Source organism: Bradyrhizobium sp. LA2.1 (assembly GCF_040547725.1).
Taxonomy (GTDB): Bacteria; Pseudomonadota; Alphaproteobacteria; order Rhizobiales; family Xanthobacteraceae; genus Bradyrhizobium; species Bradyrhizobium barranii.
In genome coordinates this window covers 519,045-576,715 of record NZ_JBEPQI010000001.1, presented here as the reverse complement: position 1 = coordinate 576,715, position 57,671 = coordinate 519,045, and the positions used below count along the sequence as shown (strand labels likewise).

General features: G+C 64.7%; 39 protein-coding genes and 1 riboswitch (2 of these 40 cut by a window edge). Of the genes, 25 read left to right on the top strand and 14 right to left on the bottom strand.

The features are described 5' to 3' along the window. The 6 genes in view from ABIB95_RS02405 to ABIB95_RS02380 are tightly spaced (at most 50 nt apart) and all read left to right on the top strand, a layout consistent with a single transcriptional unit that may run on beyond the window. Positions 1-46, top strand: partial view of a carbohydrate ABC transporter permease gene (locus tag ABIB95_RS02405; protein WP_354237785.1) — the 3' end only. 827 nt of this gene lie to the left of the window's left edge; the window shows 46 of its 873 coding nt (coding positions 828-873); the start codon falls outside the window, past its left edge; its stop codon occupies positions 44-46. Positions 47-49: 3 nt separating this feature from the next. Further along, on the top strand, positions 50-880 hold the full coding sequence (locus ABIB95_RS02400) for a carbohydrate ABC transporter permease (protein WP_354237784.1): 831 nt from the start codon (positions 50-52) through the stop codon (positions 878-880). 16 nt (positions 881-896) lie between these two features. Continuing rightward, positions 897-1,904 carry an ABC transporter ATP-binding protein gene (locus ABIB95_RS02395; protein WP_354237783.1) on the top strand — a complete coding sequence of 336 codons (1,008 nt, stop codon included), beginning with the start codon at positions 897-899 and terminating at the stop codon, positions 1,902-1,904. Between the two features lie 50 nt (positions 1,905-1,954). Beyond that, positions 1,955-2,728: an SDR family NAD(P)-dependent oxidoreductase gene (locus ABIB95_RS02390; RefSeq protein ID WP_354237782.1), complete on the top strand. Its 774-nt coding sequence runs from the start codon at positions 1,955-1,957 to the stop codon at positions 2,726-2,728. Positions 2,729-2,766: 38 nt separating this feature from the next. Continuing rightward, positions 2,767-4,413 (top strand): FGGY-family carbohydrate kinase, encoded by a 1,647-nt coding sequence (locus ABIB95_RS02385; RefSeq protein WP_354237781.1) that lies wholly within the window; start codon positions 2,767-2,769, stop codon positions 4,411-4,413. A gap of 5 nt (positions 4,414-4,418) precedes the next feature. Beyond that, positions 4,419-5,354, top strand: a complete 936-nt coding sequence (locus tag ABIB95_RS02380; RefSeq protein ID WP_354237780.1) for a carbohydrate kinase family protein — start codon at positions 4,419-4,421, stop codon at positions 5,352-5,354. 12 nt (positions 5,355-5,366) lie between these two features. On the opposite strand, the gene ABIB95_RS02375 is transcribed toward ABIB95_RS02380, so the two are convergent. Further along, positions 5,367-6,254 carry a LysR family transcriptional regulator gene (locus ABIB95_RS02375; RefSeq protein ID WP_354237779.1) on the bottom strand — a complete coding sequence of 296 codons (888 nt, stop codon included), beginning with the start codon at positions 6,252-6,254 and terminating at the stop codon, positions 5,367-5,369. 124 nt (positions 6,255-6,378) lie between these two features. On the opposite strand from ABIB95_RS02375, the gene ABIB95_RS02370 reads away from it, so the two are divergent. From ABIB95_RS02370 to ABIB95_RS02340, 7 genes are all read left to right on the top strand, one after another. Next, complete coding sequence (locus ABIB95_RS02370; protein WP_354237778.1) at positions 6,379-7,800, top strand: amidase; 1,422 nt, start codon at positions 6,379-6,381, stop codon at positions 7,798-7,800. An 84-nt stretch (positions 7,801-7,884) separates the two neighbouring features. Further along, positions 7,885-8,835 carry an ABC transporter permease gene (locus ABIB95_RS02365; RefSeq protein WP_354237777.1) on the top strand — a complete coding sequence of 317 codons (951 nt, stop codon included), beginning with the start codon at positions 7,885-7,887 and terminating at the stop codon, positions 8,833-8,835. Then, complete coding sequence (locus ABIB95_RS02360; RefSeq protein WP_354237776.1) at positions 8,832-9,725, top strand: ABC transporter permease; 894 nt, start codon at positions 8,832-8,834, stop codon at positions 9,723-9,725. The genes ABIB95_RS02365 and ABIB95_RS02360 overlap by 4 nt, the downstream gene beginning before the upstream one ends. Positions 9,726-9,727: 2 nt before the next feature. Then, a complete protein-coding gene (locus tag ABIB95_RS02355; protein ID WP_354237775.1) occupies positions 9,728-10,741 on the top strand; it encodes an ABC transporter ATP-binding protein in 1,014 nt (337 codons plus the stop codon). Further along, positions 10,738-11,742, top strand: a complete 1,005-nt coding sequence (locus ABIB95_RS02350) for an ABC transporter ATP-binding protein (protein WP_354237774.1) — start codon at positions 10,738-10,740, stop codon at positions 11,740-11,742. The genes ABIB95_RS02355 and ABIB95_RS02350 overlap by 4 nt, the downstream gene beginning before the upstream one ends. 54 nt (positions 11,743-11,796) lie before the next feature. Continuing rightward, the gene (locus tag ABIB95_RS02345; protein WP_354237773.1) at positions 11,797-13,293 is read left to right on the top strand and encodes an ABC transporter substrate-binding protein; all 1,497 of its coding nucleotides are present in this window, start codon (positions 11,797-11,799) and stop codon (positions 13,291-13,293) included. A 264-nt stretch (positions 13,294-13,557) separates the two neighbouring features. Further along, entirely contained in the window at positions 13,558-15,198 is a 1,641-nt protein-coding gene (locus ABIB95_RS02340; RefSeq protein ID WP_354237772.1) for an amidase family protein, read from the top strand. A gap of 75 nt (positions 15,199-15,273) precedes the next feature. On the opposite strand, the gene ABIB95_RS02335 is transcribed toward ABIB95_RS02340, so the two are convergent. Together ABIB95_RS02335 and ABIB95_RS02330 are read right to left on the bottom strand one after the other, a co-directional pair. Continuing rightward, complete coding sequence (locus tag ABIB95_RS02335) at positions 15,274-15,726, bottom strand: substrate binding domain-containing protein (protein ID WP_354237850.1); 453 nt, start codon at positions 15,724-15,726, stop codon at positions 15,274-15,276. A 66-nt stretch (positions 15,727-15,792) separates the two neighbouring features. Next, complete coding sequence (locus tag ABIB95_RS02330) at positions 15,793-16,173, bottom strand: LysR family transcriptional regulator (protein ID WP_354237771.1); 381 nt, start codon at positions 16,171-16,173, stop codon at positions 15,793-15,795. Positions 16,174-16,326: 153 nt separating this feature from the next. On the opposite strand from ABIB95_RS02330, the gene ABIB95_RS02325 reads away from it, so the two are divergent. Then, positions 16,327-17,028 carry an alpha/beta hydrolase gene (locus tag ABIB95_RS02325; protein WP_354237849.1) on the top strand — a complete coding sequence of 234 codons (702 nt, stop codon included), beginning with the start codon at positions 16,327-16,329 and terminating at the stop codon, positions 17,026-17,028. Positions 17,029-17,416: 388 nt separating this feature from the next. Further along, the gene (locus ABIB95_RS02320) at positions 17,417-18,844 is read left to right on the top strand and encodes a DUF1254 domain-containing protein (RefSeq protein WP_247308704.1); all 1,428 of its coding nucleotides are present in this window, start codon (positions 17,417-17,419) and stop codon (positions 18,842-18,844) included. A gap of 222 nt (positions 18,845-19,066) precedes the next feature. On the opposite strand, the gene ABIB95_RS02315 is transcribed toward ABIB95_RS02320, so the two are convergent. Then, entirely contained in the window at positions 19,067-19,303 is a 237-nt protein-coding gene (locus ABIB95_RS02315) for a DUF1127 domain-containing protein (protein ID WP_224581022.1), read from the bottom strand. A 165-nt stretch (positions 19,304-19,468) separates the two neighbouring features. On the opposite strand from ABIB95_RS02315, the gene ABIB95_RS02310 reads away from it, so the two are divergent. After that, positions 19,469-21,043, top strand: a complete 1,575-nt coding sequence (locus ABIB95_RS02310; protein ID WP_354237770.1) for a winged helix-turn-helix domain-containing tetratricopeptide repeat protein — start codon at positions 19,469-19,471, stop codon at positions 21,041-21,043. A gap of 246 nt (positions 21,044-21,289) precedes the next feature. Here ABIB95_RS02310 and ABIB95_RS02305 read toward each other — a convergent pair whose 3' ends face one another. Then, positions 21,290-22,261, bottom strand: coding sequence for a glycosyltransferase family 2 protein (locus ABIB95_RS02305; RefSeq protein WP_354237769.1), 972 nt, complete (start codon positions 22,259-22,261; stop codon positions 21,290-21,292). Positions 22,262-22,661: 400 nt separating this feature from the next. On the opposite strand from ABIB95_RS02305, the gene ABIB95_RS02300 reads away from it, so the two are divergent. Continuing rightward, positions 22,662-23,915, top strand: a complete 1,254-nt coding sequence (locus ABIB95_RS02300) for a glycosyltransferase (protein ID WP_354237768.1) — start codon at positions 22,662-22,664, stop codon at positions 23,913-23,915. Positions 23,916-23,972: 57 nt separating this feature from the next. Here the strand turns inward: ABIB95_RS02300 and ABIB95_RS02295 are convergent, their stop codons facing one another. Both ABIB95_RS02295 and ABIB95_RS02290 read right to left on the bottom strand, forming a co-directional pair. Next, positions 23,973-24,599 (bottom strand): alpha/beta hydrolase, encoded by a 627-nt coding sequence (locus ABIB95_RS02295; RefSeq protein ID WP_354237767.1) that lies wholly within the window; start codon positions 24,597-24,599, stop codon positions 23,973-23,975. After that, a complete protein-coding gene (locus ABIB95_RS02290; RefSeq protein WP_354237766.1) occupies positions 24,596-25,534 on the bottom strand; it encodes a ring-cleaving dioxygenase in 939 nt (312 codons plus the stop codon). The genes ABIB95_RS02295 and ABIB95_RS02290 overlap by 4 nt, the downstream gene beginning before the upstream one ends. A 129-nt stretch (positions 25,535-25,663) precedes the next feature. Here ABIB95_RS02290 and ABIB95_RS02285 point away from each other — a divergent pair, with 129 nt between their 5' ends. Further along, positions 25,664-26,560 carry a LysR family transcriptional regulator gene (locus tag ABIB95_RS02285; RefSeq protein ID WP_354237765.1) on the top strand — a complete coding sequence of 299 codons (897 nt, stop codon included), beginning with the start codon at positions 25,664-25,666 and terminating at the stop codon, positions 26,558-26,560. 426 nt (positions 26,561-26,986) lie between these two features. Here the strand turns inward: ABIB95_RS02285 and ABIB95_RS02280 are convergent, their stop codons facing one another. Continuing rightward, entirely contained in the window at positions 26,987-29,698 is a 2,712-nt protein-coding gene (locus ABIB95_RS02280; RefSeq protein ID WP_354237764.1) for a hybrid sensor histidine kinase/response regulator, read from the bottom strand. Next, positions 29,695-30,726 (bottom strand): ABC transporter substrate-binding protein, encoded by a 1,032-nt coding sequence (locus ABIB95_RS02275; protein ID WP_247308722.1) that lies wholly within the window; start codon positions 30,724-30,726, stop codon positions 29,695-29,697. Before ABIB95_RS02275 ends, ABIB95_RS02280 begins: the two co-directional genes overlap by 4 nt. A gap of 295 nt (positions 30,727-31,021) precedes the next feature. Between ABIB95_RS02275 and ABIB95_RS02270 the strand changes: the two genes are divergently transcribed. The 3 genes from ABIB95_RS02270 to ABIB95_RS02260 all read left to right on the top strand — a co-directional run bounded on the left by ABIB95_RS02270 (position 31,022) and on the right by ABIB95_RS02260 (position 50,573). Then, positions 31,022-31,771, top strand: coding sequence for a hypothetical protein (locus tag ABIB95_RS02270; protein WP_354237763.1), 750 nt, complete (start codon positions 31,022-31,024; stop codon positions 31,769-31,771). A gap of 71 nt (positions 31,772-31,842) precedes the next feature. Next, positions 31,843-48,867 (top strand): leukotoxin LktA family filamentous adhesin, encoded by a 17,025-nt coding sequence (locus tag ABIB95_RS02265; RefSeq protein WP_354237762.1) that lies wholly within the window; start codon positions 31,843-31,845, stop codon positions 48,865-48,867. Positions 48,868-48,878: 11 nt separating this feature from the next. Continuing rightward, the gene (locus ABIB95_RS02260) at positions 48,879-50,573 is read left to right on the top strand and encodes a ShlB/FhaC/HecB family hemolysin secretion/activation protein (protein ID WP_354237761.1); all 1,695 of its coding nucleotides are present in this window, start codon (positions 48,879-48,881) and stop codon (positions 50,571-50,573) included. 160 nt (positions 50,574-50,733) lie between these two features. Here ABIB95_RS02260 and bluB read toward each other — a convergent pair whose 3' ends face one another. The 3 genes from bluB to cobU are packed head-to-tail and all read right to left on the bottom strand — an operon-like array spanning position 50,734 to position 52,656. Continuing rightward, a complete protein-coding gene (gene bluB, locus ABIB95_RS02255) occupies positions 50,734-51,366 on the bottom strand; it encodes a 5,6-dimethylbenzimidazole synthase (RefSeq protein ID WP_354237760.1) in 633 nt (210 codons plus the stop codon). Between the two features lie 4 nt (positions 51,367-51,370). Next, positions 51,371-52,153: an adenosylcobinamide-GDP ribazoletransferase gene (gene cobS, locus ABIB95_RS02250; protein WP_354237759.1), complete on the bottom strand. Its 783-nt coding sequence runs from the start codon at positions 52,151-52,153 to the stop codon at positions 51,371-51,373. Then, a complete protein-coding gene (gene cobU / locus ABIB95_RS02245) occupies positions 52,150-52,656 on the bottom strand; it encodes a bifunctional adenosylcobinamide kinase/adenosylcobinamide-phosphate guanylyltransferase (protein ID WP_354237758.1) in 507 nt (168 codons plus the stop codon). Before cobU ends, cobS begins: the two co-directional genes overlap by 4 nt. A gap of 121 nt (positions 52,657-52,777) precedes the next feature. Between cobU and cbiB the strand changes: the two genes are divergently transcribed. Next, positions 52,778-53,719, top strand: a complete 942-nt coding sequence (gene cbiB / locus ABIB95_RS02240; RefSeq protein WP_354237757.1) for an adenosylcobinamide-phosphate synthase CbiB — start codon at positions 52,778-52,780, stop codon at positions 53,717-53,719. An 11-nt stretch (positions 53,720-53,730) separates the two neighbouring features. Then, positions 53,731-54,696, top strand: a complete 966-nt coding sequence (gene cobD, locus ABIB95_RS02235; protein ID WP_354237756.1) for a threonine-phosphate decarboxylase CobD — start codon at positions 53,731-53,733, stop codon at positions 54,694-54,696. Here cobD and ABIB95_RS02230 read toward each other — a convergent pair. Next, entirely contained in the window at positions 54,685-56,133 is a 1,449-nt protein-coding gene (locus tag ABIB95_RS02230) for a cobyric acid synthase (RefSeq protein WP_354237755.1), read from the bottom strand. The two genes, cobD and ABIB95_RS02230, sit on opposite strands and share 12 nt — an antisense overlap. A 26-nt stretch (positions 56,134-56,159) precedes the next feature. After that, a complete protein-coding gene (gene cobO, locus ABIB95_RS02225; protein ID WP_028148472.1) occupies positions 56,160-56,795 on the bottom strand; it encodes a cob(I)yrinic acid a,c-diamide adenosyltransferase in 636 nt (211 codons plus the stop codon). Between the two features lie 40 nt (positions 56,796-56,835). Then, positions 56,836-57,057: riboswitch (cobalamin riboswitch) on the top strand. Between the two features lie 96 nt (positions 57,058-57,153). Between cobO and ABIB95_RS02220 the strand changes: the two genes are divergently transcribed. Then, positions 57,154-57,528 (top strand): DUF1636 family protein, encoded by a 375-nt coding sequence (locus ABIB95_RS02220; RefSeq protein WP_028148471.1) that lies wholly within the window; start codon positions 57,154-57,156, stop codon positions 57,526-57,528. After that, positions 57,525-57,671, top strand: partial view of a cobalamin biosynthesis protein CobW gene (gene cobW, locus ABIB95_RS02215; protein WP_085403126.1) — the 5' end (the start) only. 903 nt of this gene lie beyond the right edge of the window; 147 of the gene's 1,050 nt are visible here — the first part of the coding sequence; the start codon lies at positions 57,525-57,527; its stop codon lies beyond the right edge, outside the window. The genes ABIB95_RS02220 and cobW overlap by 4 nt, the downstream gene beginning before the upstream one ends.

Below are 57,671 nucleotides of genomic sequence, written 5' to 3'. Positions count from 1 at the left end.
CGCTTTCTTCCTCGTCCGCATCGTCGGCCGCAATCTGGAGGCTTGAAACATGGCGCGGATGGCGACGACGCAGCGGGTGGTGGTCTCGACGATCGGAGCGTGGTTCTTCGGCTTCCTGATCTTCTTCCCGATCCTGTGGATGGTGCTGGCGAGCTTCAAGACCGAGTTAGAGGCCTTCGCCATTCCACCGTCCTTCCTGTTCTTCCACTGGACCACGGAAAACTACGCGACCGTGCAGGAGCGGAGCGATTATTTCCACCACGCGATGAACTCGATCATCATCGCCGGCGGCTCGACGCTCATTGCACTGTTGATTGCGATCCCTGCGGCCTGGTCGATGGCATTCTCGCCGACCAAGCGCACCAAGGACATCCTGCTCTGGATGCTCTCGACCAAGATGATGCCGCCGGTCGGCGTGCTGGTGCCGATCTACCTCATCTTCAAGACCTTCGGTCTGCTCGATTCCCGCATCGGCCTCGTCTTCATCCTGTGTCTCGGCAATCTGCCGATCGTGATCTGGATGCTGTTCACCTATTTCAAGGAGATCCCGCGCGACATCCTCGAAGCCGCGCGCATGGACGGCGCCACCATCGGCCGCGAGCTCGTCTATGTGCTGACGCCAATGGCGATCCCGGGCCTCGCCTCGACCATGCTGCTCAATCTGATCCTCGCCTGGAACGAGGCGTTCTGGACGCTCAACCTGACGACCTCGAACGCCGCGCCGCTAACCACGTTCATCGCCTCCTATTCGAGCCCGGAAGGGCTGTTCTGGGCAAAACTGTCGGCGGCCTCGACGTTGGCGATCGCGCCCATTCTCGTCCTCGGTTGGTTCAGCCAGAAGCAGCTCGTGCGCGGGCTCACCTTCGGCGCGGTAAAGTAAGAAGGGCTGCCGGATCATGGGTCAGATCACACTTCAGGACGTACAGAAATCGTTCGGTCCCGTGCACATCATCAAGGGCGCGGATCTCGAGATCGCGGACGGCTCCTTCGTGGTGTTCGTAGGTCCCTCAGGCTGCGGCAAGACCACGCTGCTGCGGCTGATCGCCGGGCTCGAAGACGTCTCAGGCGGCAAGATCCTGATCGACGGCAAGAACGTGGTCGACACGCCGCCCGCCAAGCGCGGGCTGTCGATGGTGTTCCAGTCCTACGCGCTCTATCCGCATATGAGCGTGCGCGGCAATATCGGCTTCGGTCTGAAGATGGCTGGCCTGTCCAAGGACGAGATCAACCGCAAGGTCGAGGCCGCCGCAGCGACATTGAATCTCTCGCCTTATCTCGACCGCAAGCCGCGCGAGCTCTCGGGCGGCCAGCGCCAGCGGGTCGCGATCGGCCGCGCCATCGTCCGCGAGCCGAAGGCGTTCCTGTTCGACGAGCCGCTGTCCAACCTGGATGCGGCCTTGCGCGTGCAGATGCGGATAGAAGTCACGCGGCTCCAGAAGCAGCTCGGCACCACCGCGATCTATGTCACCCACGATCAGGTCGAAGCCATGACCATGGCCGACAAGATCGTCGTGCTCAACGGCGGCAAGATCGAGCAATACGGCTCGCCGCTGGAGCTCTATGAGCGGCCCGCCAATCTCTTCGTCGCCGGCTTCATCGGCTCGCCGAAGATGAACTTCGTCACTGGCGAGCACGCCTTGCAGAAGGGCGCGGCGACGATCGGCGTGCGGCCGGAGCATCTCAAGATCGAGCGCGACGGCGCCGGCGGCTGGCAGGGAACGATCGCGGTCGCCGAGCATCTGGGCAGCGACACCTTCCTTTATGTCGATGCCGGACCGCTCGGCATGCTGACGGCGCGTTACATCGGCGAATTGAGCCTGCATGCCGGCGACCGCGTGTCGCTGGTGCCGGATCCCGCGCGCATCCATCGCTTCGACGAGAGCGGCAACGCGCTTCGGGGCTGACAAGAAACGGCAAGAGACGGCAAGAGACGGCAAGAAACGGAAAAACCACCATGTACCTCGAAAAATTCAAGCTGAACGGCAAGACCGCGTTCATCACCGGCGGCGGGCAAGGCATTGGCCTCGCCTGTGCGGAAGCGCTGGCCGAAGCCGGCGCGAAGGTCATCATCGGCGACCGCGACAGCAAGGTTGCCGACAGCGCGAAGGCCAGCCTGAAGGCGAAGGGTTTTGACATCGAGACGGCGATCATGGATGTCACCGACACCAGGCGCGTGGCAGAGGTCGCGGCCGACCTCGTCGCCCGCCACGGCAAGGTCGACATCCTCGTCAACAATGCCGGCATCGCCCGCAGCGAGACGCCGGCCGAGACCGTCACCGACGAGCACTGGCTCAACGTCATCGACGTCAATCTCAACGGCACCTTCTGGTGCTGCCGCGAATTCGGCAAGCACATGCTGAAGGCCAAGAGCGGCGCCATCGTCAATGTCGGCTCGATGTCGGGCTTCATCGTCAACAAGCCGCAGGAGCAGTGCTTCTACAACGCCTCCAAGGCCGGCGTGCACCATTTGACCAAGTCGCTGGCCGCCGAATGGGGCGCGCGCGGCGTCCGCGTCAACGCGGTGGCGCCGACCTATATCGACACGCCGCTCAATGCTTTCGTGAAAAGCACCCCGAAAATGTATGACGCCTGGATCGGCGGAACCCCGATGGCGCGGATGGGGCAGGTCGAGGAGATCGCCTCCGTCGTGCTGTTCCTGGCCTCGGAGGCCGCGAGCCTGATGACCGGCAGCATCGTGCTGGTGGATGGCGGCTACACTTGCTGGTAGGCTTGCGTCAAAACTGACGAGAGCGACCGGGAGCGACAATGCCGCGAGCGTATATCGGCGTCGACGTGGGGACCACGAGCACGCGGGCAGGGGTGTTTGACGAGGCGGGCACCCTCCTTGCCACCGCCAAGCATCCGATCCGGATCTGGCACGAGGCCGGCGACATCGTCGAGCAATCGTCGTCCGACATCTGGGAGGCCTGCGCCAAGTCGGTGCGTGCGGCGATGGCGGAAGCTGCCATCGCGCCCGACAGCGTCGGCGGCATCGGTTTCGACGCCACCTGTTCGCTGGTCGTCCTCGATCGGCAAGGCGAGCCGGTCACCGTCAGTGCCTCCGGCGACCGCCAGCGCAATGTCATCGTCTGGATGGACCATCGCGCTACGGCCGAGGCACGGCTGATCAACGAGACCGGGGACGCGGTGCTGCGCTATGTCGGCGGTTCGATCTCGCCCGAGATGGAGATGCCGAAGTTGCTGTGGCTGAAGCGGCACATGCGCGCGAGCTTCGATGCCGCCGGTCATTTCTTCGATCTGGCAGATTATCTGACCTGGCGCGCGACCGGCTCGCTGCAGCGCTCGACCTGCACGGTCACCTGCAAGTGGAACTACCTCGCACACGACGGCGGCGGCTGGAGCGCGCCGTTCTTCAAGCGCATCGGCCTCTCCGATTTCGTCAGCGAGAAATACGCCCGCATCGGCACCGAGATCGTCGCGCCCGGCACGCGGCTCGGCGAAGGCCTCACCCGAGCTGCGGCTGCGGAGCTCGGCCTGTCGCCGGGCACGCCGGTCGGCGCCTCGCTGATCGATGCCCATGCCGGCGGCATCGGCGCGATCGGCGGACGCGACGGATCGGGCGGAACGAGCGATGTCAGCGACCGTCTCGCCTACATCATGGGGACGTCGGCCTGCATCATGGCGACGACGAAGGAGCCGTGCTTCGTGCCCGGCGTATGGGGCCCTTATTATTCCGGCATGGTGCCGGACTTCTGGCTCAACGAGGGCGGCCAGTCGGCTGCGGGTGCGGCGATCGACCATCTCCTCAAGTCGCATCCCGGCCATGCGGAGGCGGGCGCGGCGGCGCGCAACGAGGGTATCGACCTCATCGACTACCTCGAGCGGCGCATCATCGCGCGCGCCGGTGACGCCAGCCGCGCCGCGCTGCTCGCCCGCGACGTCCATGTGCTTCCCGAATTCATCGGCAACCGCTCGCCCTACGCCGACCCCGACACCCGAGCGGTGATCGCGGGCCTCGATCTCGACAGCGACGTCGGCGCGATGGAGCGGCTGTTCGTCGCCGGCCTCTGCGGTCTGGCTTATGGCCTCGCCGAGGTGATCGAGGCTTTTGCCGCGCATGGCGTCCATTCCAGCATCATGATCATGGGCGGCGGCGCGAGCCGCAGCCCGCTGGTGCGGCAGATCATGGCGGATACCACCGGTCTCACCGTCGCGCTGCCGCAAACGAAAGAACCCGTTCTGCTGGGCGCCGCGATGCTCGGCGCGGTGGCCGGTGGCGCCTATGCCTCGATCGGCGAGACCATGGCGAAGATGTCGGCGCTGGGACGGAAGAGCGCGCCGACCGCGCCCGGCATGGCCGCGTTTCATGCTCGCAAGCGCGAGGTCTACAAGCTGCTGCGCGAGGTCGATCGCGGCAGCCGTGCCGCAATGCGCGACATCGCCAGAGGTTGAAACGGATGCTGATTTCCTGCGGCGATGCGCTGATCGATTTCGTCCCGACGCGAAACACCGAGGGACGCGAGGCGGTGATGCCTGCGGTCGGCGGGTCCTGCCTCAACGTTGCGATCGGCATGGCGCGGCTGGGCGCGCCGACAGGATTTGTCGGCGGCGTCTCGACCGACATGTTCGGACACATGATCGCAGATCATGCGACGGCGTCGAACGTCGAATTGGGGCTAGCCACCCGCAGCGATCACCAGACCACGCTCGCCTTCGTGCGCATCGTCGCGGGCGAGTCGCATTATGCGTTCTATGACGCGGAGACTGCGACACGAAACTGGACCTACGGGCGCGGCACAATTCCGTTCGCGACGGTCGAGGCCATCCATGTCGGATCGACCACGCTGGTGAACGACCAGGGCGCGGCCGAGACGAAAGCCCTGATCGCGGACGCGCGCGCGTCGTCGACGATCTCCTTCGATCCGAACTGCAGGCCCAATCTGGTCAAGAACAAGCCGGCCTATCTCGCGCGCATGGCCGAGTTCGCAGGCCAAGCCGATCTCATCAAGATGTCGGATGTCGATTTCGCGTATCTCTTCGGCGAGGAGCCCCACGAGCAGCGCGCGAAGGTGCTGTTGGGGCAGGGCACGAGCCTCGTCGTCATCACCCGCGGCAACAACGGGGCCATTGCCTGGCACGCGAGCGCAGGGCAGGTCGAAGTTCAGGCGCCGAAGGTCGAGATCGCCGACACCATCGGCGCCGGCGACAGTTTTCAGGCTGCGCTCCTGTTCGCCCTGCACAAGCAGGGCCGCATCAGCCGGCAGCAGCTGAAAGACATCGGCGCGGACGAGCTTCGCCGCGCGCTGTCCTTTGCCGCCAATTGCGCCGGCCTGACCTGTACCCGCCCGGGCGCCGATCCGCCGTGGAGCCATGAAGTCACCTGGAGCGTCTAGCCCGGGTCCGCATCACAGCCGTGCCACGACCTTCTCGGCGCATTTGAGGAAGGTGCGGATCAGCGGGCTCTGCGAATCCCGCCGCCAGCACACGGCGATATCGATGGAGTCGGCGGCATCCCGCAGCGGCCTGAACACGATGCCCTGCGGCGCGCCGAGCTTCGCGCAGGCCGGCAGGATCGCAAGCCCTTCGCCGGCGAGAACGAGGCTCATCGCCGAATGCACCGTCTCCACCCGGCTCGCGATCGGCATCACGATCTGATGCCGCCGCAGCAAGGCTGCGACCGCGGAGGAGGCGGGGTCTTGCTCCGGCGGCGGCAGCGCGATCAGCGGGCGGCCCTGGAGTCGCGCCATCGGCACTGCGCTCAAGCGCGCAAGCGGCGAGCGCTTCGGCATCGCCAGCATGAACGGCTGCGCGCCGATCCGCGCCACCTGGATCTCGGGATGGTGGATCGCCGGCATGCACAGCGCGACGGTGACGCTGCGGTCGAGCAGCCGCGCCTCGCGCGTCGAGGCGCTGAGCTCGGCGAAGTCGAGATCGACGCCGGGAATGGATCGCCGCAGCTCGGGGATCAGGCGCGGCAGCATCGCGTTCGCCAGCACAAACATGTATCCGACGGAAATCCGCCCGCGGCTCCCGGCCGCGACCGCCCGCGCGGCTTCGACCCCGTCGGCCGCAAGCGCCAGCGCCTCGCCGGCGCGCACCAGCAGGGCCTGGCCCGCTTCCGTCAGATCCATGCCGCGCGTGCCGCGGCGGAACAGCGGCGCGCCAACCTCGGCCTCTAACTTGCGGATCTGGACCGACAGCGGCGGCTGCGCCATCCCCAGCCGTTCGGCGGCCTTGCCGACGCTGCGCGCCTCGGCCACGGCGACGAAATAGCGAAGCCGGTGAAGATCCATTGGCATACCGAAAACGTATGGGTTGACCATCAAAATGGTATTGGACGTTGAGTTAACAGAAGTGTCATTCTCGCTGTCAATGCCATCGGCCAACGAGGGCCGGCTTCGGAGCGATGATTTGACGATGAACGGCGATCCCTGCCTGCTGTCCGCAACCGAGCTGCGCGGCCTCGTTGCCACGAAGAAGATTTCGCCTGTCGAAGTCACCCGCGCCGTGCTCGCGCGCGCCGAGGCGCTTCAGCCCGAGCTGAACTGTTTCATTACGCTCTGCGGCGACGAGGCAATGGCGGCGGCACGCGCGGCCGAGAGCAAGGTGATGGCCGGCGAGCCGCTTGGCCTGCTGCATGGCCTTCCCGTCACCGTCAAGGACATCGTCAACACTGGCGGCGTGAAGACCACTTTCGGCGCCGTTCCCTACAAGGACAATGTGCCGGCCGAGGATGCCGTTGCGGTCGCAAAGCTCCGCGCGGAAGGTGCGATCCTGATCGGCAAGACCACGACGCCCGAGTTCGGCAGCAAATGCCTGACCGACTCGCCCTTGTTCGGTCGCACCCGCAACGCCTGGAGTGCAGAGCGGTCCTCCGGCGGCTCCAGCGGCGGCGCGGCCGTGGCGGTGGCGAGCGGCATCGCGCCCCTTGCGATTGCGACCGATGGCGGCGGATCGACGCGAATTCCCGCCGCTTGCAATGGCGTGGTCGGGCTGAAGCAGAGCAACGGCGTGATCGCGCACAGCCAGGCGCTCGACGCCTTCGGCAACCAGACCTATGTCACGCCGACCACGCGCACCGTCGCCGATACCGCGCTGATGATGCAGGCGACGGCGGGTGAGGACTCCTGCGATCCCTGGTCGATCGGCGTGCCCGTGCCCGATTTCATCGGCACCGCCGCGCCGCGCGGCGATCTGCGCGGACAAAGGATCCTGTTCTGTGCGTCGCCGCCCGGCCGCCCGGTGTCGTCAGATGTCGCGGCCAGCTTCAAGGCGAGCCTCGACCGGCTGGCCGGTCTGGGTGCCGAGCTCGAGGAGTTCTCCGGCGAGGGGTTTGACATCGAGCCGATCTGGCGCGCCATCAACCACACCGTCTGGCGCACGCGTTTCGCCAAGCTGGTGGCCGAGCACGGCGATGTCCTCAGCGAGGCCTTCGTCAAGCAGGTCGCGCTCGCGACCAATGTCAGCGGCGTCGCCTATCAGGAGGCGATGTTCGCGCGCACCGCGCTGTTCCGCCGCGTGCAATCCCTGCTTGCGCGCGGGCATCTTTTGGCGATGCCGACCCTTACCCGCACCGCGCTGCCGATCGACCAGGACCTGTTCGGCACCATCGAGATCGACGGCAAGCACTTCGACAGCGTCCGGCCGCACTGGTTCCCCTGGACCATGCCGTTCAACATGACCGGGCACCCCGCGATCAGTCTTCCCTGCGGCTTCGGCCGCGACGGCCTGCCGATCGGGCTTCAGCTCGTCGGGCGCTTTCGTGCCGATGCCGAATTGCTGCGCGTGAGCGCGTTGTTCGAGGCCTCGCACGATCTTCTGTCCCGCCGGCCCGGCTGAGGTGAGGCACATGCCGCAAAGGACTTGCCTCCGGCGCCCGGACATGTTGATCGTGCGGCGGATGAGCCCTGAAGCCGAGCGCGCATGAGCGTATTCTTTCTTCGACGTCTGTTGACCTTGCTGGCGACGCTGGTCGGCGCATCCGTGATCATTTTCCTGGTGCTGGATGCGCTGCCGGGCAACGCGGCACAGATGCTGATGGGCGCCGATGCCTCGGCCGACGCGGTGCGCGCGCTCACCGTCAAGCTTGGGCTCGACCAGCCGCTGGCGGTTCGCTATTTGCAATGGATCAAGGGCCTCCTCGTCGGCGATCTCGGCAACAGCTATGTCTACGGTACGTCGGTCGCCAGCCTGATCGCGGAGCGGCTGGTGCTGACCGTTCCGCTCGCGATCATGTCGATGCTGATCACGGTGACGCTGGCGCTCTCGGCCGGCATCTACACCGCGGCCAACCACAACAAGCTCGGCGACGTCGGCGTGATGTCGTTGACGCAAGTGGGCATCGCGCTGCCGAACTTCTGGTTCGCGATCCTCCTTGTCCTCCTGTTCTCGGTGCGGCTGCAATGGCTCTCGGCGGGCGGCTTTCCCGGCTGGGAGGATGGCATCTGGCTCGGCATCAAGTCGCTGCTGCTGCCGGCGATCTCGCTTGCGGTGGTGCAGGCCGCGATCCTCGCGCGCGTCACGCGCTCGGCCGTTCTCGAAGTGCTGCGAGAAGATTTCGTCCGCACGGCGCGCGCGAAGGGTCTCGGCAAGCGCGAGGTGCTGTGGAGCCACGTGCTGCGCAACGCCATGATCCCCGTGATGACGGTGATGGGGCTGCAATTCGCCAATCTGCTCGCCGGCACCATCGTGATCGAGAACGTGTTCTACCTGCCGGGCCTCGGCCGCCTGATCTTCCAGTCGATCGCCAACCGCGACCTGATCGTGGTGCGTAATTGCGTGATGCTGCTTGCGGCCATGGTCGTCATCGTTAATTTCGTGGTCGATGTGCTCTACGCCTTCATCGATCCCCGCATCAAGGTCCACGATTTGTGAGCGCGCCCCTGGCCACTTCGGTTGACGCCCCGGTCGCAACGCGTCCGCTGCCGGCCCGCACCTTCTGGGCCCGCGCGCTGCGTCACCGCAGCTTCGTGCTGGGCGGAGCGCTGAGCCTGCTGGTACTCGCCTCGGCGCTGTTGTCGCTGGTGTGGACGCCGTGGTCGCCCTACGAGATCGACATCGCCTCGAAGCTCCGGCCGCCGTCGGCTGCGCACTGGCTCGGCACCGATTCCTTCGGCCGCGACATCGTCTCGCTGCTGCTCGCGGGCGCGCGCTCGACCATTCTGGTCGGCATCATCGCCGTGAGCATCGGTCTCACCTTCGGTGTCTGCCTCGGCCTGATCGCGTCGGCCAAGCGCGGCTGGACCGAAGAGATCATCATGCGCTTCTCCGATTTCACCTTCGCCTTTCCGGCGGTGCTCTCCGCGATCATGCTCGCCGCCGTCGTCGGGCCGGGCATGGTGACCTCGATCATCGCGATCGGCATCTTCCAGATCCCGACGTTGACCCGGCTGACGCGCGGGTCGGCCAACGCGGTCTGGGCGCGCGAATTCGTGCTGGCCGCGCGCGCCTCGGGGAAGGGCAAATTCCGCATCACCATCGAGCATGTGCTGCCCAACATCCTGTCGATCCTGATCGTGCAGGTCACCATCCAGTTCGCGCTCGCGATCCTGGCCGAAGCCGCGCTGTCCTATCTCGGCCTCGGCACGCAGCCGCCGCAACCGTCCTGGGGACGGATGCTGAACGACGCACAGACGCTGCTGTTCCAGTCGCCGATGCTCGCGGTCTATCCCGGCGCGGCGATCGCAATCGCGGTGCTCGGCCTCAATCTGCTCGGCGACGGACTGCGCGATCTGCTCGATCCGCGACTGGCGCGGGAGCGATGACGATGGGGGAGCGCTCAACCCTGCCGCTGATCGAGGTCGCCAATCTCGGCGTGCGCCTCAACACCAGCCGCGGACCGGCACAGGCCGTGCGCGGCGTCAGCTTCACCCTCAAGCGCGGCGAGACACTGGGTCTCGTCGGCGAATCCGGCTGCGGCAAGTCGGTGACGGCGCTGTCGCTGATGGGCCTCTTGCCGGACAGTGCTGTCGTCACCGGCAGTATCAAGCTCGATGGCAGCGAGCTCGCCGGTCTGTCGGATGCTGATTATTGCAAGCTGCGCGGCAACCGCATCAGCATGATCTTCCAGGAGCCGATGACCGCGCTCAACCCGATGCACACGATCGGCCATCAGGTTGCCGAGCCGCTGCGGCGTCACAAGAAGTATTCGGCGGCGCAGGCGCGGCGTGAAGCGATCGCCTTGCTCGACCGCGTCGGATTGCCCGATCCCGCAAGGCGGATCGACGCCTATCCGCATCAGTTCTCCGGCGGTCAGCGCCAGCGCGTCACCATCGCCATGGCGCTGGCCTGCGAGCCGGACCTGTTGATCGCGGACGAGCCGACCACCGCGCTCGACGTCACCATCCAGGGCCAGATCCTCGACCTCATCGCCGATCTCGTCGAGGAGCGCGGCATGTCGATGATCCTGATCTCGCACGATCTCGGCGTTATAGCCGAGAACGTGCAACGCATGATGGTGATGTATGGCGGCACGGTCGTCGAGAGCGGGCCGACCGACGAGGTGTTCCGCCGCATGGGCCATCCCTATACGCAAGGGCTGTTCCGCGCCCGGCCGAAGCTCGGCGCGCGCAAGGGGACGCGGTTGACGACGATTTCGGGGACGGTGCCCGAACTTGCGGATTTGCCGGCCGGCTGCACGTTCGGCGACCGCTGTCCGCTGGTCGAGGACAAGTGCCGCGTGGCGCTGCCGCCGATGGTCGAAGTCGGTCCCGGTCACGGCGTGCGCTGTGTGCGCACCGATGTCTCCATGGCCGCGAATGTCGGAGCGCTGCCCGCATGACCGCAGCACCGCTTCTCGACGTCAAAAATCTCGAGCAGCGCTACACGCTGCCGCGCGAAAGTCTGTTCCGCCCGCCGGGCCAGGTGCGCGCGCTTAACGGCGTCAGCGTGCGGGTCGATGCCGGCAAGAGCCTCGGCGTCGTCGGCGAATCCGGTTCGGGCAAGTCGACCTTCGCGCGGGTGGTGATGGCGCTGGAGCGACCGACGTCGGGGCAGGTCGCGCTGCTCGGGCGCGATCTCAACCACATCTCGCCCAATGAGCTGCGCCGCGCGCGCCGCGATTTCCAGATGGTGTTCCAGGATCCTTACGGATCGCTCGATCCGCGCCAGACCATCGCGCGCATCGTCGCCGAGCCGCTCACCGTGCTGGAAGATGCCGACCGCACCACGTTCCGCGCCCGCGTCTCCGCGGTGCTGCGGCAGGTCGGCCTGCGCGATGCCGACATGGACAAATATCCGCACGAATTTTCCGGCGGCCAGCGCCAGCGCATCGCGATCGCGCGCGCGCTGATCACCCAGCCGAAGCTGATCGTCGCCGACGAGCCGGTTTCGGCGCTCGACGTCTCCGTGCAGGCGCAGGTGCTCAATTTGATGCAGGACCTCCAGGAGCAGTTCGGCCTGAGCTACATCCTGATCAGCCACGACCTCGCCGTGGTCGATTATCTCTGCGACGAGGTCGCGGTGATGTATCTCGGCCGGATCGTCGAGCAGGGCAGGCCCGAGGACCTGTTCGAGCGCTGTGCCCATCCCTATACGCGGGCGCTATTGGATGCAGTGCCGCGGGCGCGCGCCGGCGGGGGCCGACGGCGGCGCGGGGCCCAGGCGATCGCCTCGCAATCGGCGGCTGCTGCCGGATGCCCCTATGTCGCGCGCTGTCCGCTGGCCGACCAGCATTGCCGCGAGGTTCCGCCCTTGCTACGCAAGGTCGGCGATGCCCATCTCGCCGCCTGCCACAAGGCGGAGGCGGTGATGGCATTGCCGCACGCGGCCATGGAAGGTTAGTGTCCCCCATGGAATTGGCGTAGGCTGAGACAAGAGAAGGCCGGGGAGTTACGCATGTTCAGGAAATTATCGATCGTCGCATTTGCCGCCGCGCTTGTCGCAGCACCGCTGCCGGTGCTGGCGCAGAGCAAGAAGGACAGCGTCGTGATGGCGATGGCGCTGGAGCCGCCGGGGCTCGATCCCACCATCGCCGCCGCGGCCGCGATCGCCGAAGTCACGCTCTACAACATCTATGAGACGCTGACCAAGATCAACGAGGACGGCTCCGTCTCGCCCTTGCTGGCCGAGAGCTGGACCGCCTCGCCCGACCTGAAGAGCTACACGTTCAAGCTGCGCAAGGGCGTCAAATTCCAGAACGGCGAGGCCTTCGATTCCGCGGCGGTGAAGTTCTCGTTCGAGCGCAACGCGATCACGACCAGCACCAACAAGGACAAGAGCCTGTTCCAGGCTTTCGAGAAGGTCGACGCGCCCGACGCCGACACCGTCGTGATCACGGTGAAGTATTCCGAGCCGAACCTGCCGTTCCTGCTCGGACAGGCGAGCGGTTCGATCGTCGAGCCGAAGAGTGCAGCCACCAACGGCACGCAGCCGGTCGGGACCGGGCCCTATCAGCTCGGGGCCTGGGCCAAGGGCTCCTCGATCACCCTGACCAAATGGGCCGACTATCGCAACGCCGCCGCGATCAAGCTGTCGAAGGTGACGATCCGCTTCATCTCCGATCCGGCGGCGCAGACCGCGGCGCTGCTCTCGGGCGACGTCGATGCGTTCCCGCGCGTTGCGGCTGCGCGCGCCATCGGACAGTTCAAGGCTGATCCGCGCTTCAACGTCATGGTCGGCGGCTCCCGTGCCAAGACCATCGTCGGCATCAACGAGCGCAAGAAGCCGCTCGACGACGTCCGCGTGCGCCGTGCCATCCTCGCCGCGATCGACCGCAAGGCGATGATCGACGGCGCGGCGGATGGTTTCGGCACGCCGATCGGCAGCTTCTACGTGCCCGGCGCGCTCGGCTTCGTCGACACCACCGGCATCAACCCCTACGATCCCGAGAAGGCCAAGAAGCTGCTGGCTGAAGCCGGCGTCACCACGCCGCTCGAACTGTCGCTGAAGCTGCCGCCGCCGTCCTATGCGCGGCAGGGCGGCGAGATCCTGGCGGCGCAGCTCGCCAAGGTCGGCATCATCGCCAAGATCGAGAATGTCGAATGGGCGCAGTGGCTGTCGCAGGTGTTCGCCGGCAACGGCCCGCACAATTTCGACCTCACCATCGTCAGCCATGTCGAGCCGTTCGACCTCGTCAAGATCACCGAGCCGGACTACTATCTCGGCTACAACAACGAGGCCTTCAACGCGCTCTACAAGCAGATCGTGTCGACGCCTGACGAGGCCGGCCGCGCCAAGCTGCTCGGCGATGCCCAGCGCATGCTGGCCACCGACGCGGTCGCAGGCTTCCTGTACCAGCCTCAACTCATCACCATCACCAACAAGAAGCTGAAGGGCGTCTGGAAGGACGTCCCACAATACGAGAACGATTTTTCGACCTGGTCCTGGGAGTAGGGGCCGTTCGATCAAGTCGAACCTGTCGCTTCAACGTTGACCTCTCCCCATCGGGGAGAGGTCAATCTTTTTTGGCGGCTCAAAACAAAAACCTGAAAAACAACCCCATGCACAGTAGCCGGGGTTAGATATTTCAATGGCTTGCACGGTCCGCTCGATGGCTTGCTGAGCCATGCGATGCGGTTGACCCGTCGGGCAAAACACCGGCAATATACGATCATCGCGGCGTCATGGTTCGGGACGCGCCGTCAGGCGAGGCACGCCATGAAGAAGCCATCCCGCCGCGATGCCGGCATCGCCGCGGCTGTCGTCAGCGCTGAAGCACCGATTACCCTGAAGCTCGATAGTGCGTCGATGAGCGATATCGCTCATGCGCTGGCCAGCGGGCAGGTCACTGCCACGGCGCTGACCAAAGCTTACCTCGCGCGCATCGAGGCCCGTGACCGCAATGGGCCCGCGCTCAACTCCGTGCGCGCGCTCAATCCCGACGCGCTTGGGATCGCGGGCAAGCTCGACGACACAAAACCATCGGCCAAGCGGCCGCTGGCGGGCATCCCGATCCTGGTGAAGGACAACATCGCGACCGGCGACAAGCAGCCGACGACGGCGGGCTCGCTGGCGCTGGAGGGCGCGCGCGCCCGGAGAGACGCGACAATCGTCAAGCTGTTGCGAAAGGCCGGCGCGGTGATCCTGGGCAAGGCGAACCTGACCGAGTTCGCCAACATTCTCGCGACCGACATGCCCTCGGGCTATTCGTCGCTCGGCGGCCAGGTGAAGAACCCTTACGCGCCGGCGCTGATGGGCGATCACGTCATTCCGGTCGTGCAGCCGGGCGGATCAAGCGCGGGTTCGGCGGTCGCGGTGGCCGCCGGTCTGTGCGCGGCCTCGATCGGTACCGAGACCTCCGGCTCGCTGCTGTATCCCGCCAGCCAAAACGGCCTCGTCACCGTGAAGCCGACCGTTGGGCTGGTCAGCTGCGCCGGCATCCTGCCGATCTCGCACAGCCAGGACACTGCAGGGCCGATGACGCGCACGGTGCGCGACGCGGCGATGCTGTTGAACGTGCTGGCAGCCGAAGACCCACTCGACCCCGCGACCGAGCGGCAGCGGCGGCCGGTCGACTACACCGCCGACCTCGCGACCGACGCGATGAAGGGCGCGCGCATCGGCGTGCCGAGCGACCCGGCCGACCCGCTGAACGATCGCTACTACGGCAAGTTGCCGCCCAGGTCGGCCAAGGCGATGGCCGACGCGATCAAGGTGCTGGAGGATCTGGGCGCCGTCATCGTGCGTGCCAACATGCCAACATCTGGCTGGATCGGCGGTCCGGGCACGAGCATGAGTGTGCTCAATCGCAATCCCCTGAGTCGCAACAAGGGTAATCTGGCGACGCCGCCGATCGTCTTCCTCTACGAGCTGAAGCGCGACCTCAATCTCTACCTCAGGGATTGGGCGACGAACACAGAGATGAAGACCATGGCCGACATCGTGGCCTTCAACGAGGCGAACGCGGAGACGGCGCTGCGGTTCGGCCAGGACCTGTTCCTCGCCGCCAACATGACCAGAGGCGATCTCAGCGAGCGCGAGTACAAATCGGCGCGGGCCATGGACCTGCTCTCCGCCAAGACGCGCGGCATGGACGCCTACATGAACCAGCACAAGCTCGACGCGGTGCTGTTTCCCGGCGCCGCAGGCTGCGTGATATCAGCGAAGGCGGGCTATCCCAGCGTCATGGTGCCGGGCGGTTTCATTTCGGGAGCAGACGACAAGGACACGCCCGACTATCCGCTCGGCGTTACCTTCGCAGGCCGTGCCTGGAGCGAGTACAAGCTGCTGCGCCTGGCCTACGCCTATGAGCAGGCCACCAACATGCGCAAGCCGCCGCCCGGCTTGCCCGCGCTTTAGATGTCACTGGCCGAGAGGATCAGGCGGAAATCCCTGCTCGCGCGTCGGACCGCGTTTCCAGCCTGCTCCGCAAGTTCAGAGCGACAAATTGCGCGACACGCCCAAGGCGTCGACAAGAAAATCGATGAACAGGCGGGCTCGCAGGGGGAGTTGTCGTCCGAATGCGTGCAGGACGTAGACCGGTGTGGTGAACATCGGTATGCCCGGCAGCACGACATTCAATCGTCCGGCGGCAAGCTCGTCCTCGATTGCGATGCGCATGAACTGCGTGATGCCAACGCCTTTTATGACCGCCTCAATCAACGACTGAGCATCGTCGCTATCGAAGGGGCCATTGGGGATGACCCGTGTGCCGTCCGCAAAAGTAAATGCTTGCGGCCGGCCGCCAAGCAGATGGCGAAGGCAGGCATGCTGCGTGAGATCGTCGATCGACTGCGGGATTCCTCGTCGCTGAAGGTATTCCGGCGATGCGCCCAGAACATATTGCAGGACACCTAACGAGCGACCAATCAGGTTTGTGTCTTCCAGTTCGCCAATTCTGACAGCGAGGTCGAAACCCTCGCGGATGAGATCGACACGGCGGTGACGCTGAGATCAAGCTTGATGTCCGGATAGCGCTCCAGGAACGAGCCCGCCCATGCGGAAATCAACGGGCGTCCCAAACGTACTCGGCACAGTAACCCGAAGCAGGCCACGGACGTTTCCTGGAACCTGCACGATGTCGTCGGCTTCCTCTATCGCGCGTAGATGGGGAGCGACGTGCTCGTAGTAAGCGGCGCCTTCGGACGTTGGGCTGAGTGTGCGCGTTGAGCGCTGCAGCAAGCGCACACCGAGACGTTGTTCGAGGCGCGAAACGCTTTTCGATACCGCCGAGGGGCTGGCGCCGATCGATCTCGCGGCGCCGGCGAAAGAACCCGCGTCAACCGTCCGCACGAAGGCCAGCAGACCGGCCGTTCTTTCTAGAATCGTTGTCATTCAGGACTTTTGATCGCGAAAGAACCGAACGAAAGACGGCTAATCGGCCATTTATGAACGAATAGTCTGACTTTCGCAATGGGGGCCCCGGCAACCGAGTTGGTCTTCCAATGCCTTCCATCGCTGAAGTTCGTGCAAAAAAGGAAAAGCAGTATGTCTGCGCAAACCAAGCCAACGATCGTTTTCTGTCACGGCATTTGGGCCGATGGCTCCTGTTTCAGCAAAGTCATTCCAGCATTGCAGGCCGACGGGTACGAAGTGATCGCCGTTCAATATGGCCTGGACTCCTACGAGGAGGACCTGGCGACGGTGAAGCGCACACTCAATCGTGTTGGCAGCCCGGTCCTTCTCGTCGGCCATTCGTATGGCGGCGCCACCATCACGGGCTCGGGCACCGATGAACGCGTGGTCGGTCTCGTCTACATTGCAGCGGTCGCTCCGGATGCCGGCGAGACCGTACAGGACCAGCTCGACAAGTATCCGTCGGATATCTTCTCACGCGTCGAGGTCGCCGATGGGCGCGCCTGGATGCTTCCGAGCGGCACCGAGTTCTTCGCAGGAGACCTCTCCGCGGAAGACCAGAAGCTGGTTTGGGCCACCCATTATGCGCCCGTCTACAATCTGTTCCAGCAACAGAAGCTCAGCGCCGACAAGATCGCGTGGCGGTCGAAGCCGAGCTGGTACATTCTGGCCACGCAAGACCATACTGCGCATCCGGATCTGCAACGCTGGGTGTCGAAGCGCATGGGAGCGACGGTCACCGAAGTGGCGAGCAGCCACGTGCCGATGCTCTCCCAGCCAAATGTGGTGATCGACGTGATACGCAAAGCCGCGGCCGCCGTTCAAAAAAGCTGATCGCAAATAAGCATACATTGCCGGACACGAAGGAGAGGTCGTTCGCGAGGCGACCTCTCTTATTCATGGGCTGGCGTGCGACGGCCGCTCTTGGCCCTTCGCAGACGTGGCGTTGCTCGATGCTGATTTCGGCTTGTGACCCCAAGCTGGCGTGTTGGGGCATTGGCGCGGTGTCGGCTTTTGACCCGAAGCGGACATTTTCCGAACGAATGAGCATCAACGTATTGGAAAATGCTCATGAAATCGGATTTCGATTGTAGTTCAGCGCGATTTGGCCTGACAGATGCAAGCTGTTCGTTTTTCCGTAGTCCGCTGAGACTATTTCGTGAAATGATGACCCAGCTTCCCGGGTGTCTATTTGGCGCCCTTTCGCGCGTGGGTGGTTCACATGAACATTCGATCAAGTGTATTGGCCGCCGCTCTGACGGGCTCGATATTCGCACTGACGCCAAGTGTGTCGCAGGCGGAATGGCCTGACATCCGCGAGGCCAAGGCCATCGCCGAGGAAGGCTTCATCTACGGGCTGCCGATCGTGATGAACTACGCCGTCATGTACGAATATGCCGTCGACAGGAACTCTGGGCAATTCAAGGCGCCGTTCAACCAGATCAAAAACGAGGCGCGTGTCTATACATACAAAGACACGGCCGTAATAACTCCCAATAGCGACACGCCTTATTCGCTGTTATGGCTCGATCTGCGCGCCGAGCCGATCGTTCTTTCCGTGCCGGCTGTTGACAAGAGTCGCTACTATTCAGTGATGCTTTGCGACGGCAACACGTTCAATTACGGATATATCGGTAGCCGCGCGACCGGAAGCGAGGCCGGCGATTATATGGTGGTTGGGCCGAACTGGCAGGGTGCCACTCCGCCTGGCATCAAGAAGATGTTTCACTCCTCGACACAATTTTCCGCCGCCGCCTACCGCACCCAGCTCTTCCATCCGGCAGATATGCCGAACGTTGAGAAGGTCCAGGCCGGCTATAAGGTGCAGCCCCTGTCGGCCTATCTCAAGCAGCCCGCGCCCCCCGCCGCAGCGGCCGTCGACTTTCCCAAGGCTAATGCGGAGTTGGTGAAGAAGAACTTCTTCGAGTATCTCGACTTCGCTCTCCAATTTGCGCCGGCCGGGCCGGAGGAAAAGGAAATCCGCGCCAAGCTCACGCGCATCGGCGTCGGCCCCGGAAAGACCTTCGACTTCAAGGATCTTCCGCTGACCCACAAGATTGAAATCGGGCTGGGGATGAAGGACGGCGAAGAGAAAGTTGAAAAGTATCTTGCTAGTGGACAGAAAGACGTAAATGGCTGGAAAATCGGATCGCTGTTCGGAGACCGGCAATTCTACAGCGGCGACTGGCTGAAGCGCGCTGCCGCAGCCAAGGGCGGCATCTATGGCAACGACGCAATCGAGGCCGTCTATCCAATGACGAAGGCGCTTGCTGATGGCGAGGTGCTCGATGGTTCCAAGCACAAGTACACAATCACTTTTTCCGCCGGACAATTCCCGCCGGTAGAGGCTTTCTGGTCGGTGACGATGTATGATGGCAAGAGCCAATTGCTGATCGAGAATCCGATCAACCGCTACCTGATCAACTCGCCGATGCTGCCGGACATGAAGAAGAATGCCGACGGCTCTCTCACGTTGTATATCCAAAAAGATTCGCCCGGCGTCGACAAGGAATCCAATTGGTTGCCGGCGCCGAATGACGAAATCTACCTCGTGATGCGTTTATATTGGCCGAAGACAACGGCGCCTTCGATCCTGCCGGCCGGTGGGGGCTCATGGCAGCCACCGGCCATTGTGCGCGCAGCCAACTAAGCAATCTGAGGTGATCGAGTGATGCTGGCCAAGGTCCGCTTCTGGCCCTTCGCAGACGTGGCGTTGCTCGATGCTGATTTCGGCTTGTGACCCCAAGCTGGCGTGTTGGGGCGTTGCCGCGGTGTCGGCCTTTGACCCTAAGCGCAAGCCGGTATCCCTGCCGCTGAGCGGCTCGCGTCGACCAATATCCGACGTTCCGTCCACCGCTGCCGGAGGCCGTCATCATCCGACCGATCGGATGCCTCGCGGGTCAGTATGTCGGTTCGAGGCCACGTAGTCGATCTCGCCATACGTAATCCCGATATCCTTCAGCTCCTGATCACTCAGGTTGCAAAGATCGCGCCTCAGCCGCTCCCATTTCCGCCACTCTTGAAAAGCGTTCCAGCAATTCCTGAAAACGCTGACATTGCGTCGCTGAGAGTCCGTCGTCTGGACCAAGCCCGTTGTCTGATAAATCATGCTCATCGCAGCATCCTCGGGCACCTTGTTTCCACCCTGGCATGCTGCCAAAATCCGGCCCTGCGCGCTTGATCTGCTGCTTACATTTTCCTTACGGACAGCTTATTCTTTATTTTCCAAGTGGTTGCCGGGCCTGACCGGAGACCGTCCAAGGGATTTCGCGTCTTGCGCTATCTCTTCGAAGACTACGAACTGGATTCCGGCCGCCGCGAGCTGTACCGCGACACAAACGTCGTCGCCCTGGCGCCACAGACCTTTGACTTTCTGGACTACCTCATCCGCAACCGCGAGCGCGTAGTTTGCAAGGACGAGCTCATCACAGCCATTTGGCAGGGGCGGTGCGTGTCGGATGCCGCGCTGACGACCCGCCTGAATGCCGCTCGGTCCGCAATTGGCGATTCCGGGGAGAAACAGCGGTTGATCAAGACGCTGCCAAGGAAGGGCTATCGCTTTATCGGTATGGTGCAGGAGGCTGACGGCGCCCCCACTGTGGCGGTAACAGAAATCCAGAAGGAGACGGCTAAACCCGCCCTCCCACTTCCCGACAAACCGTCGCTCGCCGTTCTGCCATTCACCAACCTGAGCTCCGATCCAGAGCAGGAGTATTTCGCCGACGGCATGGTCGAGGACATCATCACCGGCCTTTCACGGTCCAAATCGCTGTTCGTCATCGCGCGACAGTCCACTTTTACCTACAGAGGCAAGGCTATCGACATCAGGCAGGTCGGGCGCGAGCTGGGCGTTCGGTATGTGCTCGAAGGCAGTGTGCGCAAATCCGGCGATCGGGTTCGCATTGCCGGGCAGTTGATCGAGGCCACGACGGGGGCTCATCTTTGGGCGGACCGGTTCGACAGCCAGCTCAAGGATATCTTCGATCTGCAGGACCAAGTGACGAGTAGCGTGATTAGCGCGCTCTTTCCTCAATTGGAGCGGGCCGAGATCGAGCGCGCAAAACGCAAGCCAACCGAAAATCTTCAGGCGTACGATTACTATCTGCGTGCACTCTCGAGCTTCTATGAATTCACCCGCGAACAAAACATTGAAGCCCTCAGACTGATCCGTCTTGCTGTCGAGATCGATCCCGGATTGGCCTCAGCATACGCGCTTGGTGCTTATTGCTATCTGCAACGAAAGATCTTCGGCTGGACGATCGACGCGGCTCAGGAACTGAACGACACCCGACGGTTGGCAAGGCGTGCGATCGAGCTCGATAAGGATGATCCAACCGTACTCGTGAGAGCCGGGCAGGCAATTGCCGCCGTGCTATACGAGATGGACGAAGGCGTGGCCCTCGTCTTCCGAGCGCATGAGCTTGACCCGAACCTGGCTATCGCACGGTATATTATCGGCTGGGAACACATACGGCGCGGCGACATAGAGGCGGCGCTGAAGCAGTTCCATGCCGGGGGACGTTTAAGCCCCATGGATCCGTTTATTTTTCTGCTGCAGACCGGCATAGCGTTTGCGCATTTCTTGACGGATCGATACGAGGACGGGTCATCATGGGCCAAGTCGGCTGTGCTGCACCGGCCCAACTATCTAAACGCACAATTTATTCTGGCGGCATGCCACGCAATGTCTGGAAGGGTCGAGGAAGCCCGGATGATCGGTGCACGCCTGATGGAAGCGAGGCCGGCTCTCCGCGTCTCCACACTCGTTCCAAAGCTCGCTCGATTTTACATGCCGGAACACCTCGAAAGGGTCATGCGAGCTTGCTCCATCATGGGTCTGCCCCCATGAGTGCGTGCGGTTGTCGGGAAAGACTGGTCTCATTCCAATTCCCATCAACGGCGCAGTATGCAATGTCGGCTTGTGGCCCTTCGCAGACGTGGCGTTGCTCGATGCTGATTTCGGCTTGTGACCCTAAGCTGACGTGTTTGGGCGTTGGCGCGGTGTCGGCTTTTGACCCATAGCGGACCTTGCCATTTCGAGCGGCGGTCAGTTAGCTGCGCTATCAGATCAGAGCGTTCCCGCAGAAAGGATGAATTAAATTGCACCCGGCGCGCGCGCCCGAGCACGGATGATCTTGTTGAGAGCCATCAGGACCGAGGGGCGCAGGATTTGGATTGCGTCACGGATCGTTGCGCCGAGTGGCTGCCGGCCGATCCGTCCGCGTAGTCGAGCAACCCGCAACGCACGCACGACCGTTTCAGGATCGGGAAGTTCTCCTTTATCTTCCAAAAGGCTCCAAGTGAGGCGTTTGAGATCGACTGTCTCTTGGTCAATGTGAGTGAACGACCCGTCTGCCGTGATGCAGGGGTGGTTGGTCATGTCGTAAAAGATAAGACCATCGTCTATCGCTACCATGTCACCATGGCAGGCCAGATCAATGAAGAACAGTTGGTCGACCCCCCAACTTATCGACTTGTAGTTTCGCATCAGGCAGCCGGCTTTGACGACGTTGCTATTGACCAACAGCGTCGATGGGACAATTCCGAGCGACCGCGTTTTGCCCACCAAATAGAGATCAGTCAGGCACTGTTGGCCCGAATACACGTAAATCTCACCCCCTTGCCGGTACTTTATGCCTTTGTCTTGCACCAGATGGCTTGTGGAGGTGATGACTGCCGCGGCGGGGTAGGCCAACGCAAGTCTCGCGAAAGACGTAAGCGCCCCCGGCGCGAGCCAGTCGTCGTCATGCAACAATTTGATCCAGCGACCGCGACACGCAAGCATCGCATTGTTCGTGTTCTCGACCTGACCACGGCCTCTGCGGTTCTCGACGACTCGGATGCGCGGTTCTGTGCTGACATATTCGGACAAGAGGCGACAACTCTCGCCCACTAACCCTTCGTCGTCGCTGATCACCATTTCCCAATCGGAGAAGTCCTGCTGCAGCACGCTTTCGATCGCGCGTTGCAGCCCAAAAGGACGTCGAAAGGTTGGGATCGCGACCGAAATGAACGACCGGAGTTCCGCCTCGCTGCTCGACAGTTCTGCTGGAGACACAATCATCATCCCCTAGACGCAAGACCGCTCAACAATAACAGTTCTCGGGGAGCGGCAACATCCTAGATGTCCGGATGTGGCCCTTAGCGGACAAATCCGCGTCCTGAACTGTTGGACCGCTTTTGCCGCTTAGCGAACCTGGCCATCAGCTCAAATGTCCGCTTGGCCCATAAGCGGCCTTCCTCTCCTTACAGCTGTAACCGTCTCCCTCTGGGGAGACATCGTCCGGTAGCGCGCGCCGCTTCATTCTTGGCGTGGCTCGCGCGGACACAAGCGCGGCCACGCGTCCGTCCGGAAGCCTGCATTGGGTTGCGCAGGATGGATTGCGACAGCGCATTCGCAACCGTGACGAAAGGGTTCTACGATGTCTTATAATTTTCTGCTGGCGTCGTGGGGGACCCTCGGGAATTTGAGCCCACTGCTGACTGCGGCGCGGAGGTTGCACCGGAATGGACATCATATCCGGGTGATGGCGGATCCGGCGATGCGCTCTGAAGTCGAGGCCTCCGGCTTTGCATTTGTAGCATGGCGCCGCGCCCCGACCGGAAAGGCTGCGGATCCGGTGGACGTCTCGGATGTGAAAGACTTTCTACGCCAGGCCGTCTTTGATCCTGCGGCGCTCTATGCGGCCGATGTCCGGGATGAGATCGGGCGTATGCCGACGGATGCCGTTCTCGTGCTTGACGTGCTGTTTGGCGCCGCGCTCGGGGCGGAGGCGTCTGGCGTGCCTTTCGCTCTTCTGTCCCCTCATGTCAGCATTCGGCCCCTGCCGGGAATGCCGCCGGCCATCAGCGGATTGGGCCAACCGAAAACGCCGGAAGAGCGCGCCGAGGTCGACGCCGCCAATGCCAGGCTGGCCGAAACACTCAATGTGTTCCTGCCTGGTCTCAACCGCGCGCGTGCCGATCTGGGTCTTCCGCGTCTCGCAGATGTCTTCGATCTGTTCGATCGGGCCAACCGGCTTTTGCTCGCGACCAGTCGAGCGTTCGACTTTCAAGCGGACGCGCTGCCCGACAATTTCCGCTACGTCGGACCGCTGCTCGATGTACCGAACTGGTCCAAATCTCGGCAGACGGAGGCGTGGCGAGCGCCATGGTCGGCTCAGTCGGGGCGTCCTCGCGGGTTGATCGCATGCAGCACGGGCGCGCAAGGTCAGCGCGAGCTGTTTCAGCGCATTATCACAGCGATCGAAGCGGTCGAGATCGATGCCCTTGCAACAGCCGGTCCCAATGTCGACGTCGCCGATCTCAGGGCTCCGAACAATGTGCATTTGGTCCGCGGCGCTCCCCATGACCTCGTCATGAAGGATGTTTCCGTGGTGGTCTCGCAAGGCGGCCACGGAACGACCACGCGTTCACTCATCAACGGACTGCCGCAGCTCATCCTGCCAATGGGGCGAGACCAGGCTGCCAACGCCGCGCGCGTCGAAGCGAAGGGGGCAGGGCTTCAATTGCCTCCAACCGCCTCCGAAGCGGAAATTGCCGCGGCGGTGAACCGATTGATTGCAGAGCCGCAATTCAGGAAGGCGGCCCGTCTGCTCGGCGAGGCCATGAAAGTCGATATCGATCGGTCCGGCCTCGTCGACGAGATGGAGGCGATCGCCGCCATTGGCCGCGCGGCGAGACCGCAACCGAAGAAACAACCGCTTCGAAAATCTGCCTGACAGTTCGCGAGGCGAATGGGCGGCGCATCGTTCGTGAACGATGCGCCGCTCGTTGGTTCATGCCGCTTTGGCGTCGACGCTGCCGATCCAGTTGCGGGCCAGCGTGACGTCGGCCTGCGACAATTGATGGCCCGCCGGCAGGACCTTGTGGTCGACACGCGCGCCGGCTTCCGACAACAGCGCCGCAAGCTTTGCCGAATTGCTCGCCGGCACGATCGGATCGGACTGCCCGGACAGCAGCAGAATCGGCTTGCCACCAAGCTCCGCCTTCGGCGGATCCGACAGCGGCACCATGGCACGCAGCAGGATCGCGCCTGCCAGGACGTCCGGCTTCAGCAGCAACAGCGCGGCTGCGATGTTGGCGCCGTTGGAGAAGCCGACCGCAACCGGCGCGGCGATGCCGTATTGCTGCCGCGCATCCGCGACGAAGTCGCCGAGCTCCAGCGCGCGCCGGCGCACGTCGTCCTCGTCGAACACGCCCTCCGCGAGACGGCGGAAGAAGCGCGGCATGCCGTGCTCGAGCACGCGGCCGCGCGGCGAGAGCAGCGCGGAGCCGGGCGAGATCATCTTACCGAGCCCGAGCAGGTCGTTCTCGTCACCGCCGGTGCCGTGCAGCAGCAGCAGCGGAGGGGAGCCCGCGCTGGTCGCGGGCTCGAAACGATGGATGAATGTGCTCTCGGTCATGACGCGCTTTCTTCCAGGCTCGGCAGAACATTTTCGATCTGCTTGCGCTGCGCTTCGAGGAAGCTCGGCAGCTTCAGATCACGTCCCAGGGTCGCGACGGGCTCGTCGACGGCGAAGCCGGGGATATCGGTCGCGATCTCGAACAGCACGCCGCCGGGCTCGCGGAAGTAGATCGAGCGGAAGTAGTTGCGGTCCCTCTGCTCGGTCGGATGCAGACCGTGATTGCTCACGAGCTTTTGCGCCATCCGGCCCTGCTCGGCGTCATCGGCCGCGCGGAAGGCGATGTGGTGGACGGAGCCGCCGCCCTGATGTCCGCGCAAAAAGCCCTTGGCCTCGTAGATGTCGACGACGCTGCCTTCGGCATCGCCCCGCGCCTTGAAGCGGATCACCGAGCCCTCGCGTCCGGTCTCCTTGAAGCCGAACACGTCGGTGAGCACGGAAGCCGTCTTCGCGGCGCTGTCGAGCAGCAAGGTCACGCCATGGAAGCCGCGGATCGCGTGCTCGGCCGGGACGTCGCCATTGCTCCAGCCGGGCTCGTTCTCGGCACCGGGGACACCCACAAGCGCGAGCGCCATGCCGTCAGGGTCGGTGAACGGCAGGACGGACTCGCCAAAACGCTTCTCCAGCGCCTCGTAGGCGATGCCCTTCTCGGTGAAGCGCTGCGTCCAGTAGCCGAGCGAGCGCTGCGGCACACGGAAGGCGGTCTGATGGGTCTCGCCGACGCCGCGGCGGCCGGCGGGCACGCCGGCCCAGGGGAAGAAGGTCAGGATGGTGCCGGGGCGGCCGGTCTCGTCACCGTAATAGAAGTGGTAAGTGCCGGGATCGTCGAAATTGACCGTCTTCTTGACGAAGCGCAGGCCGAGATCCCGGGTGTAGAAGCCGAAATTGCGGATGGGGTCGCCGGCGATCGCGGTGACGTGGTGCAGTCCAGACATTGTCGTCCTCCAGAATTCGGGGAGCGGTCTTGCTCTGGGTGGAAATATCGTTCCGCTTTGGATTGGAGACAATCCATGCAAATATGACGTCTATGTCTACGATTTGGAAACAATCGCTGGGGCGGGCCCTTGGATAAGGTCGCCAGCCTCCGGGCCTTCGTCAAAGTGGTCGAAAGCGGCAGTTTTGCCGAGGCAGGCCGGCAGCTGCGGCTGTCGCGCTCGGCGATCAGCAAATACATCGCCGACCTCGAAGAGAGCCTCGGCGTCCAGCTCCTGAACCGGACCACCCGGCACGCCAGCCCCACCGAGAACGGCCAGCGCTATTTCGAGCGCGCGGTCGTGATCCTCTCGGAGATCGAGGCCGCCGATCAGGCGGTGGCGCAGGCCCAGTCGGCTCCGCGGGGATTGTTGCGGGTCAACGCGCCGATGTCGTTTGGCACGATGCGGCTTGGACCGGTGCTGGCCGATTTCATGGCGCGCTATGGCGAGCTCCAGCTCCAGATCGTGCTGAGCGACGATCTGCTCGATCCCGTCCAGGACGGCTTTGACGTGACGCTGCGGATCGCGGAACTGGAATCCTCGAGTTTGATCGCGCGAAAAATCATGCCGGTGGCGCGCATGATCTGCGCCTCGCCGGATTATCTTTCGCGTCAGGGCACGCCAAAGCATCCGCAGGATCTGCGCGAGCACACCTCGCTGACCTACGGCTTCCTGCTGACAGGCAATCAGTGGAAGCTCACAGGCAGCGACGGCGATCACTGGATCCAGCCGGCCTGGTCGCTCTGCGTCAACAATGCCGAAGTGCTGCGCGACGTCGCGATCAAGGGCAGGGGGCTGGCACTGCTGCCGGAATTCATCGCCGCCGATGCGTTGCGGAAGGGCGAGCTGCGGACGGTGCTGGACGACTATTCCGCGCCGCCGCTCGCGCTCTACGCGGTCTATCCGCCGACGCGGCATTTGTCGGTGAAGGTACGGCTGTTCATCGATTTTCTGGTGGAGCGATTTAGCGGCGACGAGGCGCGTTGAGGCCAAGGGGCCGATGTCTGCCGAGCCCGAGAAGCGGGCCGTGCGGCGATATCCCCTTTAGGTCGCAAGCTATCCGGCAAGCTTTTCAAGAAGTGCGTGGACCGCGAACGCGACGATTGGAAGCACGACGATCACCGTCAAAAATCGCTTCTTCAGGTATTGCCTTTGCTGATCATCCCTGGGGAAAACCTCCCAGATCAAGTGTTCCCATAAGCTCGTTCGAGGTGATGGCCTAACTCCTCGGACCCAAAGCGAGCCATGAACGATCGTTAGGCTGATGATCAGCGTCAACGCCAAAAACAGAAAACCCCTGGTCTGCAGCAATTTCGCCCCTCTCAGTCCCGCACAGGGTGGCTGCGCTAATTTGTCCGCGGCCTGTTTGAACGCGTCCGCCAAGCTTGAGACAAGCCAGTTCGATGCGAGGTGTCAATGGCTGGAAATCTCAGTCTTGGGCCCCGCGCGCTGCTCTTCTGGCCGCAGCAATTCGTCCAGCGCGCGCATCGAGGCCTTCTGAAGCGCGGCGAGCTCGCGCGTGGCGCTCTGGCATTCAGGCGGGGACATTGAGGCCGCTGCCAGCTCGACTTCGCGGCAGCGCTCGAATAGGCGGACGAGGCCGAGCGCGCCGGCGGCGCTGCCGAGCTGGTGCGCGGATCGCGCGAGCTCCTTGTGATCGCCAATCGCTGCTGCCTTGGCGATGTCCTCGATCAGCTTGTCGCTGGTCTCCTCCAGCAAATGATGGAGCTTTTCGATTTGCGCCGGGCCGAGCAGCTCGCGCTGGTCGTCGAGGAAATGCCGGTCGATCAATGCGCCTGCAGCGAGTTGCGCCGCGGCCGGCTCATCCGGGGCGTCCTCGATCGCCTCGCGCAGCGCGTTGATCAGGATCGGCTTGCTGACAACCTTGGCGATGCCGGCGCCGGCGAGCCGCTCGCGGGCGCTGGTGGAGACATCGGCTGTCACGGCGATGATGCGCGGCATTTTTGGCAGACCGAGCTTGCCGATCCGCGAGGCCGCCTCGACGCCGTCCATGTCGGGCATGTGCAGATCCATCAGGATGATGTCGAAGGCCTGATCGCGGGCGAGCTCTATGGCCGACGCGCCGTCTCTCGCAATCGTCGCGCGATGGCCGAGCCGGTTCAGGATCGCTTCGCCGACCTCGCAATTGACGGGATCGTCGTCGACCAGCAGCACGCGGAGCTGCCGCGACGGCGGCGGGACCGCGCCTTGCGCCACGCCGCTTGCGGAGAGGCCGAGCGGCACCTGAAGCGTGAACGTGCTGCCCGCGCCCGGCGTGCTCTCCACCGTCAGCTCGCCGCGCATCAGGCGCGTGAGCCGGCGTGCGATCGCGAGTCCGAGGCCGGTGCCGCCGAACCGCCGCGCGATGCTGTCGTCGGCCTGGACGAAATCGTCGAAGATGCGCTCGTGCATGTCGGGCGCGAAGCCGATGCCGGTATCGCGAACGGTGATGCGCAGCAGGACATGATCGTCGCGTTGCTCGGCGGCCGCCGCGAGCGCAATCCCGCCGTGCGGGGTGAACTTGATGGCATTGCCGATCAGATTGAGCAGGATGCGGTTGAGCCTGACCGGATCGCCGTGCACCGATGTGTCGACCGTCGCATCGCAGGCGAGGTCGAAGGTCAGGCCCTTGCCGAAGGCTTGCGGACACATCAGCTCCGCGGCGGTCTCGATCAGCTGGTGAAGGCGGAAGTCGCGCGTCTCCAGCGTTTCGGTGCTGGCCTCCAGGCGGGCATATTCCAGGATGGCATCGACCAGCGCGATCAGCGTTTCGCCTGATGCCTCCGCGGTCGCGAGGTGGCGGCGCTGGGCCTCGCCGAGGCTGCCGTCGTCGAGCAGCTGCAGCACGCCCATGACGCCGTTCAGCGGCGTGCGCAGCTCGTGGCTGACGACGGCGAGGAAGCGCGACTTGGTCTCGTTGGCCAGCACGGCGGCCCTGCGCGCGCGCTCTGCCGCGTCATGCTCGGCCAGGGCCTGATCGCGGGTCTTTTCGAGTTCGGCGGTCCGCTCGGCGACCTTGCGCTCGAGGGTCGCATAGGAGTCGCGAAGATGCGCGGCCATCCGGTTGAACTGGTCGCCGAGCGCTTCGAGCTCGTCGCCGGTCTTGATCGCGAGCCGCAGGCCGAGATCGCCGCTGCCGATCCGCCGCGCGCCCTGCGTCAGGATCTGGATCGGCACGGTCATGCGCCGGCTCAGCCAGAGGGACACCAAGATCGCGCAGGCGAGCAGGACGACCAGGAGAAACGTCGCGCGTCCGATCGATGCATAGATCGGAGCGTAGGCCTCGCTGAGCGGAAGCTCGACGAACACCAGCCAGCCGAGCGAGGGGACCGTCGCATAGGTCGAGAGCACGCGCTGGCCTGACAGATCCCCCTTGACCAGGCCGCCCGAAGGCGGCCCCACGCCGTCGAGTGCGGTGCGCACGTCGGCATGCCCGGAGAGATCGGTCCGTTGCAGCGCCGGCCACAGATCGGGATGCGCGATCAGGACTCCCATGCGGTCGACCACATAGGCCTTGCCGGTGTTGCCGACCCTGATCCCGGCGACGAGGTCCCAGATGAAGCGCAGATTGACGTCGGCCACGATCACATTGGGATTCCGCCCGGTCCCGCGCGTGGCGAGCGTCATGAACGGCTCGGTGTCGCCGAGGAAGTACACCGGCCCGTAATAGGCCCGGCTTTCATTGGCACCGCGGAAGGCCGGCGAGGCCGAGAGATCGGCCTTGCTGCCGACCCTGTCCGCGACGCGGCGCGACACGCGCACCTGCTCGCGGCCCTGCGAATCGAGCTCGGCAATTTCCGCGATCGCCGGCGAGAGGCGCAGGAGCCGGATGGCGTTCAGGCGGTCGTCTTCGTTGCTCGACAGCTCCGGAGGCAGCCGCGAGAGCCATCTGATCTGGCTTTCGATCTGGCCGATGAACTGGCCGATCTGGATGGCCGCGCTTGCTGCCTGCTCGCGCTGGGTCGCCGCGAGAAGCTGCTTCTGCTCGCGATAGGAGAACCAGACGTCGAAGCCGGTGTTGATGGCGAGCGCGGCAATGGCGAGGGCGACGATCGAGTAGAGATATTTTCGGAACAACCGGCCCGGGGGCGTCCGCAAATGTCCCTGGTCGATCGCCTCGTTCACTCGCGGATCTCGTCGGCGCGCGCCAGCAGCGTGAATGGAATGTTCAATCCGAGCGAGCGGGCGACTGTGCGGTTGATCAGGAGTTCGTATTTCCGCGGCGATTGCACCGGAAGATCCCCGGCCTTGGTGCCGCGCAGGATGAGATCGACGTAATCGGCCGAGCGCACCTCCAGCGTCGGCCCGTAGCTCATCAGTCCGCCCGCATCCATGAAATAATGGAACGGATAGATCGTGGGGACGCGATGCTTGGCCGCCGCCGCCACGACCGCCTGACGGTGGACCACGAGGAAGCTGTCGACCAGCGCAACCAGCGCCGCCTTGGGCGGTTCGGAAAAGCGCCTGATGGTTTCGTCGATGTCCGTTGGCGCGTTGACGGGCGCGGGGGCCACGGACACCCCTGATGTCGCAGCCTCCTGCTCGATCGATTCGAGGAAGAAGCGCCCCGCGCGGGGCGTGGTCGCCGGGTTGAAAAGGACGCCGACGCGCGCGAGACCCGGCACCGCCTCCCGGATGAGCTGAAGCCATTTGCCGCCCATTTCGGCGGTGCTGTTGGTGAAGCCGGTGACGTTGCCGCCGGGATGCGCGAGGCTTTCGACGAAGCCGTTGCCGACGGGATCGTTGGCGGTCGCGAAAACGATCGGGATGGTTTTGGTGGCGGCAAAGACTGCGGCGGTTTCGATGGTCGAGCCGGTCAGGATCACGTCCGGCTTGAGCTCGAGCAACTCCTGGACCGCGGTCTTGAGCTTGTCCGGTCCGCCGAAGGTCGAGCGAAGTTCGAGGCGGAAGTTGACGCCCTCGACCCAGCCTCGCTGTCTCAGGCCGACGATGAGACCACCCAGGCGGGAGGTCGGGCTGTCGGTCATGCTCCGTCTGGTCAGTTCGTCGTCGAGCGGCAATCCCGTCAGCGAGGCAACGATCCGCATGCGATCTGACGTTGCGCCGAGCGCAATCCAGCCTGCGGCGGTTGTGCCTGCGAGGCGAATGAAGCCGCGGCGATCGAGCGCGAACGCGGAAGGCCGTTCGGTCATGGAATTCTTTGCACGATGGTCTGTCCCAGCCGGATGCTTAACGCGAAAGGGCGGTGTCCACAATTGATGAAAAAATGCGCTTATGAATGTTCATTCGCAGCATTCGGCAGTCCGATACCGTATTCCTACCCCGCCAAAGAGTCGCTGTTTCGAGCTTTGTCTGCTCCGTGACGATCTGCAACGCATTGTGGCGTTGCAACATTTTCCGTCTCGTTGAGACGACGGTTCGGAGAAGTCGATTTCTGAGCGGCTGATTTTTTGAAGCGTTGTTTCAGGTTTGTTTCGAAGGTTGTCGATGCGCAAAATCTATCTTCTTCCGGCCCTCGTGGGCCTGCTGACCTCAGTTGCAGCTGGACCGCTCGCGGCTCAGGGAGTGGTGCCGAAGCAGAAGGCTGCGCCGGCACCCAGAGCCGCCGGTGCGGCGCCGGCTGCCGCCGCCGGTGCGCCGGTCGCTGCTGCGACCGAGACGCCGACCGCCGGTGCGGACGACAAGACGGCCAAGGCGATCGACGGCTTCCGCTCCGCCAAGTTCGGCATGAACGAAGCCGACGTGCGTGCGGCGATGACCAAGGACTTCAGCGCCAAGCCCGACGCGATCAGGGCGCAGGACAACGCGTCCGAGCTGACGCACAGTCTGCTGCTCTCCATTCCCGAGCTGCTGCCGAACGGCGGGACTGCCGAGCTCTCTTATGTGTTCGGCTACAAGTCCAAGTCGCTGATCCAGATCGGCGCGGTCTGGTCGAAGGGGACCGACACGGCGATGACGCCGGAGAAGCTGTTCTCCAACGCCAACATCCTGCGCGCCCATTTCATGGGCGAAGGCTTCAAGCCCGATTCGATCGCGATGAACATGCCCGTCGCGGGCGGCATCGTGATGTTCCGTGGCAGCGACGCCAAGGATCGCTCGGTGATCCTGCTTCTGCAGGGCACGTTCGAGAACAAGGAGAACAACCAGCGTGTGCTGACCCCGACCAGCCTGCTGCTGTTCTACGTGGCCGACGCCAAGAGCCCCGACATCTTCAAGCTGCCGCCCGGCCAGTTCTGATGCCGGACGACCTCACGACATTCTCCCACCCGGTTGTGGATCGGCGCGAATGCCGATGAAGAGGATATGAAATGCGCGGACCATCTGCGACGCGACACAATGACGAGCTGACGACGCTGCGGAGGCTGGCACGCTTCCGCTCGATGTCGCTGCTCTGCGCGATGCAGATGGTCTTCCTGCCGGTGTTCAGCGTCCGCCTGCAGGCGCAGACGGCGAACGTGATCACCCCGGACGGCCGCACCGGGACGAGCCTTCAGACATCAGGCAGCGTGACCAACGTCACGACGTCGACGATTTCGGGCAACAACGCCTTCAACTCGTTCTCGCAGTTCAGCGTCGGGCAGGGCAACACCGTCAATCTGCAGCTGCCGACCGGCACGCAGAACCTCGTCAACATCGTTCGCGACGCCCCGGTCTACGTCAACGGCACGCTGAACTCCTACATGAACGGCGCGATCGGCGGTAACGTCTATTTCGCCGATCCCAAGGGGTTCGTGGTCGGCCGCAGCGGCACGGTGAATGTCGGCAGCCTCAACGTCTCGACGCCGACACGCGAGTTCACCGACAGCCTGATCGGCGCAGGCGGGCAGATCAACCAGTCGGCGGTCGGCAATCTGATGGCGGGCTCGTTCCCGGTCTCGCCCGACGGCAACATCCGTATCTATGGCCGCATCAACGCGATCGACGGCGTGCGCCTGACCGGGCAGAACGTCTTTGTCGGCGGCGCCACCCAGCGCGACATCGCCAATCTCGATCACGCCGCGAAGTTCGCAGCTTCCGTCAACTCGAAGGGCCTGCGCAGCGCCAGCGCGATCACCGTGAGCAACGGCTCGATCCATATCGGCGCCGTCAACAATGCCAGGGTCAACGGGCGTCTCACCGCGCAGAGCAAGAGCGCGACGCCGAGCAACATCACGGTTCAGGCCGGCAACAACATCGATGTCGGCAAGAAGGCCAATCTCAACATCGCAAGCGCAAACGGCAATGCCGGAGAGATCCGCCTGAAGGCGGCGCAGAACCTGACCGTCGCGGGCGGCGCCAGGTTCGATGCCAGCGCGAAGACGGGCAATGCCGGTCTCGTCGACTTCAGCGCGAACGGGATCATCGACATTGGGAAAGGCATCAAGGTCGATCTCAGTGCGGACAACGGCAAGGCCGGCACGCTGCTGATCGACCCGACCGACGTGGTCGTGGGTGATGCCGCCCAGGGCGACACCGGCGTGACGCTGTCGAACAGCTCCATCGTGAATGCGCTCGCCGGGCTCAGCGCCGGTGCCGACTACCTCATCCAGGCCGATCATTCCATCACGCTCGCCGCGCATGCGATGATCGATGCCCGCCGTCTCGATGGCTCCGGCCATTCGACCGGCAACGCCAACAACGTCATCATCGACGCGCCGAACATCGAGATCATGAATGGCGCGCAGATCCTGGCCCAGTCGGTCAACTTCGGCGGGACCACCTACGCCGACGGCAACGTGACGCTGAGGGCAACGGCGAGCGACATCAAGCTGTCCGGCCAGGCCACCGCCGCGACGTCGATCACGGTCGACGGCAAGATTACCGGCGGCATCATCTCGATCAGCGCGACCTCGACGGCCGTGTCGAGTTTCCTGAACGGTTCGGTGGCTGGCGATTTCGCGCTCGTTGGCTCGACGCTTGCCGCCTCGCTGCTTGGGCTCAATGGCGGCTATGTCGCGGCAAGCGCCACCGCGACCATCAACATCAACAGCCATGCCGACATCAACGGCCGCGGCGATGTGACCATTTCCGCACACGCCACGGAGACCGCGTTGGATCCGGCGGTCGCCTCCACCTTGCTCGGCAGCCTCACGCCGGTCGCGGCCGGCGTGGTCGTCGGCAAGATCGACGGCACTGCCACGACCAACGTGGCCTCGGGCGCGACGGTCAACGCCGGCGGCAACCTCGAGATCAAGGCGCTCAATGATGCGACCATCGCCATCTCGGCCCTCGCGGCGTCGACGAGTGCGCAGATTGTCCCGACGGTGGCCTATTCCACGGGATCGGTGACGACGACCGCAAACGTCGCGACCGGCGCGCATATTGCTGCCGGCACGGTGAACACGAGCGGCAGCACCCTGAAGGTGCGCGCGATTAACAACAACTCGTTCTCGACCAGCGCAACGTCGGTTGCGGCGCCCGGAACGGGGGCGAGCGGTGCTGTCGGCGGCGCGTTCGCCATCAGCGACATCACGACGTCCGCGACCGCGACGCTCGGCGCATCGCTCGGAACCGATACCGCCAACCGGATGAACGGCTCCGTTCTGGTCGAAGCGACGTCCGATACCACGCTCAATTCCACGATGGCTTCGTCCATCGCCGGCCTCCCGGCACTGATCGCGGCAATCGAAAGAGGACTGCGTGCCGTCACCGCGCCGACGTCGATCATCAGGGACCATATGGGCTCGCTGATGCCGTTGAGCTTCGATTTCAAAGTCGCAGGCGCGCTCTCGCTGGCCAACAGCACGCAGAGCGCAACCGCTGCGATCGCGCAGAATCCGAGCGGCGGCGCGCCGAGCATCTATGCCAGCGGCAACGTCGCCGTCGCCAGCAACGTCATCGATCGCGGCGTTCGCAGCAATGCGACGTCCAGCGCGATCACGAAGGACCCGGTGTCCGGCGAGAGCACCGCGATCAGCGCGGCCGTCGCCTGGGGCAATTTCACCCACAATTCGAACGCCTATATCGGCGGCGGAACCCTGGTCAACGCGGCGAATATCGCCGTCGATGCCACCACCGAATTGCCGATCACCAACACCTGGCTGAAGTGGGATGGACTGGGTGCGGTTCTGAGCCATCTCAACGGCAATCTCGGCGTCGGCGGCAACATCCTGACGAGTTATGCCAACGCCACGGCCGACGCCGGAGACACGATCGGCATCGCAGGTTCGCTGAACCATTTCGTCGTGAACAACAACACGACGGCGTGGGTGGCCGGTTCCGCCAGCCTGACTGCGACCTGCACGACCGCGACCTGCGGCAGCAGCTGGTCGGCCGGCATGGACAATGGCGACGTCCATACCTACAACGCCAGCATTCAGATCGCGGCCACCACGACCACGGCGTCGATCGACGCCGCCGGCAATGTCGGCACGCTCGGCTTCCTGTTCGGCAACACCTCGGGCGGCTCCTCCGTCGGCGGCGCGCTCAATCTCGTCCAGTTCAACACCAATACCATCGCCGGCGTTTCGGACCGTGCGACGCTGCGTGCGGCGGACGACATCGCCGTCAACGCGATCACTTCCGACCGGTTCGTCGCTGTCGCACCGTCGTCCGGCAAGGCTGCCGGCACGCTGGCGCTGAACGGCATCACTTCGCTCGGTTTCCTGAACAACACGACGCACGCGTCGATCTCGAGCCAGGCCACCGTCTATGCCCCGACCGTCGGCATTCTGGCGCAGCAGGATCTGTCGGTCGTGACGCTGTCCGGCGCGATGAGCTATAACGGGAGCGGCGGTTCGGCGGTCGGCTTGTCGGTCGCCTATCTCGGCGCAAATACCGACACCTCCGCCTATATCGGCGACAACCATTCCGACATCCGGCCCGGCGTGTTCAGCGCCAACGATCCGTTCGCCGGCACCAGCGGCGGAAGCGGGGCGGTCAATGTCGACAATCTGACCCTCAGCGCGACCACTTCGGGACGCATCACGGCGGCCGCCGTCGCGGCAGCCGTCTCCGACCCGGCGTCGTCGAGTTTCTCCGACAAGGCAGGCGCTGCCGGCGCCGCCTCGACCGGAGGCACCGCCGGCGTGACGACGGCGGCGGGCAAGATTGGTTCGACCTCGGGATCGAGCACGAGCGGCTTCAGCCTCGATCTCGCCGGCAGCTCGTCGGTGAGCGACGTCTCGCTCGGCACCAGCGCCTATATCAGGAACACGACGGTCAACAAGTACACCACGACCGGCGCCGTGCTGACCAACACGATCGTTCAGGCGCTGAACGACACTATGCTCAACAATGGTTCCGGCTCCGCGGCGCTCAATCTGGCCGGAGGGTCTGCCACGGGGGCTGCGATCGGCGGCGCGATCGCGGCGGCGATGTCGAACAATGCGACGCTCGCCTATATCTACGGCACCACCATGAACAACCAGAGTTCGGTGACGGTGCAGGCGCTAAATGGCGGCTCGGAGACCGTCGTTGCCATCGGCGTGGCGGGATCGAAATCCAATTCGGCGTCGCTGTCGGCCTCGGTCGGCATCATCACCGACAGCGCCAACGCCTATATCGAGAGCTCGACGATCACGGGGCAGGCGAGCGGCGTCAATCGCGCGCTCGAGGTCGACGCCTACCAGACCACGAACATCGCGATCGGCGGCGGCTCGCTCTACATTACGGGTGGTCAGGCCGGCGTCGGCATCGGGCTGACCTATGCGTCGATCGCCGATCCCACGGGTGGAAACGCGACCGACGCGCATATCCGCAGCACGGCGATCTCGAACTACGACAGCCTCCTGGTGATGGCCGACAGCGCCAGCGTGATTGCGGCCGGTGCGGCTTCGGGCGGGGGCGGGGCCAGCGCCAACGGACTTGCCGGCGCGATCGTCGTCAGTGAGATCACACCGACCACGACGGCCTATATCAACAGCGGCGCGACGGTGAGCATCAATGTCGGCCGCGTGACGGTGCTGGCGGACAGCGGCGCGGTGTCGGCGCTGGATACGGCGCTCGGCAACCTCGTCAAGAAGTCGAACAACAATCATCTCGCCACGGACACCTGCACGGTCGCCGGCGGCACGGGCGGGCAGAACTGCATCGACTTCAGCGCGGCTGCGCTCAACGACGGCACGGGTAACGGTCCGGGAGCCAGCATCGTCTCCGTTGCGGGTCTCATCCAGGCGGGCAAGAACAATGTCGGCGCCTCGATCGTCTACAACACCATCGCAATCACGCATTCGGCCTACATCGCCAACGTCCTGATGACTGCCGGCAGCAACGGCAATGTCAGTGTGAGCGCGGTCGACTCCTCCAAGATCCAGGCGGTCACGATCGGCTTTGGTCTGGCGACCGGACAGTTTGCGGGCGTCGGCGGCACCACGATCAGCAGCATCTCCAATACCGTTACGGCGGCCATCGGCAACGGCCAGTCCAGCGCGACGCAATCGTCCGTCACGGCCAAGAACATTTCCGTCTCCGCGACCGACAATTCCAGCATCACCGGAACCGCTGCCGTCGCGGGCGCCTCGACGCAAGGCAGCGCCGCGGGCCTGGCGCTCGTCTACAGCAGCATCGCCAACAATGTCAGCGCCGGCGTCACCGGGTCCAAGCTGACCGCCTCGGGCAGCGTCGCCGTCGGTGCGAACTCGAACGCCAGCATCTCGACCGTTGCCGTCGGTATCGCGATGTCCTCGCAGGTCGGGCTGGCCGGCTCGGTCGCCACCAATCTGATGGGCACCAACGTCACCGCCAGCATCACCGCCGCCGGCACCAATGGGATCAACGGCGCCGACGTCACCGCCACCAACAACGTCGCCGTGATCGCCGGCAACAACGACAAGGCGGCCGTGTTCGCCGGTGCCGTGTCGATCAGCAAGGGCGCAGCCGGCGGCGCAGGCTCGCTGGTCACCAACCAGATCACGGGAACCACAGCGGCCTATATCAGCGGGGCGAACACCAAAGTCGATGCGCTCGGGACCAGCACCACCGATACGCTGTCGGTCAACAACGGCACGCTGGTGCATGCCTTCGATCTCGGCGCCGCCCACGCGCCGACCGACTCTACGCCCGATCTCTCCGAGAACCAGGACATCCTGCGCGGCCTTGCCGTGGTCGCGAGCTCGCACCAGGCGGTCGTGACCAACGTCGCGTCGGTCGCCGCGAGCAGCGGCATCGCCATCATGATCAACCCGATCACCAATGTGATGAGCGGGGCGACTAGGGCCTATATCGACAGCGCGTCCATCGACACGCGCCTGACCTCGTCGACGCTGGCACCCCAGATCGAGGTTGCGGCGTCGAGCTTCTCCTATTCCGGCGCGTTTGGCGCCGGCATCGTGGCCCCGACCGGCAACGGCGGCGGCGGCGCCACCATCATCAGCACCACGATGCAGCGCGGTACGTTTGCCTACATCACCAATTCGACTGTCGGCGGCGCGCAGTCGTCGAGCCCGACGGTCGGCGCCGTCACCGTGAAGGCCAATGCCGAGCAGGATGCATCCTCGATCGCGATCGGCTTCAACACCGGCTCGGTCGGGTTGAACGTCTTCCAGGCGACGACGGAAGCCTATGTCGATGGTGGCGCGCTGACGGCCGCATCGCTGACGGTGAACGCCACCAACAACACCGGCATCTTCTCCGCGAACGGCTCCGGCGCCTATGGCAGCCAGGCCGCGATCGGCGCGGCGTTCCTGGTCCAGGTCTCCTCGAACCGGACCGAGGCCTATGTCGGCGACGAATTCCACTATCAGGGTAATGGCGCTGCACACACGACCGCGCTCAATCTGAGCGGCGCGCTCGACGTCGAGGCCACCACCAAGAACCGCTTCGAGGCCTATGCGATCGGCGGTGCGCTCTCGACCGGCACGGCGGCGATCGCCGGCATGGCGAACATCGAGATCGCCAACAACACCACCATCGCCGGCGTCTACGACACCACATTGCAATCGGTGACGGGTGGTGCGGCCGGCGCGGTCACCATCAACGCGACCGAGGACGTGGCGATCAAGGAGATCGCGGGGGCGCTCGCGGTTGGCGCCAGCGGGGCAGGGGTCGGCATCGGCGCCGCCGCCAACGTCATCAGCTTCAAGAGCCAGACCATTGCGGAAAGCCGCAACAGCAATCTGAACTCGGCCGGCGCGATCAACGTCAATGCGCTCAGCACCAAGGAGGTGCTGTCCTACGCGGTCACCGCGGGCATCGGCGGCAGCGTCGGTATCGGCGCGACGGTCGGCGTCATCATCATCGGCACCAACACCGCCGATGCCGATACCCAGGGCCAGCAGACCGGCCAGCTCAATCAGGGCAACAACGGCACCATCGCGTCCGTGAACAACGGCACCAACCACACGCAAGGCAGCAACGCGGTCGCGAGCGGAACGGCCGGCAATCCGAACAGCGCCAACGTCAGCTCGACCTACGACGTCAGCAGCGTGCTGAGCGGCGGCAACGACGCCGTTGTCGCGCAGATCGCTGGCGGCAACGTCACGGGCACGCAAGTCAATGTCACTGCCACCAGCGCCAATGCGGCCAAGATGTATCTTCTTGGCGCCGGCTTTGCGAAGAATGTCGGCATCGGAGCGGGCATTGGCTACACCAGCGTCAACAGCACCGTGCTCGCCAATCTGAGTGACTACGGACGCAACGGCTCCGGCGTGCTGGTGGCCGCAGATACGCCTTTGGCCGTCTCGGCACCGATTGTCACCGTTGCGGCGGTGGTCAAGGACGCGACCACCGGACCTTATGCCGGCAAGACCATCGACACCGAGGCGATCGCCGGCGGTGCGGCGCTTTACTTCGGCGCCGATGCGGCTGTCGCGGTCGGCAATGTCAGCAACTCCGTGGTGGCGATGCTTGGCGGCCAGATCACCGGCACGGGCGGCACCGGCACTGGCGCCGCGGTCATGGCGCAGGATTCGACGACCCAGGTGGTCTTCACCGGCGGCGTCACCGGCGGCGCCGTGGCCGTCGGCGCTTCGGTCGCGTCGGCAAGCCGAACGAGCTCGGTCGCTGCGAGGGTTCTGAACGGCTCCACCGTCAACGTCACGACTCTGGCAGTTGGAGCAAGCGGCGCCGGCACCTTGACCACGACGTCCACAGCACTTGGCGGCGGCATCGTCGCGGGCGTCGGTGCGGATGCGGAGGCCCACGAGAACTCGTCCGTGCTGGCGGAGATCGGCAGCAGTGCCTCGATCACGACGTCGGCGGCCGGCGTCGGCACGCTGGTGTCGGCGTCGATCACGCCCAATCTGTCGAGCGAGGCGATCGGCGTTTCCGTTGGCGGCGCCGCTGTCGGCGTCGCCATCGCCAAGTCTACGGTCGGCGCCACGGTGACGGCCGATGTCGGCGACAACGTCAGCTTCTCGGGCGGTGCGCTCGCGGTGACCGCCATGGCGCTGGTCCCGACCAGCGGCACGACGACCTGGGCCAAGGCACTCGCCGGCGGCGGCGGCTCGCTGATCGGCGCACAGGGCAGCCTTGCCGTGGCGTCCGAGAACGCGACGGTGAGCGCCTATGGCGGGACGGGGATCCGGCTTCCCAACGCCGATGTCACCATCGCGGCCGAGAACGACAGCGCCCAATACGCCGAGGGGACAGGCCTTTCGACCGGCTTCCTGGCGCTCGGTGCGACGGTCGCGCAAACGTCGTCGAACGCGCACACCTATGCCTATCTGGGTGCGCCCGCCGATATGGATAATCTCAATCACGGCAATTACACGGGCATCCTCCGGATCACGGCCACCGGCACGGATACCAACGTGTCCAACGCGACGGTCGGCGCGGGCGGCACCTATGCCGGCGCGGCAGCGGTCGCCACCACCAGCTCGACCGCCGTGACCAACGCGCGGTTCGACGGCGGCACGGCGGATGACACGCTCTATTTCGGCGGCCTCCGCATCAATGCCAAGCACACCACGAATTATGCCGCCAGCGGCGACGCCTATCAGGCGTCGACGGCCGGTGTCTCCGCCGGCAAGGCGCAGAACGACGTCGACTCGACCACCACTGCCGAGATCGGAACGCACCTGATCATCAATTCGGCGGGCGGCAACATGGTCGTCATCGCCAACGACATCGTCAACCAGGGCGGCGGCGGCGCGCGGTCGGGCTCCGGCGGCTCGTTCTCGGGTGCAGCCGCACTCAGCACCTCGACCGTCACCCAGCACGTCAACACAAATATCGGGGCCGGCACGGTCCTGAGCCTCAACGGCGATCCGCGGACGTCGGCGGCGTTCATCAATATCGAGGCCTACAACACGCTGAACACCAACGATACGGCGAGCCTCGCCACGGCCAGCTTCTTCGCCGGCGGCGGCGCCGAATCCAACATGACGGCGAACGCCACGCTCGCGGTCAACATCAATGCCCGCGAGCTGTTCAGCGTGGGCAAGATCTATATCGGCACGGCCGCGAAGATGGCGGCGGCGAACAACGCCAATGCCAGCCTCTACGGCGCGATCGCCGGTGTCGGTGCCAGCACCAACAGCTGGGTCCACGCCAACCAGTCCGTCAATGTCGGCGACAACGCGAAGATCGCGGCCTGGCGCGACATCACCATCTACGCGGGCCTCGCCGGCGACGGCACCGTCTTCAGCAGCGTGCAGGCGACGGCGACGACGGTCGTCTACAACAACACCGCCGTTCCGATCTCCACGCTTTATCGCGGCACGGCCAATGCTGACGACACCACGAGCCTGACGCTGGCCCCCACCTCGAGCATCCTCGGCGCGCGCGACATCTATCTCGGTGCAACGCAAGGGCAGGTCACGGCGGCCGGCAACGGCAGCAACTACAATCCGTATCTGGACATCTTCAGCGCCAAGAACAGCGACAACCACAGCCACACCAGCGGAACCGGCGATGTCGCGCTCAACGGCCAGGTGGTGGCGGGCGTCAATAACGATTTGACGATTACGATCGAACTCGGTGCGACCGCGCCGACACTGAGCACGACCAGTCCCTATTCCCTGCTGACAAACGGCTCTTCATCGGTCCCCGAGCTCGTCTCCGACGTCAATCACTTGAGCCCGGTGATGAGCTGGAACCACCAGACGGTCCAGTACGCCGTCGTCGGCAACTTCAATCCCTACCAGCTGGTGGTCAACCAGCTGGCGTCGCTGACCGGACTGACCGAGTCGCAGGTCCGCTCCCAGCTCGCGGCGGCGACGCCCACGGCGCCTGCCAGCATGTTGCCGTCCGGCACCGATCCGACCGGCGACAAGCAGCGCCAGATCGACACGTTGATCAAGCAGGCGCCGTTTACCTCCGACGCGCCCGGCAACGCCTTCGCGTTCGGCGACATCATGGTGTCCGCCGGCAACGTCTCGATCCTGGCTCAGAAGCTGACCGGCAACAGCGGGACGAATCCCGCAGCGCCCGCGGTCATCGCGCGCAGCTCGCCCTTGATCAAGATCGAGAACAAGGGCCTCGACTTCATGAGCCTGGGCAACCTCACGGTCACCGACGTGACCGGAGGAAACATCACTTACCGTCAGATCGACCATGTCGACCCGGATTCTCACTCCAACGTGACCTTCACCGCGATGCCGAGCGCGACGCCGGTCATCGACGTCTCGGCCACCTACAACCGCCTGGATCCGGACTCCGGCCAGGGTATCGACCAGAACGGCAACGTGCTGACCCGCACGCCCGACATCTATTTCAACGGCGCCGTCAACAACGCGAACGGCCTGCTCAAGATCATCAACAATCTCGGCAGCGTCGTCGCATCGCAGTCGCTCAGTGCCGCGACCGTCCAGATCGTGGTGCCCAAAGGCACCTTCACCTTCCTCGGCGGTATCGGGAGCTTCTACGACAGCGGCAGCGCGGTCACCTCGCAATGGGCCACCACTGAAAACAGGCCGGAAGACACGCTGACCGCGGTGATGACGGCGGCGACCTATCTCGGCGCCTACGGCGACTACTATACCGCTCCGCATATCGCTTCGGGAACCGATCACCCCTATTTCTATTACTGCTGCACCGACGGCAGCCACGGCGTGTATCAACCCGTCGGCAACGCCGACGCCAGCACGATCTTCACCGCGCGCATGCTGATGACGTATTACGACGGCACCTCGCTCTATTCATCGATCTTCCTGCCGGTGGGCAGGGGTACGCCTGGGAACACCAGCACTCCCGATGCCGGCAGCGTGCCTGACATCGCGACCCTCAAGATCATCGAGGGGCAGTCGCAGGACTCGTCCAATGTCGTGCTCGCGCAGTGGAAGAAAACGACTTATGACGGCCGCAACGTCTATACCGATAGCGGTCCGTACAAGACGCCGTTCAACTGTGCGTCAGCCTGCGACAGCTCGGGCTTCTTCCAGGTGATCAACATCCAGCCGGATGCGATCACGCCGAAGACCGCGGACGCGCCGGCCACCGCGACTGCCACCCGGACCATCAGCGGCCAGGCGGTCATCATCTCGGCGTCGGTGATCAACATCAACGGCACCATCCAGGCCGGCTCGAGCAGCAATTACTCGGTCGACATCGGCGCCGCGGCGTACGATGCCATCTACGGCAGCAACGGCCTCAAGAACCGCAACGGCGGCGCGGATTTTGCCGCGGCCCAGGCCAATGCGCGGAACGGCGTCTATTACGACATCTCGGGCTCCGTGACGGCGTCGGCCAGCGGCGACGCCAAGATCGGGGTCAGGTACAACGCTCTCACCGACCAGCTCATCCTGAATGGCGTGGCGCAGGGCGCCGGCGGCTACGTCTACCTCAACGGCAAGATCATCTCGACCTCGACCGACAGCACCCAGACCCAGGGTAACATCGAGATCAAAGGCGGCGCCGGCACGGTCACCGTCAACAACACCAGCGGGCTCCAGCTGGTCACCAACACCATCAATACCAGCGTCACTGCCCAGAGCGTGGTCGAGATCGTCGACCAGCTCAAGGGGAAGACGACGTGGTGGGTTTACGATCCCAAGGCTGCAAGCAGTCAGCAGGTGTCGCGGTACGAGACCAACAGTGTCACTGCGGCCGCGATCGACCCGTCGATGCTTACGGCCAGGACCGGTACGGCGGGCGTCCAGTACCGGACGCAGGAGAACATGCTCTATCAATGGGTCGACACCGCGACGCTGGATCGTCTACCCACCAGCACGCAGTTCGACTACGGCTGGAGCTTCACGCCCAATCAGGTCACCGGCGAGAACTGGACCCGCTCGACCAACCTGGTTTCAGGCACGCAGAGCAGCAACTATCAGAAAGTCACCACCGCCACAGGCAGCTATCACTGGGCGGGAGGCGTGAACCCGGATGGGAGCCCCGTTGGACTCAACACCCATTCCAACGCGTGCTGCGGCGCGGACGCCCAGTACAACTGGTACCAGGCGATCTATGATCACCTGACGCTCACGCTGACCAACACGGTCAAGGCGTCGAACCCGATCAACATCAAGTTCATCGGCGGCAGTAGCAGCGACGTCGTGGTCAATTCGACCTCGGGCATCGTCATCAACGGGTCGATCAACAACCAGCAGGGCACGACGACGCTTGCCGCCACCGGCGCCAACTCGTCCATCACGGTCGCCGCCAATGCCAACAACCCGGTAATCTCGGGCACGAGCGTGACGCTTCGGGGTGACGGTGGCATCGGAACGCTCGGCACCAACAAGGCTCCCGTCCAGGTGCAGATCTATGGCGGCAGCCTGACCGCCAGCTCGATCGACCGCGACATCGCGATCTCGGCGATCGGCGCGCTGTCGATCAACCAGGTCAAGGTGAATTCGGCAGGCGCCACGCCGCAAGGCAGCGTCTTCCTCTCGGCGACCGGCGACATCAACTCGGCGTCCGCCTACAACGTCGCCAATCCCGTCGTGATCGGCAAGAACATCGAGATCAACTCCACCTCCGGTGCGATCGGCGCGAAGAGCGCCGTCGTCAATGGCGCATCCACCCTGACCAACATCAATCCGCTGGTGATCCAGGCGACGGGGACGATTCAGGCCAACGGCAGCGTCGATGGTGGTGTTCTCGACAGCGCCTCGGCCACCGGCACCTACATCATCCAGTCCAAGGGCGATTTGCGCCTCGGCACGGTCCAGTCGACCGGTGGCCCGGTCTTCCTTGAGGCGGCGGGCTCCGACAACAACCCGGCCAACATCCTGAACGGCCGGGCGGCGGTTGGTCTGACCCAGGCGCAGAGCCAGCATCTTCAGGACGTTCAGGCGAGCCTCGACCTGCTCAGCGGCAATGCCGCCACCAACGCCGTCAACAGCTACCAGTCGATGGTGACGTCGGCCTACAACGACTACTTCCAGCTCAAGAACATCGCCTTCCCGAACGGCAGCACCTACAACCCGACCTCGGTGGGGCAGACGGTGCTGCGGGCGCAGGTGGCCGCCAAGCTCGGCATCGATCCCGCGAACGTCACGACGACGCAGATGAAGACCGAGGCCACGACGCGGTTCCTGAGGGACCAGTTCCTGCTCGGCAAGATCACCACCGACGAGCTCAAGACCTCGCTGACGACGTTGCTGGGCAGCGCGCCCACAGATCCGCTGGGGACCGTGTTCGGCAGCTCGCTGTCGTCGACCCTGTTCACCAAGCTGTTCGACGGCGTGGCGACAGCCAATCAGCGCATGCCGAGCAATACGGCGCTGCAGACGGCGCTTGGCGCCTATAATGTGAATTACAGCTACACGCTCGCATCGACCGAGCGGGTCTACAGCATCATCACCGCGGGCTCGCAGTGGACGCAGAGCCAGCTCGCCTACACGGTGTCGTCGTCGGCCGTCGGCGCGGCGCCGCCGCCGATCGACGAGAACGTCGTCGCCAATGTCAGCGCCAACCAGATCATGCTCTACGCGCCGCGCGGCTCGGTCGGCAATTCGGCAGCGCCCCAGACGTTCACCTTCACCAGCGTCGATTCCTCGTCGCTGACGCCGGAGCAGAGGGGATTGCTCGCCACGGCCGGTCCCGGCCAGCTCACCGTCGGCGCGGTCACGGACCCGACGACCCATGTCACGACCTATACGGTCAGCCTGTCGCAGCAGAACCTCGTCGTCGTCGACAACCCGATCGCGATTTCGGCCAAGGCGCTGTCGAACATCTATCTCGGCAGCAAGAACAGCCTCGCGCTCGGCGGCGTCACCGCCAATTACGGCCCGATCGCGGCCGCGCAGGCCAACGGCATCGAGGTGACCGGCCGCGGCGACGTCAAGCTCGACGCCGTCAACAGCATCTCCGCCAACGCAAGCGGGGCCGTGATCTCAGGCGATATCGGCAACCTGACCCTGATCGCCGAGCACGGCAATGTCGGTGCCCCCTCGGGAACCGCCGGAAGCAACCCCGCGAACAATACGAACGCGCTTCAGATCGCATTCGCGGATCCGTCCAACGACCAGCTCGACCAGGTCTCGTCGGCGCAGGGCATCTACCTGAAGCAGACCACCGGCGATCTCATTCTCGGCAACATTGCCGCCGGCAATGCGATCCAGCTCGCCGCGACCGGCAGCATCTATGCCGAGGCCGGCTTCACCGATCGTACGGCGATCCACATCCTGGGCGCCGACCTTGATCTGCGCGCCGGCGGCAACATCGGCTTCAACGGCTCGACCTTCCAGCCGCTCCAGGTGAATATCTCCGGCGCGGTGACCGGCTCGGCGGTCGGCGACCTCAGCATCCTCGCCGTCACCGGCGATCTCATGGTCGGCACGAGCGGCACCTATGGGACGCTGACGGCCGGCGGCGCGCTGACGCTCAACGCTGCGCGCGGCGGGCTCACCGTCAATGCCGACGTCACCAGCGGCGGCCTGATGCAGCTGCTCGCCAACCGCGGCATGAGTTTCGCGGCCGGCACCAGCGCTGCGCCGGTGGTTGCGACCAGCAGCTCGGACGGCGTGACCCTGGTTGCCGCGACGCTGACGATGGGCGCCTATTCGGCCATCAACGCGGCCGGATTGATCTCGGTGACCACCACGGGCGATGCGACGATCGGCCAGCTGAATTCGTCCCTGTCCTACGCGGCGGCCTCGAACGCGCCCTCGATCATCGTCACTGCCGGTGGCGTCGCTTCGCTGGGCGCGATCATCGACAATGGCGACGGCCAGACCAGGTTCGTCGCATCCGGCGCGGGCGCCGAAGTGTCGCTGAGCGCATCGAACGGCATCGGAAGTGCCACGAGCCGGCTCGCCTTCAACGCCGTACAATTGTCGGCGAGCGCGAGCGCCGGGGGCATCTACCTGAAGGCGCTGACCGACACCGAGGCGAGCCTGCTGTCCGCGGTGAAGGGCAACGTGGACATCATCGGCACCGGCGCGCTGACGCTCGACCAAGTGCTGGCGGGCACGGCGACCGGCGCGAGCGGCAGCTTCAGTGCCGTCGCGAACAACGGCAGTGTCGTCATCGGGACCGCCGACAGCAGCGGCTCGCAGACGGTCCACGCGACCCAGAACGTGACGTTCAAGTCGCTGACGACGACCGGAAATGCCGGCGACGCCGGCAACATTGACGTCACCGCCGACAACGGCTTCATCCTGGCGCAGACGGTGACGTCGGGCGGCGTGACCACGCTGGGGTCGGTCTCGGCCCACGGCTCGGCGACGCTGCTTGCGGCCACGACCATCACCGGCAACACGCTCGCCACCACGACCGGCTCGGCCGTGCTGACCGCGACCGGCCCGATCGACTGGAACACGCTCAACGTCGGGACGATGCTGGGCGCGACGGCAAGCCAGGGCAGCATCACCTTCCAGACGGCGCAGAGCGGCGGCACGCAGACCATCCGCGCCCATGACAATGTGACGTTCAATGCGCTGACGACGACCGGCATCACCGGCGATGCCGGCAGCATCAACGTCACCGCCGACAACGGCTTCATCCTGGCGCAGACGGTGACGGCTGGCGGCGTGACGAGCCAGGGCTCGGTCTCAGCCAACGGCTCGGCGACGCTGCTTGCGGCCACGACCATCACCGGCAACACGCTCGCCGCCACGACCGGCTCGGGCCTGCTGACCGCGAGCGGTCCGGTCAACTGGAACGTCCTCAATGTCGGCACGACGCTGGGCGTGACTTCAAGCCAGGGCAGCATCACGTTCCAGACGGCGCAGAGCGGCGGCACGCAGACCATTCACGCCCACGACAACGTCACCTTCAACGCGCTGACGGCGACGGGCATCAACGGCGACGCCGGCAGCATCAACGTCAATGCGGATAACGGTTTCATCCTGGCGCAAACGGTGATGTCGGGCGGCGTGCCAACGCTGGGCTCGGTCTCCGCCAATGGCTCGGCGAGGCTGATCGCGGCGGGGACCAACACCGGTCATAACCTCACGGCCACGACCGGCAACGCAGTCCTGAGCGGCACCGTCGTTCGTTGGGATAATCTTAGCGCGGGCGGCACGCTCGACGTCACCGCGACGGCCGGAGGGATCACCGTTGGCACCGCCATCAGCGGTGGCACGCAGACCCTGCATGCCGTCAACGATATCGTCTTCAGCCAGCTCACCACGACCGGTATCCCGGGCGATGCCGGCGACCTCAACGTCAAATCCGACACGGGCTCGCTCCGCGGCGGATCGATCACCGCCAACGGCGAGACGCGTTTCGATGTGGCCGGATCGGTCTCGTTCGACCGGATCAGTGGCGACATCGTCAAGATGACGTCGTCGGGTGACCTGACGATCAACTGGGTCAGCGTCGTCCGGGAGCTCGACCTGGCGGCAGACACGATCAACGTCAGGGGCGAGCAGATCCGTTCGAATCCGGCGATCCCGCTGATCATGAACATCACCGGCTATAACGGCGGCGTCGCGAAGTCCGCCAACATCTCGATCGACCCGGACAGCATCATCGTCAACCAGTTCAGGGTGGTGGACGCGAACTTCTGGACCGACGCGCATGCGGTCACGATCCTGAACGGCTATGTCCCGGGCCAGCTCATGCTCACCACCGCCACCCAGCAGGTGTTCCTGAACAACCGGACGCTGGCGCCGACCAACGGGCCGACGCTCCAGCTCTACCAGCCGGGCGGCGTGTTCACGATGAGCCAGGTCGGCAACGCCAATGTCAGCAACGCCTACGTGGTGTTCTACACCGGCGACGTCTCGGCGAGCGTCACCAATTACGGGCCGACGCACACCTGCTGCTACGACTTCACCGGCGCCAGCATGGTGCGCAACATCCCGGTCGACGGCGAGGGCAAGGAGAGCATCGAGACCTGGCTCGCGAAGAAGGATGGCGGGACGTTCTATTTGCTCGGTCTCTCCGGCCAGGCCCGGCTCGATGCGCTGCTGACGCCGCGTCCGGTCGAGACCATCGGCTCCGGTCCCGCCGTCAACATCGAGGGACTGAGCGACCTGCGCAAGCTGCGCCGTCAGGGGCAGCGCGTGGGTCGCCCGGGCTGGAAGGATGCGGCGGTCGAGACGGCGAAGCCGTCCGTTGGCCGTCTCGCACAGGCATGGTAACGAGATTCGGGATGCGGATTTGGGGGGCAGCGTTGGGGGTGGGGCTTGCAGCTTGCTGCATCGCCCCTTCGCGCGCGCAAGTGCCCTCGATCAATCCCGGCGTGATCCAGAACGACGTCGACCGGCAGCGCCGCCAGCTCGAGCAACAGAGCGCGCCGCCCAAGCTCACCGGTCCCGCGGTGATCGGCGGCGAGCGGGAGAAGTCCGGGCTGCTGAAGCCGGGTGGGCCGAAATTCCGCCTGCGCAAGGTCGAGTTCGACGCGTCCAAGTTCATCACGCCGGCGGAGCTCGACGAGATCGCGAAGAAATATGTCGGCAAGAACGTCGACATCGCCGCACTGTTGCAGCTCGTGGCCGACATCAACGCCATCTACACCGAGCGCGGCATCGTCACGGGCATCGCGACGCTGCCGGACCAGGACGCCAAGGGCGGCATCGTCCGCGTCAAGCTGACCGAAGGCCGGTTGCACAAGACGACCATCGAGGGCAACAAGCAGACCCGCACCGATTACATCCTTCAGCGCGTGAAGGAGCCCGAAGGCGAGGTCCTCGACGTTCCAAAACTCAATCGCGACGTGATCTGGTTCAACCGGACCAACGACGTGCAGATCAAGGCGCTGCTCCAGCCTGGCACGAGTTTTGGCCTGACCGATCTCCAGTTCGCCGTGATCGAGCCGCCGGTCGACACCTTGCAACTCTTCACCGACAACCAGGGCGCGGAGAACACCGGGCGCTGGGAGGGCGGAGCCTTCTACAAGCGCCACGGCCTGTTCGGCGTCGACGACCGCCTGACCTTCTACGGCGTCCGCGCCGACGGCAATCTCAACGGCAACGCCGCCTACAGCATTCCGGTCAATCCCTGGGGTGGCCGCGTCGGCGTCAGCTATACCGAAGGCAAGATCAAGATCATCCAGGGACCGTTCGTCGCGCTCGACGTCACCGGACGCTCGAGCCAGGCCGCGGTCAATTTCAGCCAGCCGGTCTGGGTGACGCAGAACTGGCTGATATTGCTCAACGCCGCCGAGACCGAGGGCAAGACGGTCAGCCGCTTCGCCACGGTCTCCGTGACCGACGACCATTACGACAAGGCCACCGCCGGGCTCTCGGTGACCAATTCCGGCAACACCTATTCGATCACGGTCTCGCCGGCGGTGAACTACATCACCTGGCATGATTATGTGCTCGGCAACAACCGCGCGTTCAACACCTATACCGGCTCGCTGATCGCGACCAGCGCGGCGGGGCCGCAGAATTTCAGCGCCAACGTGCTGGCGAGCTGGCAGTACACGCAGGAAAAGCTGCTGCCGGGCGACCAGATCTTCTCGATCGGCGGTCCCACCACCGTGCGCGGCTATCCCTCCAACTCCGCATCCGGCGACAGCGGCTATTATTTCAACGCCGAGCTGCACTACAATTGGTCGTCGTGGCTTAGGGGGTTCGACACCTACATCTTCACCGACTGGGGTGCGGTCTATTCAACATTCCCGGGGGTTACCGAGCTCGCTTCGGTCGGCGTCGGCTTCTCATGGACCTATGCGTCGTTCATGACGTTCGAGGCGAATTACGCGACGCCGTTGAAGATGGCCGTCTCGACCCAGAACCATTACGAGGCCTATGGCCGCGTCATCTTCCGACCGTTGTTGATGTTCCAGAAGCCGGAGAGCCCCGCGCCGGTGGCGGCTGCCGCCGGCAAGAGCAGGTCGTAGCGACAAGCCGCCGCTCTCTCCGTCGTCATTGCGAGAAGCCCGCGACAAAATTGCAAAGCAATTTTGCGCTGGTGCGACGAAGCAATCCAGAATCCCTCCGCGGAGACAGCCTGGATTGCTTCGCTACGCTTGCAATGACGGAGGATGGAGCGGGGGCGTCTCAACGCCGCAGCGTGAATTCCTCCGCGCCGCGACGGTGCTCCCACTTCGCCTGCTCCAGCTCCGGCTGGTCGCATTCGACTTCCGGATAGCCGATGCAGAGATAGGCGATGAACTTCCAGGAGCTGGGCACGTCGAGAGTGGTGTGAACGCGCTCCGGATTGAGGATCGACACCCAGCCGATGCCGATGCCGTCGGCGCGCGCGGCGAGCCACATCGCGGTGATCGCGGCGACCACTGAATATTCCGTCGTCTCCGGCATGGTCGCGCGGCCGAGGCCGTGGCCGATGTCGCTCGCTTTGTCTGCGAACACGGCGAGGTGACCGGGCGCCTGTTCGAGACCAGACAGTTTTAGTGTGGCATAGCGCGCGGCGCGTTCGCCGGAGTAACAGTTCAGCGCATCGGCGTTGCATGCCCTGAAGTCGTCGATCACGTCGCGGCGTCGTGCGGCATCTTCAACGACAACGAAGCGCCAGGGCTGGCTCAGGCCGACCGAGGGTGAGAGACAGGCGGTCTCGATCAGGCGATCGATGGCGCCGGCCGGCAGCGGATCGGCGCGGAAGCGGCGCACGTCGCGGCGCCACACGAACAGCTCGCGCAAGTGCTGACGGAAGGTGTCGTCGAACTCGACCATGAGATCAGCCTCCCATCCGGAAGGATGCCGCCGCCAGCAGAATGAGGATCTCGCCGGTCTGCTCGAATGCGCCGAGGATGTCGCCGGTCTGCCCGCCGATCTGGCGGATGGCAAGCCGCGCCAGCATCAAGCCGGCGAGGGACAGCAGGATCAGGCTGACCAGCGCCTTGCCCGGCCCGAGCGCGAGCGCGAGGACGAGCGTTCCAACAGCGAAAGCGATGGCGACGCTGCGGCCCGTCGGCGATCCCGCACTTGCCGATAGTCCATCAGATCGTGCCGGCGGGACCAGCGACATGAAAGCCGGCACGCCCGCGCGGGCAGCAGTGTGCGCGGCACACAGCGCGAGCGCGACGGCCCAGGGATTGGCGATCGCCGCGAGCGCGCTCCAGCGCAGACCGAACGACAGGATCAGCGCGCAGACGCCATAGGTGCCGATCCGGCTGTCGCGCATGATCTCGAGCTTGCGTTCGCGCGTCCGGCCGCCGCCAAGCCCGTCGGCGGTATCGGCAAGGCCATCCTCATGCAGCGCGCCGGTGATGAGCGCGGTCGTGGCCAGCGTGAGCAGGGCGGCGAGGTTCGGTGTCAGTCCGAACCGGCTGGAAATCTTGTAGACCAAGGCACCCGCGAGGCCGACCAGCAGTCCCGCGACGGGGATTGCCCAGGTCGCGCGCGCGATGGCGCCTTCGCCTGCGGGCTTCGACGATGCCACCGGCAGAATCGTGACGAACGATGCCGCCATCCTGAGATCGGCGATAATCTCTTTGAAAAGCTCGGCGCGCGGCATCATTTCAGTTTCATCGGCAGGCCGGCCACGACGAACTCGACTTCGTCGGAAACCGCCGCGATGACCTGGTTCATGATTCCGGCGGCGTCGCGATAGCTGCGCGCCAGCGCGTTGTTGGGCACGATACCGAGGCCGACCTCGTTGGTGACGAAAATGACGGGGCTCTTCTGGCCGCCCATGAAAGCGGCGAGCTTCATGAGTTCGTGTTCCCAGTCACGCCCCGCATGCATAATGTTGGAGAGCCACAAGGTCAGGCAATCCACCAGCCTTGGGCCGGCGCCATCGGTCTCGATCAGAGCTTGCAGGAGATCGAGTGGTACCTCTCGCTCGATCCAATCGACGGCCGCGCGCTTGGCTCGATGCTTGGCGATGCGCACCTCCATTTCGGCATCGAGCGCCTCGGCCGTCGCGATGTAGATGGGCTGGCCCGGAAAGCTGCGCGCTCGCTTTTCCGCGTGGGCGCTCTTACCCGATCGTGCTCCGCCGGTGATCAAGATGACGGCCATAAAGGTCTCCTGTGGGCCTGACTAATCACCAAACGCGGCCAAAGACAAAGCCGAAATCAGGCGGCCGGGGGCTTGCGCTCGGGCCGTGCTTTGCGCAACAGGGGCGGGACAGGAGGCGTGCGTGGGTTTTGCGGGGGCGATGGCGGTGGCGATGGCGGTGGATGCCCTCTTGGGCTGGCCGTCGTGGCTGTTCGCGCGGATCGGCCATCCCGTGACCTGGCTGGGCCGGCTGATCTCTGCCATCGACGCCGCCTGGAATCGGGATTCCGATCCGCCGGCATTTCGCCGCGCTGCGGGCGTGGCTGGAGCGCTTCTGGTGATTGCGATCTCGGTCGCAATCGGCTGGGTACTTCAGTCCTTGCTCCCCTGGGGATGGATGGAGATCATACTCGTGGGTGTGCTGGCCTGGCCGCTGGTCGCCTTGCGCTCGCTCAATGATCATGTCGCTGCCGTCGCGAAGCCGTTGCTGGCCGGCGACATCGCTGCTGCGCGCGATGCGGTTTCGCGCATCGTCGGACGCGATCCCGCAACGCTCGACGAAGCCGGCATCGCGCGCGCGGCTATCGAGAGCCTTGCGGAAAACGCCTCCGACGGCATCGTGGCGCCGGTGTTATGGGGCGCGCTGTTCGGACTGCCCGGCATTTTGGGCTACAAGGCGATTAACACGCTGGACTCCATGATCGGCCATCGCAACGAGCGCCACGAAGCTTTTGGCTGGGCCGCGGCACGGATCGACGATGTCGCAAACTTCATTCCGGCGCGGCTGACCGGCTTTCTGTTCGTCCTGTTGGCGTCGCGGCGCTCGGAGGCGCTGTCGTGCATGACGCGCGATGCCCGCCGTCACCGCTCGCCCAATGCCGGCTGGCCGGAAGCGGCGATGGCGGGCGCGCTCGGCGTGCGGCTCAGCGGCCCCCGCATCTATCGCGGCAGCGCGACCGATGAGCCCTGGCTCAACGAAGGCGCGCGCGATCCGCTTGCCGCGGACATCAGCCAGGGGTTAACGATCTACCGCCGCGCCATGCTGCTGCTCGCCGGCCTCCTTGCGATCCTGGCCTTCGCGTGAAAGAACGGGGCATGCGCGAGCACGGTGGAAATCTCGATCTGGCCCAGCAGCGTTTTGGCGGACGCGCGGAAGACTGGATCGATCTGTCGACCGGGATCAACCGGCTGCCTTATCCGGTGGGCGAGGTGAGTGCGCGCGCATGGAACGCGCTACCGTCGCGCGCCGAGATCGTGGCGCTGCATCAGGCGGCACAGCATGCCTACGGCACAAGCGCGCCGATCGTCGCGATGGGCGGTGCCCAGGCCGCCATTCAATTGCTGCCGCAACTCGCGCCAGCCGGCCGCGCGCGCATCCTTGCGCCGACCTACAATGAATATGCCGGGGTCTTGTCGCTTGCGGGTTGGGATGTCCAGGAGGTCGGCGAGTTCGACGCGCTGGCGGGCGCGGATCTCGCCGTCGTCGTCAATCCCAACAATCCCGATGGCCGGCGTTTTGCGCCAAAGGATTTGCTGGCGCTGCTGCCGCGCGTCGGCCGTCTCGTCATCGACGAGAGTTTTGCCGATGCTGCCCCGCAGCTGTCGCTCGCATCCGAGGCGGATCGGCCTGGACTGCTGGTCCTGCGCTCCTTCGGCAAGTTCTATGGTCTTGCCGGCCTGCGGCTTGGGTTTGCGCTCGGCAACGCGGCCGACATCGCCAAGCTCGCGGCGATGTCGGGGCCATGGCCGGTGTCGGGAGCGGCGATCGCGATCGGCTGCCGCGCCTTGCGCGACGACGCCTGGGCCGAGGCCACGACCGCGCGGCTTGCGCGCGACTGTGTTCGCCTCGACGGGATGGCGCAAGCACAGGGCTGGCGGCTCGTCGGTGGTGCGCCGCTCTTTCGTCTTTACGAGACGTCCGATGCGCTTGCCGCGCAGGAGACGTTGGCCCGCGGCCAGATCTGGTCGCGCGTCTTCGCGCAGAACCCGACATGGCTGCGTCTCGGGCTTCCGGGCAGCGAAGCCGAATGGACGCGCCTTGCCGAGGCGCTAGCGCGCTAGCGCCAGCAGGCCGCCGACGTCGAGATGTTGTTCGATGTGATCGGCGAGGGCGTCGAGCGCGCTCTCGACCCTGCTGTGATAAGGCTCGTCGCCTGCCGGAATGTCGAGCTTTGCGAGATACGCCTTGCGGAAATCATCCGACGTGAACAGGCCGTGCAAATAGCTGCCTTGCACGCGCCCATCGCTGGAGATCGCGCCTTCGGGCTCGCCGTTCAGTTTCGCAAACGGGCGGGCGCGATCCGGTCCGTCGGTGCGGCCGATGTGGATTTCGTAGGCCTCGATCGGCTGGTCCGTGGCGGCATGCACGGCCGCGACGCGCGTCAGTGTCTTCTGCGGGCTCATCATTGTCGCGACGTCCAGAAGTCCGAGACCCGGCGTGTCGCCGGCAGGGCCTTCGATGCCATCAGGGTCTGCGACGCTGCGCCCGAGCATCTGATAGCCGCCGCAGAGGCCAAGCACATGGCCGCCGCGGCGGTGATGCGCCAGGAGATCGATGTCCCAGCCCTGCGCGCGCAGGAAGGCGAGATCGCCGCGGGTGGACTTTGAGCCGGGGATGATGACGAGGCGGACGTCGCCGGGGATAGCTTCGCCCGGCCGCACCATCACGAGATCGACGCCAGGTTCGAGCTTCAGCGGATCGAGATCATCGAAATTGGCGATCCGCGACAGCACGAGGCAGGCGATCTTGCACTGGCCCGGCTTGCGCGCGTCGCTCAGGCCCAGCGCATCCTCGGCCGGCAGCTCGCCGGCGCGCGCGAACCAGGGCAGCACGCCAAGGCCGCGCCACGCGGTCTTCTGCTCGATCAGCTTGTAGCCGTCGTCGAACAGCGAGGGATCGCCGCGGAACTTGTTGATGACGAAACCCTGGATCATCGCGGCATCGTCGGGGTCGATCACCGTCTTGATGCCGACGAGCTGGGCGATGACGCCGCCGCGGTCGATGTCGCCGACCAGCACGACGGGCACGTCGGCCTTGCGCGCAAAGCCCATATTGGCGATGTCGGCCTTGCGCAGGTTGACCTCGGCCGGGCTGCCGGCGCCTTCGACCAGCACCAGATCGGCGCGCGCTTTCAGCCTCTCGAAACTTTCCAGCACCGCGCCCATCAGCGACGGTTTCATCGCCGCATATTCACGCGCCCGCGCGGTCGCGATGCGCTTTCCCTGCACGATGATTTGTGCGCCGACATCGGTCTCGGGCTTCAGCAGCACCGGGTTCATGTCGGTGTGCGGCTCGACGCCGGCGGCCAGCGCCTGCAGCGCCTGGGCGCGACCGATCTCACCGCCGTCGACGGTGACGGCCGCGTTGTTCGACATGTTCTGCGGCTTGAAGGGCAGCACGCGCAGGCCGCGCCGCGTGAAGGCGCGGGCGAGGCCGGCGACGATGAGCGACTTGCCCACGTCCGAGCCGGCCCCCTGGATCATCAGTGCGCGCGCCATGGTGTTTTCAGAACCTGGGGCCGTGCTCAGAACTCGACGCCGGCTTGCGCCTTGATGCCGGAGCGGAAGGGGTGCTTCACCAGCGTCATCTCGGTGACGAGATCGGCGATCTCGATCAGCTCGTCCTTGGCGTTGCGCCCGGTGAGCACGACATGCGTCATCGGCGGCTTGTGCGTTTTCAGGAAGTCGACGACCTCGGCGATGTCGAGATAGTCATAGCGCAGCGCGATGTTGATCTCGTCGAGCACGACCATGCGCAGATTGGAATCTGATATCAGCTCCTTGGCCTTCGCCCAGCCGGCCTGCGCCGCGGCGATGTCGCGGGCACGGTCCTGCGTCTCCCAGGTGAAACCTTCGCCCATCGCATGGAACTGGCAGAGCTCGCCGAAATGGCCGGTGAGCAGGCGCCGTTCGCCGGTGTCCCAGGCACCCTTGATGAACTGCACGACCGCGCATGGGAAGCCATGGGCGACACAGCGGACGATCATGCCGAAGGCGGAGGAGGACTTGCCCTTGCCGGCGCCGGTGTGGACGATGATGAGGCCCTTCTCGCCGCTCTTGGTCGCCATGATCTTGTCGCGGGCGACCTTGATCTTCGCCATTTTCGCGGCGTGGCGGGCGTCGGTTTCCTCGGCCGTTTGGGTATCCGGTTCAGGCGTCATCTGACAGGGTCCTTCGGCTTGACAAGAGGCGGCCGGGGGCAAATGGTGGCCCGGCGTTGGTTCCTGTCCTATGACAGGCGAAGAGGGAATGCGATAGGGTCCGAATCGACAAGATTCGGGTCCAAACTGCAGCCGCCCCCGCGACCGTGACCGGAGAGATGCCCGAAGCCACTGATCCCCCAGGGGATCGGGAAGGCGGGGATCGAAGGGCCAAAAGCCCTGCTCCGCAAGCCGGGAGACCTGCCAGCGCGGACGAGTTTTGGACCGGCGGACGGGGTGTTCCGCGACGGGGAAACGGACCTTCGGGGGAATGGTCCGTGTGCCTCTTCGCCTCCCGCTGTTTATCCTGGAAGAGGCGATGACCGTCACACTTCACGTCTGTATTACCTGCCGTGCCGGCCAGACGCTCGACGAGGGTGAGACGACGCCCGGAAAGCGCCTGCATGGTGCGATCCTCGACGCCGGCGTGCCTGAGGGCGTCAATGTGGTTCCCGTTGAATGCCTGTCGGCATGCAGCCAGGGCTGCTCGGTTGCGCTCAGCGCGCCCGGCCGCTGGTCCTATGTCTATGGCCGCTTGTCAGAGGCCCATGCGAGCGACGTGGTCGCGGGTGCTGCTGCCTATGCCGCCGCGCCCGACGGCCTCGTGCCTTGGCGCAGCCGTCCCGAAATCTTCCGCAAGCAGTCGCTTGCCCGCATTCCCCCCATTGCCGTGTTGCCGGAGGCCGCCGAATGAACTCGCTCGCAAAAGTCCCCGTGACGGTGGTCACCGGTTTTCTCGGCTCAGGCAAGACGACGCTGATCCAGCATCTGCTCGCAAACCCCGACGGCAAGAAGCTCGCCGTGCTCGTCAACGAGTTCGGCAGCGAGGGCGTCGAC

What these genes read in the sequence shown, in the direction of transcription:
- ABIB95_RS02400 (WP_354237784.1), top strand. Translation starts at nt 50, where the DNA reads ATGGCGCGGATGGCGACGACGCAGCGGGTGGTGGTCTCGACGATCGGA.
- ABIB95_RS02395 (WP_354237783.1), top strand. Translation starts at nt 897, where the DNA reads ATGGGTCAGATCACACTTCAGGACGTACAGAAATCGTTCGGTCCCGTG.
- ABIB95_RS02390 (WP_354237782.1), top strand. Translation starts at nt 1,955, where the DNA reads ATGTACCTCGAAAAATTCAAGCTGAACGGCAAGACCGCGTTCATCACC.
- ABIB95_RS02385 (WP_354237781.1), top strand. Translation starts at nt 2,767, where the DNA reads ATGCCGCGAGCGTATATCGGCGTCGACGTGGGGACCACGAGCACGCGG.
- ABIB95_RS02380 (WP_354237780.1), top strand. Translation starts at nt 4,419, where the DNA reads ATGCTGATTTCCTGCGGCGATGCGCTGATCGATTTCGTCCCGACGCGA.
- ABIB95_RS02375 (WP_354237779.1), bottom strand. Translation starts at nt 6,254, where the DNA reads ATGGATCTTCACCGGCTTCGCTATTTCGTCGCCGTGGCCGAGGCGCGC.
- ABIB95_RS02370 (WP_354237778.1), top strand. Translation starts at nt 6,379, where the DNA reads ATGAACGGCGATCCCTGCCTGCTGTCCGCAACCGAGCTGCGCGGCCTC.
- ABIB95_RS02365 (WP_354237777.1), top strand. Translation starts at nt 7,885, where the DNA reads ATGAGCGTATTCTTTCTTCGACGTCTGTTGACCTTGCTGGCGACGCTG.
- ABIB95_RS02355 (WP_354237775.1), top strand. Translation starts at nt 9,728, where the DNA reads ATGGGGGAGCGCTCAACCCTGCCGCTGATCGAGGTCGCCAATCTCGGC.
- ABIB95_RS02350 (WP_354237774.1), top strand. Translation starts at nt 10,738, where the DNA reads ATGACCGCAGCACCGCTTCTCGACGTCAAAAATCTCGAGCAGCGCTAC.
- ABIB95_RS02345 (WP_354237773.1), top strand. Translation starts at nt 11,797, where the DNA reads ATGTTCAGGAAATTATCGATCGTCGCATTTGCCGCCGCGCTTGTCGCA.
- ABIB95_RS02340 (WP_354237772.1), top strand. Translation starts at nt 13,558, where the DNA reads ATGAAGAAGCCATCCCGCCGCGATGCCGGCATCGCCGCGGCTGTCGTC.
- ABIB95_RS02330 (WP_354237771.1), bottom strand. Translation starts at nt 16,173, where the DNA reads ATGACAACGATTCTAGAAAGAACGGCCGGTCTGCTGGCCTTCGTGCGG.
- ABIB95_RS02325 (WP_354237849.1), top strand. Translation starts at nt 16,327, where the DNA reads ATGTCTGCGCAAACCAAGCCAACGATCGTTTTCTGTCACGGCATTTGG.
- ABIB95_RS02320 (WP_247308704.1), top strand. Translation starts at nt 17,417, where the DNA reads ATGAACATTCGATCAAGTGTATTGGCCGCCGCTCTGACGGGCTCGATA.
- ABIB95_RS02315 (WP_224581022.1), bottom strand. Translation starts at nt 19,303, where the DNA reads ATGATTTATCAGACAACGGGCTTGGTCCAGACGACGGACTCTCAGCGA.
- ABIB95_RS02305 (WP_354237769.1), bottom strand. Translation starts at nt 22,261, where the DNA reads ATGATGATTGTGTCTCCAGCAGAACTGTCGAGCAGCGAGGCGGAACTC.
- ABIB95_RS02295 (WP_354237767.1), bottom strand. Translation starts at nt 24,599, where the DNA reads ATGACCGAGAGCACATTCATCCATCGTTTCGAGCCCGCGACCAGCGCG.
- ABIB95_RS02290 (WP_354237766.1), bottom strand. Translation starts at nt 25,534, where the DNA reads ATGTCTGGACTGCACCACGTCACCGCGATCGCCGGCGACCCCATCCGC.
- ABIB95_RS02275 (WP_247308722.1), bottom strand. Translation starts at nt 30,726, where the DNA reads ATGACCGAACGGCCTTCCGCGTTCGCGCTCGATCGCCGCGGCTTCATT.
- ABIB95_RS02270 (WP_354237763.1), top strand. Translation starts at nt 31,022, where the DNA reads ATGCGCAAAATCTATCTTCTTCCGGCCCTCGTGGGCCTGCTGACCTCA.
- ABIB95_RS02265 (WP_354237762.1), top strand. Translation starts at nt 31,843, where the DNA reads ATGCGCGGACCATCTGCGACGCGACACAATGACGAGCTGACGACGCTG.
- ABIB95_RS02260 (WP_354237761.1), top strand. Translation starts at nt 48,879, where the DNA reads ATGCGGATTTGGGGGGCAGCGTTGGGGGTGGGGCTTGCAGCTTGCTGC.
- bluB (WP_354237760.1), bottom strand. Translation starts at nt 51,366, where the DNA reads ATGGTCGAGTTCGACGACACCTTCCGTCAGCACTTGCGCGAGCTGTTC.
- cobS (WP_354237759.1), bottom strand. Translation starts at nt 52,153, where the DNA reads ATGATGCCGCGCGCCGAGCTTTTCAAAGAGATTATCGCCGATCTCAGG.
- cobU (WP_354237758.1), bottom strand. Translation starts at nt 52,656, where the DNA reads ATGGCCGTCATCTTGATCACCGGCGGAGCACGATCGGGTAAGAGCGCC.
- cobD (WP_354237756.1), top strand. Translation starts at nt 53,731, where the DNA reads ATGCGCGAGCACGGTGGAAATCTCGATCTGGCCCAGCAGCGTTTTGGC.
- ABIB95_RS02230 (WP_354237755.1), bottom strand. Translation starts at nt 56,133, where the DNA reads ATGGCGCGCGCACTGATGATCCAGGGGGCCGGCTCGGACGTGGGCAAG.
- cobO (WP_028148472.1), bottom strand. Translation starts at nt 56,795, where the DNA reads ATGACGCCTGAACCGGATACCCAAACGGCCGAGGAAACCGACGCCCGC.
- ABIB95_RS02220 (WP_028148471.1), top strand. Translation starts at nt 57,154, where the DNA reads ATGACCGTCACACTTCACGTCTGTATTACCTGCCGTGCCGGCCAGACG.